Below are 57,487 nucleotides of genomic sequence, written 5' to 3'. Positions count from 1 at the left end.
TTTTGCAGCATTCGTTATTATTGCGATGTTGCAGTCGATATTGACCAACTCAAAATGGGGATGGGACGTTTTCGCTGAATGGTTCTTTGCCGAACCGGTGCTTGCGGGTCTGGCACGAACATTGCTGTTGACTGCACTGGCATCGGTTCTCGGCTTTGCACTTGGCACCGCGCTCGCCTTGGCGCGCGTATCCAAATCACCTCTGCTTTCAGGCCTTTCCTGGGCCTATATCTGGCTGCTGCGATCCATTCCGCTCATTGTACTGCTGCTGATCCTTAACAACCTCGGCTACCTTTATGAAACCGTGCGAATTGGTATTCCGTACACGGACATCAACTTCGCCGAATATCCGATGGTTTCGGTCTTGAGTCCTTTCGCGGCGGCACTTATCGGGCTCAGCCTCAACCAGGCGGCGTTCTCGTCAGAGATCATTCGCGGCGGCATCCTTTCCGTCGATCAGGGACAACATGAAGCGGCTGCAGCGCTTGGCCTTCCGCGTCGGCGACAGGCATTCCGCATCGTCCTCCCGCAAGCCATGCGCACGATCCTTCCCACTGGGTTTAATGAGATCATCGGCTTGGCCAAGGGGACATCAATGGTCTACGTCCTCGCTTTGCCGGAACTGTTCTATACGGTGCAGGTTATTTATCGTCGTAATCTGGAAGTCGTGCCACTGCTCATGGTTGCTACCGTCTGGTATCTGATCATCATGACGGTGCTTTCTGTCGCACAATACTACATCGAACGGCACTTCTCCAAAGGCGCACTACGCAACGCACCCGCGCCACTGTTCGGGCCATTGCTGCATCGGCTTTTTGGAGCGCCAATTCTTGCGCGCCCTGCTTTTCCCACGGTTTCCCCCAACAGCCTGAAGCCCGTCTCGAAAACAGAGGCACCACGGGAATCGTTCACACAATGGCGTGCGCCGGGAGCAGTCAGAATACACGGCGTATCAAAAAGCTTCGGCCAGTTGAAAGTGCTCGACAATGTACGGCTGGACATAAAGGCAGGCAGCGTCACCGCCATTCTCGGGCCTTCCGGTTCCGGCAAGTCGACGCTCCTGCGAACAATCAACCATCTGGAACGTGTCGATGACGGTTTCATTACTGTCGATAATGAGCTTGTCGGTTATCGCAAAAGCGGACGGACACTTTACGAGCTTAAGGAGAAAGACATTCTGAAGCGCCGAGCTGATATCGGCATGGTGTTCCAAAGCTTCAATTTATTCCCGCATCTGACTGTGCTTGAAAACATCATCGAAGCACCCGTATCGCTCAATCGCCTGACCCGACCGGAAGCGATCAATCTTGCACGCGATCTGCTTGTACGCGTTGGCCTCAGTGACAAGATCAATGCGTATCCAAGACAACTGTCCGGCGGACAACAGCAGCGTGTTGCTATTGCAAGAGCGCTTGCGTTGCGCCCCAAAGTGTTGCTCTTTGATGAACCCACATCAGCCCTCGACCCTGAACTTGTCGGGGAGGTTCTGGATGTCATCAAGGAACTCGCACGCTCGGGCACGACACTTATCATCGTCACGCATGAAATCGGCTTTGCGCGCGAAGTTGCAGATACCGTGATCTTCATGGACGCCGGGAAAATCGTCGAAACCGGATCGCCTGAGCAAGTGCTTAACCGACCGGCAAATCCGCGGACTGCCGAGTTCCTCGCAAAAGTTCTCTAATCAGGAATTCTCGATATGAAGCAGTATCTTAACTTTTTACCCCAAATCATGTTGCCAACTTTCATCTTGGCAATCAGCTTGTCTACCGGTGCAGAGGCACTTGATCTCAGCGCTGAACAACCAGGTCGGCTACGAACAGAGAAGAGCGAAAAGGTCGTTGCCACGATACCCGCATCCTTCAAATTCGTTGAGGACGGCATCTTTACAGTAGGCATTGCAGTGGACAATCCGCCACTTGCCACCTACGCGACTGATGCAAAGACTGTTGTTGGCTATGACCCGGATATTGCTCTGCTGGTGTCCGATACGCTGGGGAGAAAGCTGGATCTGGTTCCGGTGGCATGGGCCGATTGGCCTCTTGGACTGCAGTCAGGGAAATTCGATGCCGTAATCTCGAATGTAGGTGTGACCGAACAGCGGAAGGAGAAATTCGACTTCTCGACGTATCGGCAGGGCCTGCATGGATTTTACGTCAAATCCGATAGCCCGATTGCGTCCATAAAAGAACCGAAGGATATTGCTGGGCTCAGGATTATCACAAGTTCAGGCACCATACAGGAGAAGATTCTCCTGGAGTGGGACAAGCAGAACGTCGCCAAGGGATTTAAGCCTTCGACCTTGCAATATTACGACGACGAAGCTGTGAGCGCGCTTGCCATACAGTCCGGCCGCGCCGATGCGGAATTCAATCCAAATGCGACACAAGCCTTCCGCGCAGCCAGCGAAGGCAAGATCAAACTAGTGGGTACGGTCAATGCAGGCTGGCCGCTGATTGCCGACGTCGCCGTGACGACACGCAAGGGAAGCGGAATAGCGGATAGCCTGACCGCAGCCATCAACGAGCTGATTGATAATGGAAAATATGCGCAGCTATTGGAGCGTTGGCAGTTGACGCCCGAAGCGCTCAAGCGATCGCGCACAAATCCTCCCGGTTTGCCGAAAATCTGAATCGCATCGGGAATAGTGTCATGTCGAAAACTGCAATAAATCATATCGGATTTCTTACACCGGGAAATTACGATGACAACAATCCCTATCCGGGATTGGAAGCTACGCTGAAGCTTCTGGTCTTTGGTGAAGAGTTGGGTTTTGATAGCACTTGGGTGCGTCAACGCCATCTTGAACATGGCATCTCTTCTGCAGGCATATTTCTGGCAGCAGCCAGTCAGAGGACACACCGCATTCAGATCGGAACAGCCGTTATTCAGATTGGGTATGAAAGCCCGTACCGGTTGGCTGAAGATCTCTCTACCGTCGATGTTCTATCACAAGGACGCCTCAATGTCGGCGTGAGCGCTGGCGCTCCGGCTCATGCAGATTTGCTGGGTCCCTTGGTATTCGATGGTGACTGGAAAGATTACGACCTTTCGCATGAGCGGGTGAGACGTTTCGCAAACCACCTCCGTGGCGATTTCCTTGGCCCAGAGGATACCTTCATAGCGACACCTTTCGGGCGTCAGCGGCCACGGCTCCAGCCCTACGCCAAGGGACTGATAGATCGGCTTTGGTATGGCGGAGGGTCCCTGCGCTCCAGCAAGTGGGCGGGTCAAAATGGCTTTAACCTCATGCTCAGCAATGTGGTTGTGGGGGAGGGGACGGATAACTTTTTTGAAGCGCAATTCCGCCAATTGGACAGTTTTAAAACCAATGCAGCGCATCCCCATAAGCAACGCGTTTCTCTTGGGCGCGTCATTGTGCCGACGGATAGCGCCGATGCCAAAACGAAAGAGAAATACCTGAATTATGCTTCAAGCAGGCATGAGAGGACGCTTAAGCCACAAGGCGACAGGCGAACGCTTTTTCCGCAAGATCTGGTGGGAACGTCGGAGCAAATTCTTGAGCACCTGTTTAACGACCCGGTAGTTGCCGGGGTCGGAGAGCTGCGTCTCGAACTACCCTACGAATTCAAACCGCATGAGTACGAGCAGATTCTTTCCGACTTCGTTGCACATATCGCACCGGAACTCGGTTGGAAAAATACTTCCAAAAGTAATCAACACTCAACACACTTACAAAGGGGTCAGGCATGATACGGAAAACGGGGTTATCCGCTGCATTCGCAGGCATATTTCTAACTGTCTTGGCAGGAGTGAGCCACGCTGCCGATGGCGGATTTGATCTTAGCCCGGAGCAGAAAGACAGAATAAGGGCCGAGAAAAGCGCACCCGCCATAGAAGCGGTTTCGAAGAGTTTCAAATTTATCGATGACACAAAGCTGACGATTGGTCTTGCACCGGGCAATCCTCCATTAAGCACCTACGCAACCGACGCAAAGACCGTTGTCGGATATGACGTAGACCTTGCGCAGCTTGTTGCCGACAGCCTTGGGCGTGAACTTGTTCTTGTACCAGTTGCTTGGGCAGATTGGCCGCTCGGTCTGCAGTCCGGAAAGTTCGATGCGGTCATTTCCAATGTGACGGTGACGGAACAACGCAAGGAGAAGTTTGACTTTTCGACCTATCGCAAGGATGAGCTTGGGTTTTACGTGAAGGCCGCCGGATCCATTACTTCGATCAAGGAACCGAAGGATATTGCCGGTCTCAAAATCATTACCGATCCGGGCACCAACCAGGAAAAAATTCTGCTGGCTTGGGATAAACAGAATGTCGGCAATGGCCTGAAGCCGATTGAAGTGCAGTATTACGACGATGAGGCCGTAAAATATCTCGCAGTTGAATCGGGCAGGGCAGATGCCGTGTTCAGCGTGAACGCTACTCAGGCATATAAGGCGAAGGTCAACGGGAAAACCAAGCTGGTTGGCACTGTAAGTGGTGGCTGGCCAATTACTGCCGAAGTTGCGGTGACAACCCGCAAAGGCAGTGGTGCCGCAGAAGGCATCACGCAGGCGTTAAATGACCTTATTGCCAACGGAAAGTACAAACAGGTTCTCGACCGTTGGAATCTCGGCTCGGAAGCAATCGACAAGGCTGCAACAAATCCACCGGGTCTTCCTAACAGCTGATCAGCGGGTTAAACAGTCAGCGAACCTCCAAGTTGAAAGGGCACACAATACCCTTTCAACAAATCTTGGCAGCGAGCAAAGTGATCGCTAGAAATACATCGACGCTAGCTCGACGATACCAGCATAATGGTCATCAGCTTATCCGTTACCGGATTCTCGATGCAAATTTCACCCACATCTGAGCAAGTATTCCCGGCGGTACCTGTCGTTCGCCAGCGAGCGATCTAACGGCGCTCATCTATGTCAATCCGGGAGTAGGTGCGTTTCATGGGCAACTCCTTGCAAGCGATAAGCCATCGTTATCTATCGCAAGTCGCGCTTCACCCTTGAATGCACCCCACTCTCTTCGCACTTATCGCGTAATCTATCTTATGGAACTACTTGACTCCACTCGATCGGGCTATTCTGCCGCCGGTCATAGGCTTGGCGACGCCTGTGGTGTGGGGAAAACTAAGGGGCAATCCCTGGAGCGAGCGCATTGCAAGGTAAGCGAAGCATTCAGCTTCCACAGCGTCTCCGCGCAGTCCGGCATCATCGGCTGTAGTCACCTTCACTCCCGCGCGCTTTTCTATTTCCTTCATCATCAGCGGGTTCTTGCGTCCACCGCCACATACGACGATATTTTTTGGCCTCTCTGGTAAAAGGTCGAGCGCTTTTCCGACTGCTCCTGCCGTGAAGGCAGTCAAGGTTGCAGCGCCATCATTCAAATCAAGCCCGTCTGCCATGGATGCCGGGAAGTCAAAACGGTCCAGCGATTTGGGATATGATGCGTGTAGAAACGGGTGACGCAAAAGCTTTTCCAGGCGCTCTTCATCCACTTTGCCACTCGCAGCGATCTTGCCGTCGCGGTCCATTTCCTGACCAGTCCTTGCCCGTATCCAATCATTGACCGGAGCGTTTGCCGGGCCAGTGTCAAAGGCAATCATATCATTTGCCCCGCACCACGTAATATTGGCGACACCACCCAAATTCAGTATTGCGGCATCCGCGCCGGCCCCAATCTTCTGAAGCATGGCCTTATGATAGATCGCCGAAAGAGGTGCGCCTTGCCCGCCTGCTTCAACATCCGCCGAGCGAAAATCGAACACAACATCCGCTCCGACGATCCTTGACATGATTGCACCATCACCAAGCTGACGTGTAAAGCCACGCTTGCCACCTTGGGGTGCCATGTGAAGAACAGTCTGGCCATGAAAGCCAACAGCTGCAATTTCCGACGATCTGAAGCCGTGCTTTTGAAGAAACAGATTCACCGCTTCTGACTGCGCTTCGGTCAATGCAATTTCGGCTTTACGGAAGATTTCCGGGTCGGGACCTTTGAACTTCCATTCGCGCGCCACGTCCAGCGTTTCTGCCAAAAGTGCCCGAATATCAGTTGGATATGGCGCGAGTTCCCAAGGGCCGAAATCATCAATGGTCTCGCCGTCACTGCGAATCATGGCGATGTCGATAAAGCCATCAAGCACGGTTCCAGTCATCAGACCGACGGCCCAGCTCGACTTAATCCCGGAAGTTTTTCCTTGATCCATTTGTGACTGCGCTCCTGAGAGTGTGCGGTAGACTACGCAGCCTTGTTAGCTCGTCGCAACCATGATCCGCAAGTTGCGAGCATTCTCTTTTGCTCAGTACTAACCTCCGTGAGCAATGAACTGGCCGTAAACTTCGACTCCCAGCCAGATCAGTGCAGCAAGTCCAAGCGATACAGTCAATACTACCAACACCGGATAGCCTTGTTTGCCCTGCTTTGCGTCTTGCGCGTCAATCCTCTTGGCCATTGTATTTCCTCATTCATTACGGTTCGGAGTCAACGATGAAGCCTTACTATCGTTCCAATGTGCATGCCAGATTATGTAACCAGCCGCGCTGTGACAGGCTGGTTACACCAGTCATCTAAGCTGCGGCAGCATTGATGTGATTTTCAGCCATGACAGTCAAACCCTTGTCCGTCTTCATTTCCTCATCAAGGTTTTGCTGTAGCAGGGCAGCACAATCGGGACGGCCCAGCTGTTTCGCCCACGCGACAAGCGTGCCGTAGCGGGTAATCTCGTAGTGTTCGACAGCCTGCGCGGCAGCAATCAGCGCTGCGTCAAGCACCCGGTCATCATCCACCTCGCCAGCAATATCGTCCGTCTCTTCAAGAATGCCGTCAATGGCCGGACAGTTTACGCCGCTGACATCCACACCATGCTGTGCAAAAACCTGCTCAAGACGTTCGATCTGGACATGGGTTTCCTGAAGATGCTTCTCAAAACTGTCTTTGAGAGCTTGATCCGTGGCCTTGTCGATCATTTCCGGCAGGGCTTTTACAATCTGGTTTTCGGCATAATAGATATCGCGAAGCGTATGCACGAAAAGGTCATCCATCGTTTTGATATCCTTAGAAAAAAATCCCATCTCAATTCTCCCTGATTGGCATGCGGACAGCCTTACGCAGCCACACGGCTGACGTTGGAGTCGCTGATGTTTCGGTTACAGGGAAATAACGAAAGCGTTGAACAATGGTTCCTGCCAACGCTGTTACAAAAGCACTGGTGGGTCGAAACGCCCTTTTCCGGGCATTTCCAACAGGTAGGTTTTACCCGCGTCAGGATCGGTCTTGTGATAGGCTTCACTCATATCGTGATAGGCAGTGGTCACGATCATACTTGCCGTGTCTTCGCTGACAAATGCCGGACACGAAGGCTGTTTGACGGGCATTCGGATTGAATGAATGCGGTTGCCGGAAGGCGCATAGATATCAATCGCTGAGCGGCCCCAGCAAGCGTTCCATAGATTACCATCGCCGTCGACTACGGAACCGTCAACGCCCCCCTTTTCGTGGTGGCGATAAAATTCAGCAGGCTCGCCAATGGGCAGTCCTGTCTCGCGCTCCGTATCGACGCGCCAAATAATGTTCTTGCGGGTGTCCGCAAAGTAGGCAATGCCGCCATCGGGCGAAAAACATATGGAGTTGGTAATGGATATATTATTGAATAATCTACGTAATTCGCCTCTGCGATACCAATAAATCGAGCCCGCCCCTGCTTCAGCTTTTTTTCCCATGGTTCCAATCCAGAAGGCACCGGAAGGATGCACACGTCCGTCATTGGAGCGGGTTGCCGGATTATCAGCCTCGATCGGATGATGCATATCCATTTGGCCGGTCAGCCTGTTGCGGAGCACGAGACCGGTTTCCGTGGCGATCAGGTGATGACGCGCATCAACAACTGCAAGGGCACTCGCCATCTCACCGAGCTGAGTTATCTGGACGCCGCCACCAGCCACAGGTTTTTCAAACAGGCGTCCGGTAACTATGTCAAACCACCAGGCATTTTTCGTCAACGGATCATAACCCGGCCCCTCGCCCAATTGGCACGGAACATCGTAAAAAATGCTGATTTTAGGCTGATTCATTATCAAACTTCGCTGAAAACCCGATCATATGCTGCAACTGTCAGCCGAGCCCTTTCACCAACTTCGGCTGCGCCAGCACCAATCTTGTAAAGGCTGGACCCAAGTCCAAATGTCCGAACGCCCACCTTTGCATAAGCTGCAAAGCCGTTTTCATCAACGCCGCCAACAGCTCCTATGACCGTCTCCTTCGGCAGAATGGCGCTTATGGCCTTTATACCATCCGGGCCGAGAACACTGGCAGGAAAGAACTTCAGGCCGGACGCCCCGGCTTTCAAAGCAGCAAGCGCTTCAGTTGGCGTAAACACGCCGGGCATTGATACCATGCCCGCTTTGGAAGCGGCGGCTAGCACCGAAGGATCAACATTTGGCGAAATAACAAGACGCCCACCCACATCGCCAAGCCGCTTCACATCGGCCGCATCAAGCACTGTCCCTGCCCCGACAAGCACATGGGGCGAGAGGTTTTTTGCAAGAATTTCAATAGATTGAAACGGATTTGGCGAATTCAGCGGCACTTCGATAACGTCAATACCAGCATTGGCGAGTTCTTCGCCAATCGCCAGAACTTCGTCCGGACGGACGCCGCGCAGAATTGCGATCAGATCACGTTTGAGCTTTGGCCAAGAGGCGGAAGATTGGGTCATGAAGAGGTTCCTTGAGTAAGCGGCCAAATTCCCGATGCGGCAACAAATAATCCTTTGCGCACGGCTTCATCGGCATCGACCAGATCGAAAGCAAGACCGGCAATCTCAAACGCCTTGCCGTATAGAGTGGCCATCGCGCCCGAGGCAACAAGTGTTATCTTGTTGTTTGATATGAGTTTTGTGCCGGCAATCTCTGCCCCAATGAGCAGACCTGACAGCCGCGAAGCCGCGCCCTCGGGTTTCAAATCATTCAGAAGCATGGCGGCACGGATACTGAAAAACTGCCCGAGAAGTGAGCCACCAGCCAGCATTGATTTGAGTGCGGCAATAAATTGCGGATGATCTGGCGATGCCAGTTCCGTCGCGTCCTGAACGGAATGACGCAGGATCGATTGCTGGCTCATGAGTGCATAAAGCTCGCCGGTCATATAGGTCGCAAATGCCTTTGCCCTTCCTTGCTCCAGCTCCACCCATTTCGAGTGGGTGCCGGGCATTGCTATGATTCCATTGGACAAATTTCGATCCAGAATAGCGCCAAGAAGCTGGGTTTCCTCGCCGCGCATTACATTTGGCGCATCGCCAGTTTGGCAAAGGCCGGGAATGATCCGCACATCCCGCGCCATGTCTGGCAGCTTTACGGAGCCGGAGAGAATGGCATTCAAATCAGCTGGGACCGGCACGTAGTTCGCTTCAATCCAACCCTGCCTTGAGCCAGCCATTCCGCATATAACCACGGGCAAATTTGAAGGCGCACCAAGACTGGCGAGATGACCTTCGAGCACCGATGCAAAGCCCTTCACACGCGAAACATCAAGCCCGTCATCGGCGCGTTTTTCGCCAAGGACATGACCTGCAGCATCGACAAGCCAAAGCCTGAAACGTGTTGTTCCCCAATCACTTAGAGCATAGACCGGTGCCTGGCTCACAGGTAACCTCCATCGACAATAAGGGTCTGCGCACTCAGCATTCGCGCCGCATCGGAAGCAAGAAATAAACAGGGGCCGACCATGTCGCCCGGTTGAATTTCCTCACGCAGCACCTGCCGGTCAATATGGTGTTGGAGACGATCCCCCGAGACCCACAATTTCCGCTGACGCTCGGTGATGACCCAACCCGGTGCGATAGCATTAACGCGGATTTTCTCCGGTCCGAGCCTACCTGCTAACCCCTTGGTAAGACCGATGATTCCGGCTTTTGCCGCCGTGTAGGACGGCATTTCACCATGATTGATCATGAAAGAGGTGGAGGTGAAGTTGATGATCGATCCACCGCCGGACTGGCGCATTCCCGGCACGACAGCCTGTGCCGCAAAGAACTGCGGACGCAGATTGATGGACTGGTTCGCGTCCCAATATTCGGGAGTAACATCATCGATATCGTGACGATCATCCCAAGCTGCATTGTTAACCAGAACGGTGATTAAACCAATTCTTTCAGTGGCTTGCGCAACAGCAGCCCGCAAGGCGTAAACATCAGAAAGATCCGCTTTGATGTAAAGCGGTCGGTTTCCATACTGACCTTCCATCTGCTCGACCAATGCATTGGAAGGCTCATCAGCAATGTCAATAAAGGCAACACGAGCGCCCTGACGTACAAAGCCTTCCGTAAGTGACGCGCCGATACCGGACCCTCCGCCAGTAATAAGGACAGACCGGTTTTTGAGATCGGGGAAAATCGCGGAGGGCATCATGGCAGCGTTCTTTCAGGCATCTAGTTCCATTATTTGGAACCCTGTTTGACTATATTGAATAGTCACTTTATGGTGCCAGAAGTCAAGAGGAATGAGCATGCGCGGCGATCTCAACTATGCACACCAAAATTTCTATTGGGAATTGCAATTCTGCTCCCAATTTCGCGAGATTTGCTCGCCTTTTTTGATTTTTTCCTGCAAGAGAGCTGTAAAACCGGCTCAGATATCATTCGAGGCCGTGCAACATTGAGCAAACCGCCAAACTCACAGCTAAACGCCATTCCGGACGACATGAACAAGTCTGATGACGGATCGGGAACCGGCACGCTCGGCAAAGCAATCAGCGTTCTTGACATCATCGCCAATTCATCCATGCCGCTCCGTTTTACGGATGTACTCAAATTTTCCGATCAACCGCGCGGCACCCTCCATCGGCAAATTTCCAATCTCATCGAAGAAGGACTTATCACCGTTAACAGGGATAACTCCTACGCGTTAGGGTTGCGGTTGCTGCAATTTGCATCCAAGGCGTGGGCGGGCAATGAATTCCGCGGCGTAGCAGCAGCGCACATCCAACAGTTGCATGAGGCGACTGGTGAGACAGTACACCTCGGCGTCCTCAAGGGCATCGAGGTCATTTACCTTGACAAGATCGAGAGCCGCCAGAATATCCGAATGGTCTCGCAAATTGGTAACACGGCTCCGGCCTTTTGCACGGGGGTGGGCAAGGCAGCACTTTCCGCCCTCCCCGACAATGAATTGCACAAGCGGATCAGCAACATTGAATTCCGCCGCTACACGCCCAACACGCTGACCACGGCCGCCGCACTTCTGGCCGAAATCGATACCATTCGGCGCACCGGAAATGCCTATGACCGGGAAGAGCACGAAACGGGAATTACCTGCGTTGCCGCGCCGATTCTATCACACACGGACCGGTTGTTCACAGCCAGCGTCTCTGTAACCGGCCCAGCCTATCGTGTAACGCCCGAAATGCTTGTTTCATGGGCTGAAATTACCCGTAATACGGCCTCTGCGATCACATCCGCCATGACATCTCAATTAGCGCCTCGCAGCTAAGTACTTGTAATTTTTAAATAAAATATTTTGTGATCAAAACGTGATCACTCGTCAAAATTCTGTCATTGAAATCAAAATGTTACCACAAAGTTTCCACAATTGTACAATCTTGGGTTGACCAAACCCGCCGATAAATTTCAATCTTCTAGTTCGTTCGGATTAGTAGATCCGATTATCGGAGGAATTTTGTATGTCTTTTTATATTTCTGGTGCGGGAGCTTCCGCCCATAAAAACCGTCTCAAAACGTTCCGCAAACATCTCGTTACAACAGTCTTCACCAGCGTCCTGCTTACTGCCGCAACGGCAGGTGCAATAGCCCAGCAGCAACCCAAATATTACAATGCCGACGGCACCCGAACCAATGATTTCGAAGCCGCCAAGAAGAGCTGGCGCGATGATGCCGAATTCAACGGCAATGACGTGTTGAAAGCATTTAATTCCGATGCGGCCTATGCAATGGGCTTTACCGGCAAGGATACCAAGCTCGGTGTTATCGATCAGCCTGTCTATGCTGGACATTCGGAATTTGCCGGTGATGGCAAAATGACTTTCGTCAAGACCGAGGGCACCCGGCTTTATACCGACCCTTATCTTCCTGTGAAGGCCGGTGACCGTTTCGTCGCTGATGGCCGCCAGTATATCGATGGCTACAATGAAATCTCCAGCCACGGCACACATGTCGCCGGCATTGCAGCCGCAAACCGCGATGGCAAGGGAATGATGGGCGTTGGCTTCGGTGCCGCCATTTTTGCCGCAAGCAATTATGATGCCGGTCCTGAAGACGGTGTTGTACTGGGCAATGACGGCGCGGTTTACGGCGCAGCATGGGACGCCATGATCAATAGCGGCGTTTCGATTATTACAGACAGTTGGGGCATCGGCCTTTCCAGTTCATCCTGGACCTATGCGGAAGCGTACGGGCAATATCAGGAAATCGAGAAAATTCTCGGCACGCCGGAAGGCGGCGCCTATAATGGCGCAATCAAAGCTGCCGAAAGCGGCATTGTCGTGGAATTCTCGGCAGGCAATGATGGCGGTCTGGAACCAGACGCCCTTGCCGGTCTTGCAACCTTCCGCCCGGAATTGGAGAAAAACTGGCTGACAACGATGAGCGTCGTTGCTGATGAGGCAAATCCGGATGGCTATTCACGCAGCGGCTTTTCGAGCATTTGCGGCTATTCCAAATATCACTGCGTGGCCGCTCCCGGCACCAACATCAACAGCGGCGTGCCGGTTGGCGACATTACGGGCCTCAACCCCGGTGACGTCATCGATGACAGCAAATTAACGTCCGGCTATGAAGAGCTGAGCGGTACTTCCATGGCAGGTCCGGCTGCAACCGGTGCCTTCATGGTACTGAGGCAGCGCTTCCCCTATCTTTCCAATGGCGATGTCAACGAAATCCTCAAGACGACATCAACCGATCTCGGCGAAGCCGGTGTGGATGATGTATTCGGCTGGGGTCTGATCAATCTCGAAAAGGCGATGGACGGACCCGGCCAGTTTCTCAGCCGGGTTAACGCGAACCTGCCGGGTGCCTATCGCGGCGCAAATGAAGAGGTCTGGAAAAACGATATCTCGCAGGCCGCACTTGACCAGCGCAAAGTTGAAGACCGTCAGACCATTGATGACTGGGAAGCCAAAAAGGTTTCCGAAGGCTGGCAGAATGGCATAACCGAAGCCAGCAAGGAAAAAATCCGTCAGCAGGTCATAACGGACTTTCCGGAATCCGACTATCCGGCAGCCATTGAGCTGGTCAGGGATCGCTATGCGAAACTTGATATTGTTGCGCTTCCGCAAACCCCTCCTTTGACTCAAGAAGAGTTCGATGCGGCCAATGCTGCATTTGAAAAAGCCGATGCCGCCATGCTGGCAAATCCGGCTGCCACTGCATTGTGGAACGCATTCGTGGCAACTGCCCCAAATACTAGCATTCCCCGCGCGCCGCAGTTTGTTGCCTTCAAGGACACACCCGCGGCAAGCATTGGAACAATCCGCACCACCATTACCGATGATCGCATTGCAGGAGCGCTGAAAGAGTTCACCGCTTATGAAGCGCTCGTTCCAACATTGACCAAGAAATTGGGCGATCCGAACAATTATATTGGCGGGTTGACGAAAAGCGGTACAGGCAGTCTACGGCTGACTGGTGACAGCACCTACAGGGGCGACACGCTTATCAATGGCGGCCTGCTTTCAGTCGATGGTTCGATTACGTCAAAGACCATTGTCAATGCAGGCGGTACCCTTGGCGGTACCGGCCATGTCGGCCATCTTGATGCGGCCAATCCGGATGCTGGTTCGCTCGTCGTCAACAAGGGCGGTACGGTTGCTCCCGGCAATTCTGTCGGGACATTGACTGCGGATGGCAATGCCACCTTCAACAAGGGTTCGGTGCTGCACATCGAGGTTAATGGCAGCGAGGCTGACAAGCTTGTCGTTGCAGGCAAGACAACGCTGCTCGGCGGTATTGTCATGGTAACGCCGGAAGCCAAAGGCGACGCAAAGGTCACCGCAACGCAATTGCGGGCTGCCCTTAACGACAAGACCTATACGATCGTGACGTCGACCGGCGGCATCACAGGGAAGTTTGAAGATGTTGTACCAACCTATGCGTTCTACGACACAAGCCTTGCTTACGATCCAAACAAAATCGACCTTTCAATCAAGCGCAACAAACTCGGCTTCGGTGATTTTGCCGAAACAGACAATCAGGAGGCCGTAGCCAACGCCATTGAAGACCTTGGAGCGGGCAACAACCTCTATGACACTATCGAAACCAGCACTGTTTTCGACGGCATTGCAGGGACCTACCGGTCACTTTCCGGCGAAATCCATGCAACGCTTGATGGTGTTCTGATCGAGGATGGCCACTTCATCAGTCAGGCAGCAACGGAACGTCTGCGCGCTGCCTTTGACGGCGTGGCTGTCACCCAGCAGGCGACGATCAACCCGCTGGCCTATGGTCCGGATGGCAAGGGCAATGGCGGCGAAGCTTTCGCTGCTGTGGCTCCGGCTGATCTTTCCCCTGCCCTGTGGGCGCAAGCCTATGGTGCATGGGCGCATGCGGACAGTGACGGCAATGCCTCCGGCTACAGCCGCGATACCGGCGGGTTCGTCACCGGTCTTGACGGTGTGATCGCCGAAACATGGCGCTTCGGCCTTCTGGCAAGCTATGGCAATACCTCGCTGCACAGTGGTGGAGCGAAGGCCGATGTCGACAGCTATCAGGTCGGTGTTTATGCCGGTACGCAGTGGGATGCACTTGGACTGCGCCTTGGTGCCAATATTGGCCATCATGAGATCGACACGGATCGCGATGTCGTGCTTGGCGGTGTGACAAACGGCCAGAATGCATCCTACGATGCTCAGACCGTGCAGGTCTTCGGTGAACTCGGTTACAAGATCAGCACGCAATATGCTGCGCTTGAACCCTTTGCCGCTGCCCGCTACACCCACCTGAAAACCGACAGCTTCCAGGAAGATGGTGGCGATGGCGCATTGACCGGCCGTTCCGGCTCCAGCGATGTCACCACCACAACGCTCGGACTTCGCCTGTCGCGTGACTTTGCGCTCAGCGAGACAACCACGCTGACGGCACGCGGCATGGTTGGCTGGAACCACGCTTTCGGCGATGTAACGCCGGAGCGTAGCCTTGCCTTTGCAGGCGGTGCCCCCTTCTCCATCGAGGGCCTGCCAATTGCCAAGAACGCCTTCGCCGTGGAAGCCGGTTTTGATGTCGGCATCGGTAAGCGCACAACGCTTGGCCTTGCCTATACCGGCCAGTTCTCCGGCGACACCAGAGACAATGCAGTAAAAGCCGACCTGACCGTGAAGTTCTAAGACGTCACAGCAAACAAGAGAAAGCCCTCCCCAACCGGGAGGGCTTTTGTTTTTAACAAACAATCTTGGTGCAATGGATATAGATACAACCACCTTTGCGGTTTACATATATTCTAGGTTGTGTTTCATAGATTTGTCGCCTGCCAGACCTATTCTTGAGATCTGACATTGTAGGAGAGATCATGGGACCTTCCGACTTCGGTTTTTCACCGGCTGCCGCCTCCGGCCTTATGCAAGAAGCTTACAGACAGCGGGACAAGTACCTGCAGGAGCGTGAAGCAAGTTCGCAATATGCTGCCTCTATCGAGAAGAGTCGCACCGGCTGGAATCTCACCGACGCCAGTGAAGATGGTGTCTCGGTCAGCACCCCGGTTGCCAAGCTCGGTGTCAGTATCGGCAAGATAACTCTACCGCTCCGCAACCGGAAAACCGGCGAGGTACAGACATTCACCGGCGGCGGTCTCGGCGGCACGGTCGGCATAACTGCCGGTGTCGGCGTGCTTTCAGTCAAGATGAAAGGCTTCAAGGTCAAGAGTGTCAGTGAAGCGGCCAAGCGCGTACCAACGGGCGAATCCATCGGCAACGCGCCTTGGACGCAAGTCATCGACGGGGAAATCGGTGTGCCGATTTTCAAGGGCCCCTATTGGGATGAATCGGAGGGGATCGATCAGTTTTCCGGGGCGGTCGGCATAACAACGGGTACGCTGATGACGCCGAGCAAGGAATCCATCGGCATATTCAACTTCATCAAAAATCTCTTTGATGACCCAAAGACGTTGATACCCAAAACCCATAACATGATGGCGATCAGCTTCTACAACTGGAAAGCTGTGCCGTTCCTGATGAACCCGAACCCTGCCCTGACGCAGCCTCTGGCCATGCGATACATGGAGGCCATTGCCTTCTGCACCAAGGAAGGCCACTCGGCAAACATCGCTGGCGTGCAGGGCAAGCAGGCATTCTTCAAGGTAAGCAAGGCCTGAGCTGCCCAGTCTGTTCCCAAATGCGCGCGAGCATCACTGCCGCGCGCATTTGCATATCAATTGGCTTTAAGCGCCGCCACGGCAGACTCATTGCCCTGATCTGCCGCAAGCTGCCACCAATACCTGGCCTGCTTCATATCTTTTTTGACACCCTGTCCCAAATTGTAAAGAACGCCGATATTATATTGGGCCGGAGCATAGCCCTGTTCCGCAGCCAGTTGAAACAGTTCCATGGCCTTCTTGTAATCCTGTTCAACGCCGGTGCCCGAGACATATTGCAGGGCCAGATTATCCATCGCGACCGTGTAACCCTGATCGGCTGAGAGCTGGTAAAGCTCGACGGCCTTTTTCGGGTCTTTCGGTAAACCACCACGTCCTTCCAGATACATATTGCCGAGGCTCATCTGAGACAGATAGGCACCCTGTTCAGCGGCTTTTGTGTACCAGAGAACGGCGTCCTTGTCGCTCTGCTCGACGCCTTCGCCGTTCTCATAGGCCAGTGCCAGATAGTTCTGCGAGTCCACATTGCCCTGTTCGGCCGATTTGCGGTAGAGGGCGGCAGCCGCTGCCTTGTCCACTTCCACACCGAAACCATTGGAATAGACATTGCCGAGGTAATATTGCGCCTGATCGTCGCCCTGATCGGCTCCTTTGGTTAGCCAGATAAGGGCCTGTGCATCGTCTTCATCAACGCCTATGCCGTTGGAGTAGAGAAATCCGAGATTGCGCTGTGCGCGTGCCAGCCCCTGCTCTGCCGCTTTGCGGTACCAGATTGCAGACTCGGCTGCATCTTCTTCCGTGCCAAGCCCCATGCGATACATGTCGCCTATGGCATTTTGCGCGCGTGCATAATTCTGATCCGCCGATTTGTTCAAGAGGTCGCGGGCCTTGGCATAGTCCTCTTCACCAGTATAGCCGTTAAGATAGATACTTCCGATGCCGTACTGCGCAACCGGATCACCCTTATCGGCAAGCGGCTGCCAAAGCTTCAATGCAGTCGCGTAATCTTTATTTTCATATGCTGTCTGAGCTTCATCGGCATAGCTGCCCGATGAAACCGCCAACAGCAGGCTGAAGGTCAGAAAAATACTCTTGAGATTCACGCTTGCACCCCCGCGCACCGATTTACCGCGATAGTGCTATGGCGCGGCACTGCGCAACGCAAGCCCGAAGCTCAGTTCTTGACGATAAAATCTGCCGGACGGGAGTGTTCAAGCACCAGATCGGCATTTGGCATATCGTTGGACAGCGCCCTTATCTGTGCCGAGCCGACATTATAGCCAAAGCCCAGCCAGCGTTGCACCAGACGGTTTTCCAGTTCGAGGCGATCAACATCGAGAAACACTGTCAGATCGAACAATGGCTCCAGCCGGTTCCATGGCGACTGATCGAGCAGCAGATAATTGCCCTCTACCAGCAGGATGTGCTGATCCGCCTTGACGATATCTGCCCCAGCACGCGCCAGATCCAGCTTGCGGTCAAAAAGCGGAATGACAATATCCTCGCCGCCAGCCCGCAAACGCTTCAACATGACCTCGAAGCCTTCGCAGTCAAAGGTGGGTGGAGAACCTTTGCGTTTGCGCATGTCTCTTGCATCAAGAATGGCATTGTCGAGATGAAAGCCATCCATCGGCACGACGACGGCTGCTGCCGGATCGCGCTCGTTGATGGCCGAGCAAAGCGAGGCGGCAACGGTAGACTTGCCGGCACCCGGAGGGCCGGCAATGGCCACGACAAGCCGCTTGCTATCGGTTGCCCGGGCAAGAATGACCGCAACGAGTTCGTCGACGGTTACTTCCTGCCCGCGGTCCAAAGTGATCAGGCCAGCCATTTGTCGTAGTCGGAAACGAGAAGATGTAGTGGCGCTTCATCTTCCTCGATGTTGGAGAAACGGCCAATCGGCTCGCGGAAGATATTGTCAGTCAGGTCGTCATTGACTGTCGACACTTCACCGATCAGCACATCGCCGCCTTCGCCCCAGAATGCGTGCCAGTTACCCGGCAGCAGGGTAACGCTTTCGCCCGGCTGCAGCTTGAGCAGGCCGCCAGCCTTCTGGCGAACAATGCGGCCATCGGTGGCAACTTCAACCTCTGTGTTTTCGTCGACGCTGCCGTCTTCCTTCGAATTGAACAGCTCCAGCACCAGCGTGCCACCACCACGATTGATGATGTCTTCCGCCTTGACGATATGGCGGTGCATTGGCGACAGCTGCTTCTCGCGGCTGATCATGATTTTTTCGGCATAAAGCATGCCGCCGCCCTTTTTCAGGTCTTCCTGATTGCCATTGCGGGTGGTGAAGAGAAACAATCCGAGTTCATCGAACTTGCCCTGACCATAATCGGTAATGTCCCAGCCGAGACGCGCATCCAGAATAGCCTTGGCATCGCTCGACGTGCGCGCCTTCAACTCTTCCGGCGACCAGTAGGCGAAGGGCGGCATGACATAGCCGAACGAGCGGATGAACTTGTCACTCTCGCGGATAATCGCATTGATTTCGGAACGCTTCATTCTCAAAAATATCCTTGTAACTGCAATGGTTTAATTGGTAGTTGCCGATTATCTTTCCCGCAAGGGGAGAGACAATCGGCATGATCGTTTTTCGTCCACTTGTTCTCGCTCAGTTTGCCTGTGCCGGAGGTGTTTTCGCTCCGGTCATAAAGGCGACAGCATCCGACATCGTATATTCCTTCGGGTCGATCACGGTAAGGCGTTTTCCCAGCCGGTGGATGTGGATACGGTCTGCCACTTCGAAAACATGTGGCATATTATGCGAGATCAGCACAATCGGTAGGCCGCGTTTTTTTACGTCCTGAATGAGTTCGAGAACGCGGCGTGATTCCTTGACGCCGAGCGCTGCCGTTGGCTCATCCATGATGATGACTTTCGAACCGAATGCCGCTGCACGGGCCACGGCAACACCCTGACGCTGACCGCCCGAAAGTGTTTCCACCGTCTGGCTGATATTCTGGATGGTCATGAGTCCAAGCTCGGTAAGCTTGTCGCGCGCCATCTTTTCCATTGCCTTGCGATCGAGCATGCGGAACAGGCTTCCCGCAATCCCGGGTTTGCGAAGCTCGCGGCCAAGAAACATGTTGTCAGCAATCGAAAGCGCCGGAGATAAGGCAAGGTTCTGATAGACCGTCTCGATACCCGCATCGCGTGCTTCCATTGGCGAGCGGAAATTGATGACCTTGCCATCCAGTTTAATCTCGCCCTCGTCAGGATGAACAGCGCCGGAAATCGCCTTGATCAGCGAGGATTTTCCGGCACCATTGTCGCCAATAACGGCGAGTACCTCACCGGGGTAAAGGTCGAAATCAGCATGGTCGAGCGCCGTGACGCGGCCATAGCGCTTGACAAGACCGCGTGCGGTCAAAAGCGGGGCTGCGGAAGTTTGTGTCATACTCATCAGCTTGCCGCCTTTCTGATCCATTGGTCGACTGCAACAGCGGCAATGATCAGGACACCGATCATCATATAGGTCCACTGCACATCCGTGCCGTACATGCGCATACCGAAGGAGAAGACGCCGACGATGAGCGCCCCGAAGAGCATACCGAGAATGGAGCCGCGCCCACCGAACAGCGACATGCCGCCGATGACCACAGCCGTGATGGATTCAATATTGGCAAACTGGCCGATCTGCGGAGAGACCGAACCATTACGGCCAATCTGCGCCCAGCCTGCCAAGCCACAGATGAGGCCTGCCAGTACATAGACGGAGATCAATACACGCTTGGTGCGAACACCGGAAAGCTGCGCCGCCTCCGGATCATCACCAATGGCATAGAGATGTCGCCCCCACGCGGTATAGTTGAGCACGTACCATAGAAGCGCGATCAGCAGGATCATGGCGAAAACGCCATAAGTGAACAGCGCCCCTCCGCCCAGATTGATCTTCTGGCCAAAGAACTGCAGCAGCGGCGCACTTTGCTCAATCTCCTGCGCACGGATCGTCTCATTGTTGGAATAGATATAGGTCGTGGCAAGGAATATCTGCCATGTGCCGAGCGTGACGATAAATGGCGGCAGCTTCACATAGGAAACCAGCACACCATTGATGAAGCCGCAGAAGGCACCAAGCGCCAGACCGCAGGCAACTGCCACCTCCACCGGCAATCCGTAGCGGAACGTAAACTGGCCCATGACCACCGAGGTCAGAACCATGATCGCGCCGACGGAAAGATCGATACCGGCGGTAAGGATGACGAGGGTTTGCGCCGCGCCGACAATGCCGACAATCGCCACCTGCTGCAGGATCAGCGTCAGGGCGAACGGCGTGAAGAACTTCGAACCGACGAGAACGGCGAAGATCAGCAAGGACAGGAACAGAACGATCAGCGGAACTGCGGCGGGACTTGAATGCAGGAAATGGCGTATCTTTTCCAGCGTGCTTTTATCGTCGCTGTCAAAACTGGCAACGGTCGACGCGCTCTGCGTCAGCACGCTCTCGAACTCCTGGCTTTTATGCGGCGTTCGCTCTGTGTCTGTCATAATGTGACCTCCGGAAGGATAATCCGTTTCGGATGCCGCCTTATCTCTCCCCTTGCGGGAGAGAAAGCGATTTCAGCATCTTAGCTTCTTGGCTAAGTGCTAGAAATCGCAAGAGAGGGGGGACCTCTGATATGCTTGAAGATCCCCTCTCTTGGATTTTCCAAGAGTTTAGCAAAGAGGCTAAACTCAGGAAAACCCTTTCTCCCCCACAAGGGGGGAGATAGGCGCCATCACTTTTAATGTCTTCGCTCTAAATCAGCCCCAGCACTTGGCCAGACCATCCTTGACGCTGATGGATTCAACACCTGAAACCGGCTTGTCGGTGACGAGTGAAACGCCGGTGTCAAAGAAGGCTTTGCCTTCGGTTGGCTTTGGCTTTTCGCCGCTATCAGCGAACTTCTTGATCGCCTCGATGCCGAGAGCAGCCATGGCCAGCGGGTACTGCTGCGAGGTTGCGCCGATAACACCAGCCTCAACATTCTTCACGCCCGGGCAACCGCCGTCGATGGAGACAATCAAGACATCCTTTTCCTTGCCGACAGCTTTCAGTGCTTCGTAAGCACCGGCAGCAGCAGGCTCGTTGATCGTGTGCACGACATTGATGCTCGGGTCTTTCTGCAGAAGGCTTTCCATTGCCTTGCGGCCGCCTTCTTCATTGCCGTTGGTAATATCGTGACCAACGATGCGCGGGTCTGTTTCATCGCCAATCTTGTTGATGTCCACGACGTCAATGCCAAAGCCCTTCATGAAGCCCTGATCGCGCAGAACGTCGACCGATGGCTGTGATGGTGTCAGGTCGAGGAATGCAATCTTCGCGTCCTTGGCCTTGTCGCCAAGAGTGCCAGCGGCCCACTTGCCGATCAACTCACCGGCCAGAAGGTTATCTGTCGCAAAGGTGGCATCAGCAGCATCGACCGGATCGAGCGGGGTATCGAGAGCGATAACCAGAAGACCGGCATCGCGTGCCTGCTTGACCGACGAAACAATACCTGCCGTATCGGAAGCGGTGATCAGGATGCCTTTGGCGCCATCGGCAATGCAGGTTTCAATGGCTGCAACCTGGCTTTCACTATCGCCATCAATCTTGCCGGCATAGGATTTCAGCTCAACGCCGAGTTCCTTGGCCTTAGCTTGTGCACCTTCCTTCATCTTGACGAAGAACGGGTTGGTGTCTGTCTTGGTGATCAGGCACGCGCTGACATCCGCGGCCTGCGCTGGAGCGGCAAAAGCAGCCAGAGCGACCGCAGCAGCTCCGAAAACAGTGGATTTCAAATACAGATTTCTAGCCATGCAACTTCCTCCTGTAGCGCGGCAAGCACATGCGCGTCCGCGTTGAGCCGATGTTCCACCGGTCTCTTGGTTAATTCTCCAAACACCTCGGACAGTTATCCTCCCGGCCAAGTGCTCGCATAAGCAAATACCACTCTCCGCAGCCTGTCAACATTAATAAATCACTGTGATTTAATATTGACATGAGACAGTAGCGGCTTCATTGTCAATTTGAAATCGGGAGGAATTCGTTGAGCATTCGAGTATCGGAGCGAAGTGCTGCTGCAAGGCCGTCGCATCATCACGGTACGAACCAGAGCGGCATGCGCGATCACAATGAGCGTGTGGTGCTTTCGTTGTTGCGTCAGCATGGCAGCCTTGCCAAGACAGCTATTGCACGCATGAGCGGGCTTTCGGCACAGACAAGCTCGATCATCATGCGCATGCTTGAAGCCGACGAGTTGCTGATCCGCGAAGAGCCCTTGCGCGGCCGTATCGGCCAGCCGATGATCCCGATGGCGCTCAATCCTGAAGGTGCATTCTTCTTCGGTTTCAAGATCGGACGGCGCAGCGCCGATCTTGTGCTGATCGATTTCGTCGGTCGCATCCGCTCCATGCGGCATGTCCCCTATGATTACCTTGCGCCTGAGCCCATCTTCCGCATAGCGGCAGATGGCATGAATGAGATGATGGCCGAACTGACACCAAAGCAGCGCGAAAAGATCGCCGGCATCGGAATTGCAGCGCCCTTCGAACTGTGGAAATGGGCCGATACGATTGGCGCGCCGCAGGAAGTTCTGGATCAGTGGCGCGACTGCGATATCCGTGCGCGCGTTCAGGAGCTTTGTCCATTCCCGGCCTATCTGCAGAACGACATGAGCGCTGCCTGCGGTGCAGAACTGGTCTTCGGTCAAACCAAGGACCTGAATGATTTCGTCTATTTTTATATTGGCTCCTTCATCGGTGGCGGCATTGTCATCAATGGCAGCCTTTATCCCGGACGCAGCGGCAATGCGGGCGCCTTGGGCTCGATGCCTGTTACCGGCACGGACGGCAAAACACGGCAGCTGATCGATATGGCGTCGATCACCGGATTGGAAAAGGTCGTCACCGCACTTGGCCGCGACCCCTCCCCGCTATGGGCTTCGCCTTATGATTGGGGCCCGATGGGTCCGGAACTCGACGAATGGATCGATACGGCAGGAAAGGCCATAGCGCAGGCGGTTGTGGCATCGGCGTCGGTTGTCGATTTCGAGGCCGCCATCATCGATGGCTGGATGCCGGAAGATGTCCGCGCTCGCGTGGTGGAATCCGTCCAGAAGCATATAGGGACATTCCGGCTGGAAGGAATTGCGCTTCCCGCCATTCTTGCAGGAACTGTCGGCATTCACGCCCGCTCACTGGGAGCCGCAAGCCTGCCGCTGGCTGACCGCTTCCTTCTGGGACAAAAGCTCTTCAGGAAAGAAATCTAGAAATGCTGATTGGAATTCCCCCCATGCTGGGGCCGGAACTGTTGGCCACGTTGCGCGCCATGGGACATGGCGACGAGATCGCACTCGTCGATGGCAATTACCCTGCGCAGGAAGATGCTCGCCGCCTGATCCGTGCCGACGGACTACGGCTAATCCCGCTGCTCGACGCAATCCTGCAGGTGCTGCCGGTCGATAGATTTGTACCGCAGGCGCTGTTTCGCGCTTCTGTAATGGGTGATCCTGCCCGTGCCGATCCTGTCCATGACGAAATGCAGGCAATCTGCGCCAAACGCGCGCCGGGGTTTGAGCTGGTTGCGCTTGATGGTGATGCGCTTTATGCGCGTATCAAAAGGGCTCACACAATCGTTGCGACAGGTGAACTCCGACTTTATGCCAATATCATCATCCGCAAGGGTGTGATCTATCCTGATAAGTCCTGACTCCAGAGAGATATTCGATGATTTTATGTTGTGGTGAAGCCCTGATCGACATGCTGCCGCGCCAGACCGGTGCCGGAGAAGCTGCCTTTGCACCCTATGTCGGCGGCGCTGTTTTCAATACGGCAATCGCCCTTGGACGGCTTGGTGTGCCGACCGAATTCTTTTCGGGAATTTCTTCCGATTTCTTCGGCCAGATGTTGCGGGACAGCCTGGCGCAAAACCATGTTGGTACGCGCTATGCGCATATTTCACCGCAGCCGACAACGCTTGCGTTTGTGCGCCTCGTTGACGGACAGGCGAGTTATATTTTCTACGATGAGAACAGTGCGGGACGCTCCCTGACAACGGATCATCTGCCGGTACTGGACGATAATGTCACCACAGTGCAATTCGGAGCGATCAGCCTGATCCCCGAGCCATGCGGTGCAACCTACGAAGCACTGATGGCGCGCGAACATGAAAAGCGCGTGATCGTGCTTGATCCGAATATCCGCCCCGGCTTTATACAAGACAAGGAAAAACACCTTGCCCGTATGCGCCGCATGATTGCCATGACTGATATCGTCAAGATTTCGGACGAGGATCTGCGTTGGTTCGGCGAAGCTGGCACAATCCCTGAGATCGCAAAGCGCTGGATTGTCCCGGCAGGCGAACAGGGACCAAAACTGATCCTCGTAACTCATGGCGCCGATGGCGTGACCGGCTATACGCAGGATCAGACTGTGCATGTCGATGCGCAGCGGGTTGAGGTTGTCGATACTGTCGGTGCAGGCGATACTTTCACGGCAGGTGTGCTGGCCTCCCTGCAGGAAGCCGGACTGTTATCAAAAGAAGCGCTGCCATCACTGACAGCAGCGCAGATCAGCGCCGCGCTTACACTTGGCGCGAAGGCAGCAGCTGTTACGGTTTCCCGTGCCGGAGCCAACCCGCCATGGCGGAGTGAGCTGGGCTGAAGCCTCTCAGGCCGAAGCCCTCTGTACTGTCTTTGCCCTGACAGCAAACAGGGCAAAGGCGCACGCCAACAGGCTGAGCACAGCACCGCAAAGGGCAAGGGAAATGAAGCCCTCCGCCGCATAGACCTTGCCCATTGCAATGGTTCCCGCAAACAGGGCAAGATATGTCACAGCACTGTTCAGGCCCATGATTGCCCCGCGTTGCGTTGGTTCAAGCGCGGTCAGGCGCATGATGAGCACATTCAGCCCGAAATGGTTGGCAAGGCCCCAGATCGCCATTACCACAAGCATGCCGATATAGCTGCCGGACAAAAGCGCCATCAGGACAAAGACCAGTGCGACGGCGAGAAAGAGTACAGGCAGCAGAATACGGCGACCACTATGCGCATCCATATGGCGGTCCAGAAAAACCGCACTGCCAAAACCGAGACCATAGAACACTGCTGCCAGCCCATTGGCCCGAACGGGATAGCCAAGATTGATATGCAAATGATTGCCCACATAGGCATAGACGCCATAAAAAGCGGCCATGAAGCATGCGCAAGCGGCCAGTAGCGGCAAGACTCCCTTGATCGCCAAGGCTGTAATCGGGCTACCCGCTGCTGACCCTGCGCGCTCCTCCTGTTTCCGCCCATTGAGCAACATGCCCGCACCTGCAGCAAGTGCCGCAACTGCAATCGTGAAATAAAACATACGCCAGCCGAAACCATCGGCAATCAGCGTCGAAAGCGGTACACCAGCCACCATGCTTATCGTCCAGCCGGTCAGAACCACGCCGATCGTCCGTCCTTCATGCCCGGGCAATGCAACGACTGCCGCCAGCGTATAGATGGCAGGCAGGGCGACGCCTGCCGACAGGCCCACGAGAAATTGTGATGCAACGAGAACCATTGCGCCATTTGCAATGCCGCAGCCGAAAAAGCCTAAAGCCATGATCAACATGACATAGGCCAGCGTTCTGCGTGGGCCGACCCGGTCAATCACCTGCCCCAAAGCAAGTGCGCCGAGAGCGGTACCCAGCCCGAAAGCGGCAGACGCCAGCATGACCTGTTGAACTTCGGAGCCGAAACTGGCGGCAATAGTCGGGGCAATCGGTCCCAACGCAAGCGAGTTTGAGCCGATTAGCCCGATACATCCCGTCAGCATCCACACGATCAATGGGAAGGGTGATGTCAAGGATTTATTTTTTTGCTTTATATTATTCTGCATGAAGTTAGAATAACCTAATGATATTCAGTCTCAATAGAGGAATGTAAAAGCATGAAAAAAACAGATGGCATTCCGCAGGACAGCAACCGGGCACCTGCCGCCGACCCGATGGACCGAAAGCTGTTAGGCCAATTGGTCGAGGATGCGACGCTGAGCTACACTGAACTTGGCAAGAGAGTCGGGCTTTCTGCTCCTGCGGCCCATGAACGCGTCAAGCGCCTTCGCCAGCGCGGCGCGATCAAAACTGTCTCGACCTTGATAGATCCAGTCAGCGTGGACAAGCCGCTGCTGGCCTTTGTCCATGTTGATACGGCAGGCTGGGGGAAGACACCGGCTTTCCTGGCAATCCGCCAATATCCTGAAGTGGAAGAGATACATTCGGTCGCGGGCGATGCCTGCATGCTGCTGAAAGTGCGCACCAGCGGAACGCAGGCCTTGGAGCATCTCTTGGCACAGCTCTATGCCGCCCCCGGCGTCAAGGCGACACGAAGCTATGTGGTCCTGTCGACATATCTTGAGCGACCCGTACAAGCGGAAACAACACAGGAGTGGCCGGCTATCAACTGGACTCCATGAAGTGCAGGGATTATGCCAGCAATTGCCCGTATTGCTGACTCTACTAATCAATCATTCTTCTTTTAAGCCAAAAACAAGCAGTTTATCCTTGCATTTATGGAATTACACTCCATAATTACAAGGATGATTGAGCGTCGCATCACTGCTGAACTCTTCGAACTTCTGGATACTTCTCCTGCTGTTGCCCTGATCGGGCCAAGGCAGGTGGGCAAAACTACGCTTGCGCTGGAAGTCGCGGAGCAGCGCCCTTCAATCTATCTTGATCTGGAATCCGACGCGGACAGGGCAAAGCTTGCCGAGCCGGAGCTATATCTTGCCGAACACGAAGACAGGTTGGTTATCCTCGACGAGGTGCATCGCCTGCCAAACCTGTTTCAGAACCTGCGCGGGCTAATTGATCGCGGCAGACGCAATGGCCGCAAGACGGGGCGTTTTCTGCTTCTTGGCTCCGCCTCCATCGACCTGCTGAAACAATCGGGCGAGACACTTGCAGGCCGTATCGCCTATCTGGAAATGCAGCCGATAGACGGGCTGGAAGTTCCACCGCAGGATATGAACAGATTGTGGGTGCGCGGCGGTTTTCCGGACAGTTTTCTGGCGGCAAGCGACCGCGCAAGCCAGCGCTGGCGGCAGGATTTCATCCGCACCTATCTGGAGCGTGATATTCCCCTGCTTGGACCACGCATTCCGGCAGAAACCTTGCGGCGCTTCTGGACCATGCTGGCCCACCATCAATCCAGCCTGCTCAACGCTGCGGACTTTGCCCGCGCGCTTGGCGTCGATGGCAAAACGGTAGCGTCCTATCTTGATCTGCTGGTTGACCTGTTGCTGGTGCGCAGGCTTGAACCCTGGCATGCAAATATGGGCAAGCGGCTGGTGAAATCCCCGCGCGTCTATGTGCGCGACAGTGGCCTTACCCATGCACTTCTCGGCCTCAGCACTCTTGAAGATATTCTGGGTCATCCGGTGGCGGGTGCAAGCTGGGAAAGCTTTGTCATTGAAACCCTGCTGGCTGCCGCGCCGCATGGCACGCAGGCGAATTTTTACCGGACTGCGGTCGGAGCCGAGATCGACCTGCTGCTCACGCTTCCCGGTCAGAATCTCTGGGCAATCGAAATCAAACGCAGCCTCAGCCCAAAGCTGGAGCGCGGCTTCTATCAGGCATGCGAAGATCTCCAGCCCGCACGGCGCATTGTGGTCTATCCCGGCAGCGAGACGTTTCCGCTAAAGGACGATGTAAACGTCATACCACTGAGCGCTGCCGGTGCGGCATTACTGGCTATTAGCTGACGATCTGGCCTTCCAAAAATAGTTCCGCCCGTCAGGCTGAGAGGGCCCTTGCTCAACCGGCGCCGAATTCAGGAAAATAATTCCCGATGTGTCCGCCAATAATAATAGCCACGCTGGCACACCATACGGCAAAGCTTAACATGCACACCGGATCGCAATTTTGCTGTCATTGAGGAAGCTTGCATGAGCAGCGCAGAAACAGACGCCATCCCGACGCGAATAGATAAAAGCGGCATAGCCTGGATCAATGCGGGGTCGTTGTTTGCGCAGATCGTTCAAGTGGGCGGCTATCCGACTATGCTCGCACTCCTCCTCGACAAGATCAACTATTCCGGCTGGCTGATCGGAACAGTTCTTTCTTTTCAATGGGTCGTCGTGCTGTTTGCCGCGCACGCAACACCCTACATCCTCAAGCGCACCGGTGTGAAGTTTGCCAGTCAGCTAGGCAGCGCCATATCGATATTGTCCCTCATCTTTGCTGCAGTTTCCCATGCACTGCCTGCCCTCGTTCTGTCGTCACTCTTGATGGGATTTGGACTGACAATCCGCTGGGTCGCTTGCGATACGTGGATCGTACATGCCAGCCCTGAAGGTACACGCGGCCGGGCAATCGGCATTCACGAGACGCTTATGGGACTTGGCATCGCGGTCGGTCCGGTTCTGTTGATCTTTGCATCCGGCAATGAGCAGACTTCACTCTATGGCTATGCGGCCCTGCTCATCCTTTCTGTAATAGCCTTCAGTTTCGGATCGTCTGTCGAAAAACCCGAAGAGGATGTGAGTCATACAAAGCATCTGACTAGACTGGTCCGGCTTCTGGCACTGGCTTTGATTGCCACAATTGCCGCCGGATATATTGAAACATCCATGGTGTCTCTGCTGCCGCTCTATCTGATTTCCTTCGATTATCCGCAGTACAATGCATTGATTGCCTTGAGTGTCTTCGGGCTCGGCGGAACACTCCTGCAGGTTCCAATCGGCTGGATCGCGGACAAATACGGGTTCCGGGCAGCGCAGGCATTGTGCATCAGCGTGATTATTGCAGGCGCGTTGCTTCTTATTACGGCAATCGGCGTTCCCGGGATAATACTCGTTTCGCTGTTTTTCTGGGGTGGCTGCATCGGCGGTCTCAATACTCTCGCCGTCATTGAAGCAGGGTCTACGCTGCCGTCATCCCTTTCAGGCATAGGCATGGCTATGGTCGCTTCCGCCTATACATTCGGCAGCGTCATTGGTCCAATGATCTCCGGTGCAACCCTAGAAACCGCAGGCGGACACGGTGCGATCATCATCATAACGCTTCTGATGACAGGCTATGCCGCAACTCTGGTCTGGATAAAACTGCGTCCGGCAACGGCACCCGAAAATGAGAGTTAACGTTCTGCACTTGCCGAAAAAGCCTCGATATGAAGCGGCAGCGTCAGCACATATTTGATGCTCCCCGGTCGGAATACACGCGCAAACTGCTAGACGCACTTCCGCGCCTTCCATCCCCATCGAACCGTAAATGACCTCTGTAGAAAATGGCTGCGGGTAAGCGCTGATCTTTGAAACAATTATCGCGACCTTTGCCGGTTCGAAGGAACTGCCTGCGTTGTGATCCTTCCAATCAAAACTATCCTCGTCATATCGAAGCTTGAAGGAATATTCATTTGGCAAAGATCTATGACCACTTCTCTGAACTCACGGGGAATACGCCGCTTATCGAGCTTCACCGCTATAGTAAAAATCGTGGATTGCTGGCGCGTGTCATTGCCAAGGTAGAATATCTCAACCCAACCGGCAGCGTTAAGGACCGCGCCGCTCTCGCCATATTGCGTGCTGCCGAAGCGGCGAACAAACTCAAACCCGGTGACCTTATTGTCGATGTCACCAGCGGCAATACCGGAATAAGCCTCGCCGCAATTGCTGCTTCGCGAGGTTATCGCTCCAAATTCTACGTAAGCGATAATATCAGCCCTACCAAAGTAACCATCCTGCGCAGCTATGGTGCCGAAGTGGTGATCGTGAAAAATGAGTTCTTTCTCGACCCGGCAGCTCTGGAGAAAATCTCGGCGCTGATCCAGGAAGAAAACCCTGAGGCTTTCTTTGCCGACCAACTCGCCAACCCCGAGAATCCGAAGACGCACTTTGAAACCACAGGTCCCGAGATATGGCGCGATACCGATGGGTAGGTGGACATCTTTGTCTCCGGCGTGGGTACTGGAGGTTCCGTTTCCGGTATTGGGCGTTTTCTCAAATCCAAGAAGAGCTCCGTACAAATTGTAGTTGCGGAACCCGGCGAAGGCTCATTGCCCACTGAGGATAACCCCTACCCCGAAGAAATCGATGGCGTGCATAAGGTTACCGATGCTGAACCGGAACAGCTTCCACGCAACTACGATGCATCCGTTGTTGATGAAGTGATCGCATTGGAGACAAGTGACGCCAAAAGAACAGCGTCAGCACTGGCGGCAGAAGAAGGCATCTTTGCCGGCACATCATCGGGCGCAATTCTCTGGGCGGCAACCAAACTCGCAATCAGGCCGGAGAACGCAGGCAAACTTATCGTGGCGATTTTGCCCGATAGCGGTGAACGATACCTTTCTGCCGCGGATAGTCTTCCCGGTGCTTGATGGAGGGAAGTCGCGCATGAACGATATCCCAATTTACGATGATCTGAGCGATGATGATGAGGCAGCGTGGCACTGTCACTCATGTCCGATACGATATCTGACTGTCGTCGCTCTGGGCTTCGCGCTTGCCGTCATGATCGTCGAATTGATAAATCAGTGCGGAGCTTGAGGCGGAGGCCAGTATCCCCGACCCTTCCGGTGAAACTGGTTTTCCTGGTACGCATCATCAACTGCTCGCCCGTCAACGACGACCCCAGCTGTTTACAACAATCACACCGCCAAGCGCCAATACACCGCCGATTATCGTATTGCCCTGCGGGATTTCGCCCAGCAACAGCCATGCTATTCCAATCGAGCAGGTGGGGATCAGATAGAGGAACTGCCCAGCCCTTGCCGCACCGAAGTTTTTTAAGGCATAGGTCCAGCAACTCTGACCGATGATCCCCGGCCCTATTGCCAGAAACAGAACCATAAGCCACGTATCCGGACGCGCATTCACCGCTTGTGATACTCCGGCAGGCAGCCATGGCATCAGCGCGATGGCTCCGGCAATTATGACATATGCAGTAACATCAAGTGGCTTTGCTCTGGTACACACGGGCCGTTGCAATGCCGAATAGACTGCAGCACAGGCAGCCGCCAGCACAATCAATGTTGACCCTGTACCGAATGCCAAGCCTCCCGGTTGCCCGGCGGCGATGACGGCGACGCCAGCAAATCCGAGCAAGGTGCCTACCCAGCTCCAGCGGCTGAATTTTTCCTTTAGAAAAAGCACGGCGATCAGCACCATGAAGATCGGCTGCGTATTGACGATAAAACCGGCAGCGCCAGCAGAAACGGTCGCCTGACCGGAATTGAGGAAAACATTATATCCCGCGATACCGAGAAGGCCGCAAAGAGCCAGTGTGAAATAGTCCCGCGGGAGAAAGCTGCGTGGTCTACGCCATGCTATCCACGCAAGTGCGAAGACAGCCGCTATGGCAAAGCGGATTGATGCAAGGGGCAGCGGCGCGATCTCGCGAAGAGCGTAGCCGATTGCCGCAAATGACGAAGACCATGTGAAAACGGTTCCCGCGATGGCGAGGGCCGGAAGAAGCATGGTCGCGGATGAGTTTGTGCTGATTTTTTCCATGCAAGATGTGTGACACACAAACATCTGTTGACATAGAATGGCAATCTACATTCAGATGTGCGTATGACGCACAGCAGCCCTTTACCCCCGCTGGAAGCTTTGGAAGCGGTTTTGCTGGCTGCACGATTAGGCTCGTTTTCGTCAGCAGCCAATGCCCTCGGCATCACCCACGGCGCTGTAAGCAGGCGCGTAAGCGCAACCGAACTTTGGTCTGGCATCCGTCTTTTCGAGCGCCATGGAAGAGGTGTTCGGCTGACACTGGATGGAGAACGCTTTACCGCACGCATTGAACTTGCGATGGCGATGCTGCAGGACAGCCAGGGCATCAACCGGGCTGATCACCAGCTTGATGTGATCCGTGTGAGCGTCGTACAGTCCTTTGCGCGTCTCTGGCTGGTACCAAAGCTTCCAACACTTGAAGGATTTCCGCCCGATCTGAGGATCGAACTGGAGATCGACCACCGGCATATGACCCTTTCCGATGCAAGGATAGCTATCAGGCTGGGTCAGGGTGGGTGGCCGAATGCGGTTTCTGAACCATTGTTTGATGAAATGCTGCAACCGGTCGCATGCCAACGTATCGCTGACGATCTCGGTCCAAGTCCGGATGCCCGGGATTTACTGCAATATCCGCTTATTCACGATGCATCGCAGATGGGGTGGCGAATCTGGCTGGAGGGTCAAAACCTGATCCATAAGGCTGAGGGAAAAGACCGCATCTTTCCGGGCTATGATCTCGCCCTGCGGGCCGCAGCATCGGGCATGGGCATTGCCCTGTTGCGAAAGCCATATGGTACTGAATTTTCCAATATGCTGGGGCTGGTGCCGGTTCACCCGGCAACAGTTGAAAACCGTGAACGTTTCCACATAGTTACACGCCCCGGTCCGCAATATTCCGCTGTCGAAAGACTGGTCGGACGACTGCGCGAACAGGCGCAACAGCCATCCGACGCTTAAATATCATAGGCTCCAATCAGACTTGCAGACCGCCTGATATGTCAATGATACCGCCGGTGATATAGCCACCATGCGGACCCGCCAAAAAACAAATGGTGGCCGACACTTCTTCAAGCGTGGCGATGCGGCGGATAGGATGCAGATCCATCACCGCATCGGGCAGTTTATCGGCAGCCTCTGCAGCCATGTCGGTTGGCATGATGCCGGGCTGGACGATATTGACCGTGATATTGCGTCCGCCAAGATCGCGGGCTACGCCCCTCGCATACCCGGCAAGCGCCGCTTTTGTTCCCGAATAGTCGGCAACGCCGGTGAACGGAACGCGACTGCCTAAAAGCGAACCAATGAAGATGATCCGCCCGCCATCCGTCAGTACCTGTGCGGCAGCGCGGGTTGTCGCTACCACACCCATGACATTGACCTGCCACTGGCGATCAAGATTAACTGTATCGAGATCTGGATCGTCGACAGTTTTGCCTTGCACAGCAATTGCTGCATTGTTGACGAGTATGTCTAGCTTGCCGAAATATTGCATCACTTTGTCGACAAGTGGCTTTGCGCCCGCCGTGTCAGCCTGATCGCTCTGGATCGCAATTGCACGAACACCCTTCGCCTTGAGCTTCTCGACCACCGCTTCGGCCTTTTCCGCTGACGCTACATAACTGATGGCCACATCAGCGCCCTGATCGGCTAATGCCTCAGCAGCAGCAGCACCTAACCCGCGCGAGCCGCCGGTAATTAGGGCAACCTTACCCTTCAATGTGTCAGACATGGGAATCCTTTCAACGCTTATTGGAGCGCTGTCACTTCAATATGTGACAACGCTATTTTTCCGTAATGATCATTACGATAACGATTGTTATGAAATGTAGACAGCAGCTGTCAAGTGGTTTAATAATGGTCGTTACGAAAATATCTGAGGTGAAATGATGGGTCGCCATCGCGAGTTCGACGTAGAAAAAGCACTGGATTCCGCCCTATGCGTTTTCTGGCGCAAGGGCTATGAAGGCGCTTCCTACGCAGATCTGACAGAAGCCACTGGCGTTGAGCGGCCAGCGCTCTATTCAGCATTTGGCAATAAAGAGGCGCTCTTCCGCCTGGCTCTGGCTCGCTATTACGACCGCTATCTGGACTATCTTCCAGAGGCGCTTCTGCTTCCTACAGCGCGTGACGTTGCTGCATACATTCTTCACAATGCTATTGAGTTGAACACACGCTACCCCGAACACACGGGATGTCTTGGCATCAACGGGGTTCTCGCCGGGTCGGACGAAGCAGAATCCGTGCGATTGGCATTGATAGATGCCCGCGCGGCTGGTGAACGGCAGATTCGTGAGCGATTTGAACAGGCGAAGACCGATGGAGACCTGCCTTCAACTGCCAATCCAGATACACTTGCTGCATTTCTGATGGCTGTGCTTCATGGCATAGCCGTACAAGCCAAAGCGGGCTTCAGCCGCGAAATGTTGACAGCAGTTGGCGAACAAGCGCTCGCCAACTGGCCGTCTGCCAGTTCTTCAGTTTCAACGCAGTCGCCCTGAACACTACGGTCTTGGCACTATTCAATTGCAAAATCACTGCACTAACCTTGCCCGCTTATCCAGCTCTATCGCCTCGGCTCTCGTCAAACCGATATCTTCAAGCATCCGATCGCTCAAGCGTGCGAGCGGAGCATCTTCAGGGCTGACAGCACTCCCGGAAGCGAAAGTAGCACGCACCCTGCCGATGAAACGCTCCAGCAATCCTGCGCCACCCGCATTCCTGAATGAATAGCGGCGGCCGGAACGGTAGTTGCGGTCAATTTCTAGTAGACCAGTCGTCTCTGCATAAGCCATAATAAATGCTCCTATGATTTATTCTTCAGCAGACCATCCAGTGTCATCGACCGGAACCGCTGCAGTGGTTTGATACTTCCATCCGCCTTCATCCTGACTAGAGCGCCTTCATAGGCATCGATCAGGAAAGCGGCGGTCTCGTCCGGATCAAGATGTTCCGGCAAATCTCCAGCGTCGCGCGCCTCGCGCAACACTACCTTGAAATCCTCCTGCCATGCAGTGAATGAACGATGTAACTCCCGCTGGAGCACCTCGCTATGCGCCGCAATGGACTGGGCCAGATTGCCCAGCAGGCAGGCACAGGCAGCAGGATCACCGCTGCTGTAGACTCCCTCGTAATAATCGAAATAGTCCCGCAAACGCTGCAAGGGCGGCTTCGATTTATCTTCGTGCAGAAGGCGCGTGCGCACCTTCTGATTGTTACCGCAATAGGTGGAGAGAACCGCCGAGGCGAACTCCTCCTTGCTTTCGAAGAAATGATAGAACGAACCCTTTGGCACGCCCGCAGACTTGAGGATCGGGCCGATGCCAGCACCCTCATAGCCATGGGACATAAGCGCCTTCAGGCCTTCGTCAATCAAAACTGCTCGTGTATCAATCTTGCTCATAGACTAATAATAGACCAGTCGTCTAGTAATTGCAAGGAGATTTTTGGAATTTATTCAAGGGACAATTTCCCGGCGCAATAAACGAGTCAAGTTGTGTTCAAGGGAACAAATGAACAGAACCCAGAATATTCCTTTGTCAGTTACTATGAGATGTGCAGTTAAAGGCTGTTATCGGGGAACTACAGTTTCCATTAAAACCATTATAAACTCCCTATCCAAAACCATTAAATTTATACAACTTATCCACATACTATCCACATCTATTCAGCAGAAATATAACCATTTCTTAACGTCTCTGTGTAAACCACCTTTAGAAAAAGTTCAAAATTACAACTAAATTTGAACTTTAAAATCAACTGGTTAGGAGAGGTAAAGTGCATATTTCTGCAATGAGAACGAATCGTGATAAAATTTGACTCAGAAAAATCCCCCACATAACACTACATTTAGTGTTTGCGATAACATTGTCCACCATATAATGTAATATGGTTCATTGAACAGAAGAAGAGAAAGGAGGTGACACAAATGAGTAAGGTAGGAAGGAACGCAAGTACTGGGCGTTTCACGACGGTTACGACGGCGCGAAACAAGCCCAGTACTCACGTAGTTGAAACGATCAAACCAAAGCCGCCCAAAAAGTAGCTTCGAAATGATCCTAGCCAGGCGGCCTCCCGCAAAAGCTGCCGCCTGGTTAACACCCTAAGGGTGTTTGCCTAAGATGTCACGTATTTCGTAATGTGTTTGCATCTGAAGGCAGCTCTCTAGCTTTTGCTCTCGAAGCAAAAAGGATTACTACAATGGCGGATGTCCATGTAGCGTGCATTAATAAGAAAGACCGAAACAGTGACCACGAAGGCATCACTCATCTAGGGAATGCTGCCAACAATTGGAAGTGGACCAGGGCTGCTGTTATTGAATCCATCGAAAATAAAAACAACACCTTTTACACATTGGTAAACGGCAATCGTGGGAACATCGGCGTCGTCAACGGTACGAATGGAAAGTACCTTCGGACTTACGCGGATGGAAAGTGGAATGACAACCTTCTTTCACTTCCGGAGTGCCCATAATTGGTAATCGCCCCGGTTGAACAGCCGGGGCGTCTCTCACAATAACGGAAACTCCATCAGCCCTGTTTCTTCATGCGAGGCCCATCTGGCTCCGCAGCATGCGATCCAATAACCGCGCCGGAATGAACCGTACTATCCTCGCCAAGACGGCGGCATCGCGGCCCACCATATAGCGGGTGCGGGGGGTACGGGCGCTGATGGCGCGCGAAACCACTGCGGCAGCCACCTCCGGTTTAACACCATCGCGTGCGAATGTCTCAACCTGCGCCTCGACCGCATCTATCAATTTATCATGACGACCGTGCTGTTCGCGTGTCATCAGCTGGGCAAGACGACGGATTGTCTTGAGCCCCTGTTCGGTCATGCCGGTGCTGACTGCGCCCGGCGTAATCATGACGACGCTAAGCCCGAATGGAGCCATTTCCCGGCGAAGCGCATCGTTGACCGCTTCCATGGCGAATTTTGCCGCCGAGTATGGACCAAAACCCGGCATTGACACTTTGCTGCCGAGCGAACCAATATTGATCACGCGGCCGCCCTTTGCCAGCAGGGCCGGCATCAAGGCCTGAGTGACAGCGATCTGCCCGATAACGCCAACTTCAAACTGACGGCGCCACTCATCAAGTGGCACTGACTCGACAGGCCCATTGACCGCAATACCGGCATTATTGACCACTGCCCTCAGGGGGCGGCCGCCTTCATCATCAGCAACGCGAATGGCCAGCGCCCGCAATGTATCAGCGTCGGTTATATCGAGGATTACGGGTTCGATATTCCTGCTGGCCAGTTTTGCAGCATCTTCCGTATTGCGAACACCAGCCAGAACATGAAAACCGTCGGCGGCCAATCGCTGAGCCGTGGCACGGCCGATACCGCTGGATGCGCCGGTCACAACAATCAATTCTGCTGGCAAATTTATAGGTTCAGGCATTTCTTGAGTCCTTGATGTCTGTACATTTAGACTACCGGCCGGAGCAGATGCTCGACGCTGGCCCGAAGGGCAGTTATCGCCGCAGTCGTTGGTTCATTCGGGTAAAGGCTAATAATCAAAGTCGCTGCCGCATGAGCGCTCGACCATGTAATCTCCGCCGCAGCCAGCGGTGGGACATTGAGACGACCAGCGGCCGCCAGCGCCTCAAGCTTGCGATCGAGTATTTCCCGGCTCTGCTGTGCAGCAAGGAATGACTGGCCTGTCGCATATTTTGCAGCCATCGCCCTATAGAGCTTCGGATGCGCGCGGGCGAAAGCGATGTAATTATCCCACCCGGCAAGCAGGTCTTCACCGGGATCAGCAAAAGGCTTCTGGCTCTGCTTGTGTGCAAGAAAACGCTCAAAGCCTGCAGATACGGCAGCATCGTGTAGTCCGCCAAGATCGCCGAAATGGTGATAAAGCGTCGGCGCCTTTACACCGACGCGGGTGCAAACCGCTCTTGAGGTCAATCCTTCCGGACCGCCCTCTTCCAGCAGTAATAATGCCTCTTCTATGAATTGGTCACGTATCGTCATAGATCTGTATAACATCGCTATAGAGCGTTGTCTATAGCAGTGTTATACAAACTCTGAATCTTTGCTTTCAGGCAAATCTTTCCCACATCTGGATCAGCCCTAGTAAATGAACCAGACCAAAACCCAGACAGATAACAGAGCTGATTATGACGAAACGGCTGCTTCTTCCCGTGCCCGTAAGTGCAAAAGGACCAACTATGCCGCGCAGAAGATAAATCAGGGTGATAAGGCACAGTGCCGGTCGCAGCAATGGGAAGGGCTGGATCAACCCGGCGCCAGATAGCGCATAGGCTGACCAGATCAACAGCATGACGGCAATGCATATGGTGATAATTGCCGGATATAATTGCCCGGCCTCTGCGGCACGGGCGAGCTTTTCTCCTGCCCCGAACAGCCGATACCAAGATGGCCCGCCAATGATGACAGCAAGATGCGCCAAGGCCGCAATCAGGCTTAGGCAAGCGCCAATAAGCAGCGCCACATTGTATCCTTCAGCCATATCACCGCTCCGATTTTCAACTTACCTTCACGTTTACGTCATTTACATCGTTGAAGCCAATATTGCGATTGTCCGGCACATCGGTCCATGCATTAGTTGAAAAGCTATCTGGCCCGAAGCGCGATGACATACTGCATGGGTCAGCGATTTTAAGCACAGACATTCTGAAAAAGTATTGCTCACAACACATCTACCTCACGCACGGAGATACATGATGGGATCAGCAGATTTGAGCATCGAGACAAGAACCGGGCACAATTATACGCCTCGCCGCATTCTTATGGTCGTTTCCAACCCGGCAACTTTACACGGCGGCAAGGTTGGCTTTTTTGCCGAAGAAATGACCGCCGCATTTTATGCATTCAAGCACGCCAAACACGATGTTGAACTTTCCTCTCCCTTTGGTGGAGAAGTGATCTTCGATGCCCATAGCGATCCGCGAAATCCAAATAGCCCCTATGCCGATGATCTGGTCAGCCTCGGTTTTGTTCACCACGCAAAATTTGGCGAACTGCTGAAAGATACACCAGCCGCCCACGACAAATCCGCAGCTGACTATGATGCCATCTGGGTTGCGGGCGGCGGCGCACCACTGATCACGTTCAAAGACGACAAGCGCCTGCACCAGCTTGTTGCTGACTTTTACGAACAGGGAAAGGTTGTGGCATTGGTATGCCACGGATCTGCGCTTCTGCTTTGGGCTCGTCTTTCCAATGGAAAACTGCTGTGTGAGGGCAAAAGCTGGACAGGCTTTTCCGATAAGGAAGAAGACGAAATCAACAGTGCCTTCGGCATCAAAGTAAACGAATACACTATCGAGAGTGAGGCCAAATCCATTCCCGGAACACGCTTCCTCAGCGCAGCGCCCAACGCACCTTTTGCAGTCCGCGATGGACGGCTTATCACCGGACAGCAGCAGCATAGCAGCACCCTCGCCTCCCAGCTGGTACTCGAAGCATTGGAGGAACTGGGGGCATCGTGATGCGCTGACTATTCTGTTATTGATTTGATTGGACCCCGCGGCATATTCAAGCCGTGGGGTCCAATCGCAACCAGCGTTGGCGGTCATGATGAAATTTATCCGAATGAGCGATAATAAAAACCATTTTGTGGTGTCTTCCGTTATAGTGATGATGTTGCTTTCCAATATTGGCGTTGCCTCCGCTGAAAGCGTGACCATTCCGGGCTATACGCCGGAACTTGGTGTCGAACAGGTCTATCGCTCAGAGAAAACTGCAATGACAGATATGACGATGTGGTTTGATGAACCTGCGGCACAACGAACTAACAATGGTTACTTCCGACATAGCGTCACGATTGCCTCCAAGTCGCCAGAGAGCATGCTACAAGAATGGAAGCTGAGTGCTGATTTGCCGCCAGACATAAGCGGTACATTTGAAATGAACCACATGTACCGCGCAACCCAAGCGGCCTATGGCGTGGAAGAACTGACCATCGCAGCGGATCTGAACGGGAACCCGATTGATCTTCCAGACAAAGACAAGATCCTTGCAAATGTAAAGAAGGCCGCAGCCAGTGGACCGGGTGGCGAGCCATCGCCAGACAGCGCGCTTGCAGGCATTGTTCAGATGCTGGAGCAAAACCCACTGGCGGTTATCGAGGCTCTAGTTCCTGAGGCCATGTATCTGGCTATCGCTCAATCCAGTGAAGGCGCAACCTACGATGTTGGCCAGAGCTGGGAACTTTCGCAGGAAGAAGTGGTCAATGGCGTCGTTGTTCCGGTCAAATCAAATTGGCGGGTGGAGTCGACCGACCCAGTAAAACAAACCGTTACGCTAAGCTGGAAACAGGTGAATGATCCTGTGGTGCTGGCGAAAGTCCAGCTGTCGACTATTGAAAAATTCATGATCAGTTTCAGCGAACGGATGAAAACCTTGACCGTCGAACAGCTTGCCTATGCACGCACTGCCAGCAAGGTGCGTGAAGGAAGCGCCGTCATTTCCTTGCGCAACGGAGCCTCGTTAGAAGTAACCGAGATTGCGACGGTCACTACCGGCGGTGTCAAGATTGTTTCCAACGTTCATATTTTTCGTGAAAACTGAATTTGTATGTCACGCCGTTAACCGGGTTCATACAGATAGACATCAACGCTCTCTTCCCGTCCCGGAACGCTGTGCGGCCCGAGCGGCTTGAGCTCATCCACCGGCACGCTCAGGTAATTACGCGTCGAGGCGCTGATAAGGACAGTAAGGTCCCTCGCCGGTTCGATAGTCTTGCCAAGTTGTTCGAGACGGCTGCCCACATTCACCGTGTCGCCGACAATCGTATAGCCCAGCCTTCCGCGCATGCCGATATTGCCCACCACGGCAGGCCCGCTATGGATGCCGATACGGACTTTCAGATTGGCTTCTCCCGACTCGTGCCGCGTCAGATTTCTCTGATGCAACGCACGCTCGATCTGTTCTATACTTCTAAGTGCGCGGTCCGCATGGTCCGGCTGGTCTTCCGGTGCGCCCCAAAACGCCATCAGACCATCGCCCATATATTTGTCGATCGTGCCGCCCTGGGCATCGATACAACTTCCAATGAGATCAAAATATGAATTGAGCAGACTCGCGACTTCCGTTGCCGAAAGCTTCTCGCACATGACGGTAAAGCCAACAATATCGGCAAACATGACAGTCAATATCCGCTCTTCAGACTCCATCTTCTGCCCGCCCCCGGACTGAAGCAGGCGGCGTACGAGAGGCTTGGGGACGTAGGCTTCCAACCATCTCAGGCCGGTCAACATATTGTTGAATGCATCTGCCTGTTCATTCAGTTCAGAGAACCGGCTTTTGGGCAGCACCTCGACGGAGGAAAAGTCGAGCTTTGCAACTGCTCGCGATTGATGCGCCATCATGCGCAACGGCCTGACAATCAACCGGCTGACGAGCACCGAAATGATAATTGCAACCAGCATCAACCCGAAAGACCACAGGCCCGCAGAGATGAGCGCCGATATGGAATCCAGTACATCCATCGGCATGACAACGCCGATGATGAGCGGTACCGGCGTACTCGCCTTGCTTTCCCGATAGGCAACAACACGTTCCTCATTGCCACTGCGAACAAGACTTGCCTGCAGATCGCCGAAATCAATAGTTTCACCTGTGGTCCACAGGCCCTGGACGAAAGGATCACCAATTGCATCAAGGCCCGGCAATGGCGATTCAGCAGAAAGCAAAGGTTTTTTGTCGACAATGCCCGGATGTGCCAAGACGCGGTCCCGCCCATAGAGAATGAATGGCGTGAACCCTTCCAGAGTGCCAGACAGTTCTTTCAGATGTGTAGAAAGCGCATCCACCGTGATGGTCGCGGAGAATACACCGATAAACTTATCGCCGACAAACGCGGACTGCCGCAAATTCGCGACAGAAGTTTTCACCCCCTCGGCTGGCACAAAATACACCGGTCCCCATACGGCTTCTCTCTTCGTCTGCGCATCGACGATCTCCTGCCGTTCCTCGTCACTGCGAATCCAGTCATCGAACGAGAATACGCCGTAAGGCCCCTGCGTCACGCCCACCATCCTGCCATCGGTAGCAGTAAATGACAGGACGCGGACTTGCGGCGCGGCGGCAACCGCACCTTTCATCAATGAAATGAATTCATCCCGCTTTGACGGGTTAACCTGCCCCCTGCCTACTCCGGCAACGAGAAACTGCAACTGCGTGTGAACCGGGGTGAACTGATTTTTGATGTCAGCTTCGATGGTCGATAAAAGCCAATGACCATTGCTCGCAAGAAGGCTTCTGGTGGTTCCCGATGTTGTTGTAAGAACGATGAACAGTGTTAGAATGGTTGTCAGGCCGACGAAGGCCGCAACAACGATTGGCAACATCACAGAAAGCGGAATGGTGCGCCAGCGCCGTTGGTTATTATTGTGAGGCACCCAGATCACCCGCATCGTATAGCCGGGTTAATGCATCCCGGTCGGGCACCGCGCCCTGCTGTCTAATGATTCCACGATTATAGAGCCTTTCCTGCTTAAATAGAATCGTTCTGCCGAAGGGAATTTGCGGACAAGGTCGAGGGGTTTAGCGAGACCGATGTTTATCCATCGGACGAAGCTGAAGCCCGATGGTTTTGACCCAAATTCACCCGGCCCACTGGTCGAACCGCATTTCTGCAAAATGCGGATAATTCGACCAGCGTGTTTGAAAGCTTGTTGGTTTGCCTTGGCAAACCAACGGCTGGGTTTCCGGCTGGCGGCCAACCACTTTGTCAGGCGGCGTCGGACGATGGATAAACATCGACCTTGCCACCTTCCGCGTGGATTGTCTCGCCACCCAAGAAACAGAACTGCTTCTATTTAGGCAGGAAAGGCTCTGCGTGCACACAACCGGCATGTGCAATCATACAACTTATGGCAGAACAGCAGGGCTGAGCGCGCTACTCAGCGAACGGATTTTCCACCCTTGGCCAGATTTCCCGCGAAAGCTTGCGGTAATCGGTCTTCTTCGGATTGGAAGGATACGGCGCGCCCGCATCGATATAGATGATCTCGGAAGCAACCGGCACAAAACCTGCATGGAAATGATTGGTCGATTTGACCAGCAATATGTCCTTTGAAAGCGGGTCAATGCCGAGGTTGGAAAAGATATCCGGCTCAAAGGTCTGCGTGCGGTTGGTATTGAGGATTACCTCTATGTCGGTGCCTTCAAGGCGGATCAGCGCTGCCGGCCCAAGCGTAACCCGGCTCTTACCAAAGCTTTGCCAGCCTTCTTCGACGGCCTTGACCACCTCAACGCGTGCATCGATGGGAGCACCGCCATCCGGTCCGGCCTTGCCGCCAAACCTCAACTGAATAAGCGCGCCCTCGCCCGCCGCCAGACAGAACGTGACCGCAATTGGGTCCCAGATCGTGGCAACCGCAACATTGCCAATACCGCGCTCGATGATGCGATGCAGGATCAGTGTCCCATCACCCGCCACACCACCGCCCGGATTATCCCAGACATCGGCGACAACGACCGGCTTGCCCGGCCGTGTCGCAACGATGGCCATGGTCGCATCAAGCCCGGCCTCGGTGTCGAGCATCGGCATGGCTGTTGTGCCGCGAAGCGCAAACAATTCCATGCCGAGCTTCTGCGCAAGTGCAGCGCCCTTGGCGGGGTCATTGTCGGTCACAACCATCAGCTGTGTACCCAGCTCCGGCACATCGCCGGCCATGAAACCATGGATCAGCGATACGGACAGAATGCCATCCTTGCCGTGCAGAGCTTTCATACGATCCACGTAGGAGCGCATAGGCTCACGGCTCGTCGGATAGACACCGATCATTCGGCAATCGAAGGTTGAAATGACCGGCTTGATCTCACCACGCAATGTGCGCAGCGCAAGGTCGACCACATGCTCGCCGCGCTCGTAAAAATCCGTGTGCGGGAATTCCAGAAAGGCCGCGAGGATATTTGCATTGGCAACGCGCTTTTTCGTCAGATGGCTATGCGGATCGAGTTCCGAAGCGATGAGCACATCTGGCCCGACAATGTTGCGGATACGCTCCAGAAAATCGCCCTCGCAATCATCATAGCCCTGCGCAACCATGGCACCGTGCAGGCCGAGAACAACGGCGTCGACAGGCAGTGCCGCCTTGAGCTGGCCCAGTATTTCATCGCGCAAATCCTCATAGGCCTTACGCTGCAGCAAACCGCCGGGCTCCGCCCATGTGGCTGTTCCTTCGACGAGTTCAAAACCTTCCTCCCGCGCGCGGCGGCGTAGGACAACCATCGGCGCGGAGCACAGTGTCGGCGTGTCCGGATGCTTACCCGGCCCGGCATAGAATGCCATCTCAAAGCTTGCACGATCTGTCGGCACAGGGGATGAGGTGTTGGTTTCAGTAGCGAAGGACGCGGTGAAAATGCGCATGGTATGCTTTCGTTTTATGTTTGTGGCAGTTCAGTTGTGCGTGGTTCGACGGGGCTCACCATGAGGAAGGTAGGTTGACTGCATAGTCATGAGGCGGCAGAACTACTTTAGCTGCAATCCTCAGCCTTCCTCATGATGAGCCTTCCTGAGCTTGTCGAAGGGCGAAACACGCACTTCTCTTTTGCAGCGCTAAAGCGGCTTATAAGCGATCGCTTCGATTTCGATCTTGATATCGATCATCAACCGGGATTCGATTGTGGTGCGGGCTGGCGGGTTCTGCGGAAAATAGGTGGCATAGGTCTTGTTGAAGGCCGTAAACTCCCTTGCATCTTCCAGAATAACGAAGGTCTTGACCACATCGGAAAGCTCCGCACCAGCCAAAGCCAAGGCCGATTTGATGTTTTCCATAACCTGTTTTGTCTGGGCTTCAATGCCGCCGATGATAACTGTTCCATCCGCACCAACCGGCACCTGACCGGAAATATAAATGAAGTCCCCTGCCCGCACGGCTGGCGACAATGGTACATGCGACTGGCCGAAATGCTGTTTTGTCATGATATATATCCTCTATTTTCTTACCGCAATTTCCGGACGGAAAACCGCTTCACACTTTTCCTGGAATTGCTTGATTTGTCGTTCCACGCAATTCCGGACGGAAAACCGTTTCACACTTTTCCTGGAATTGCTCATTTAACCGCACCGATGGAAAGACCGCGCACCAGATAGCGTTGCAACCAGGCGAAAAGAATGGCGACCGGCACCGAAGCCACGAATGCAGCGGCCATAACATAGTGCCAATCCACCGTATAGCGACCCGCCACGAGCGAAAAGACCCGGATCGGCAAGGTATAGCTGTCTTCCGTGCGCAGCATTGTCAGTGCGATAACGAACTCATTCCACGCATTGATGAATGTGAAAATTGCGGTAACCACCATGGCCGGAACTGCCAGCGGCAGAAACACGGTGAACAGCGTGCGCGTGCGGCTTGCCCCTTCCATCCACGCAGCCTCCTCCAGATCACGCGGAATGGTGGAGAAATAGCTTTGTAGCATCCAGACGCAGAAGGCGATGTTGAACGCCGTATAGATCACCACCAGAACATTAAGACTGTCGATCATGCCTGCCCCGGCAACGAGGCGGAACAGACCAATGACAAGAACAATCGGCGAGAGCATTTGCGATACCAGCAGAAACTGACGGAATGCGTTGCGTCCGGCAAATTGATAACGGCTGAGAGCATAGGCGGCGGGAATGGAAACGAGGATCGTCAATGCCGTTGAAAGACCGGACACATAGAGCGAGTTGACCAATGCCGGTGCAATGCCGGAAGTGCGCCACATTTCAGGAAAGTTCTGCCAGTGCAATTCATCCGGCCACCAGGTCGGGTTGAGCACTTCCGTGGCGGATTTCAGCGAGCTTATCGCCATGACCGCATAGGGAAACAGGATCACCACAACAATCGGCGACAGGAACAGCCAGAACAGGATCGAACGTTTCAGTTTCTTGCTCATTGCTTTTCCTCCCGCATGGCGAGGCGCACATAGATGATGGTAAAGACGATGAGGATAGCGAACATGATGAGCGAGACGGCGGCCGCTTCGCCCAGCCTGCCCATGCGGAAGGCTGTCTTGTAAAGATACGTTACCAGAATATCGGTGGAGTTGGCGGGGCCGCCCTGTGTCGTTGCCCAAATGATCGGGAACGAATTGAACACGTAGATCGTGTTGAGCACAAAGGCGATATTGATGAAGGGTTTGAGCAAAGGCAGCGTAATGAGGCGGAACTGGTCCCACCTGCCCGCGCCTTCTGTTGCGGCGGCTTCATAAAGATCTTCCGGCACCGATGAGAGACCGCCAAGGAAGATCGTTACAGTGAATGGGACAGAAACCAGAATGCCGATGAGTATCTGCATCGGAAAGGCCGTGGAAGCTTCCGCCAGCCATTGAATGTTGCTGTTGATGATACCCAGATCGCGCAGGGCCGAATTCAACATGCCGCTTTCGCCGTTAAGTGCCCATCGCCAGACAATGGCCGTCATGGTCAGCGAAATCGCCCAAGGCAACATGATCAGAATGCGGGCAATACCACGACCGTAGAAGTCTTCATTGAGAATGAGCGCTATGGGGACGGAAACGATCAGCGTGCCAATGACGACAGCTGCCGTCCAGAATAGTGTGCGCCACGTCGCTGCGAGGAAATCCGCGTTAGCGAAGAGACTGCGGAAATGCTCAAGGCCGATGAAATCTTTCAACATGCCAAAGCGGTTCACATCGTGCAGCGAAAGCGAGACGATTTCCTTGAGCGGCCACAGGATGATTGCAGCCGCCAGAAGAAAGCTGGGCAGGATAAGGAAATAGGGGACTGAAGCCCGTTGCATCGATGGAATTACCTTTGGTTCTTAATGCACGCCAAACGAACATGCCGATTATCTCTCCCCTTGTGGGAGAGAAAGGGTTTTCCTGGGTTTAGCCTCTTTGCTAAATCCTTGGAAAATCCAAGAGAGGGGGTAGTTTAATGAAGCAAATCCCCTCTCTTGTGATTTCTAGCACTTAGCAAGGGCTAAGATGCTGAAATCACTTTCTCCCCCACAAGAGGGGGGAGAAAGGGGAGCGGGATTTTCAGACCTACTTCAATGTTTCATTGATCTTGGCAGCGGCTTCTTTCAGCGTTGGCTCGATCTCGCCCTGACCCAGATAAATCTTCTGGATTGCATTGGAGGTAGTCTGGGCAATGTCTTCCCAGCCTGGAATAACCGGCGCAAAGCGTGCATCAGGCAAAAGGCTTGTGAACACTTTCAGGTCAGCATTATCGGCAAAATACGGGTCTTTGGCTTCTTCAGCATTGACCGGCAGGAAGCCTTCGATCTTGTCGAACTTGGTACGTTGTTCCGTGGTAAACAGGAAGTCGAGGAACTTCCATGCGGCTTCCTTGTTCTTTGAATTCTCGAACAGGACGATGGAGTCGGTCACACCATAGGTGCCCTTGCCGCCATCCGGACCGGCCGGAATTGGCGCAACACCATAGTTGAGATTTGGCGCTTCGGTCTTGATCTGACCGGAAAGGAACGGCGCCGTGATAACCGTCGCAACCTTGCCCTGCTTGAACAGGTTCTGCACATCTTCACGGCTATAGGAGGTTACGCCCGGCTGAGTCAGGCCGCCATCAATGAAGCTTTTGTAAAGCGTCGCGGTATCGATTGCCGCCTTGGAGTCGAGACCGGACTTCCCGTCCTTGACGATCTCGCCGCCATTGGCCCAAAGGCCGTAATAGAAGTAAACATCTGTTTCGATTTCTTTGCCTTGCAAGCCAAAACCATAAGTCTCGGTGCCAAGCGCCTTGATCTTTTCAGCAGTGGTCTTGAAGTCCGCCCAGGTGGCTGGCGGCGTATCCACACCGGCCTTGGCGAAGATGTCCTTGTTGTAATACATGGCGCGGGCGGACGCCGCGATTGGCAGGCCATAAACCTTGGCGTCCATGACTGATGGCGTCAGGAACGTATCAATAAAACGTGCCTTGAAATCCGGTGTGATGTTCTCATCCAGCGGAGCAATAATGCCTTCCTTGACATAATCAAGCAGCCAGCGCGTGCCAATGATCGACAAGTCGGCATTCGCTCCAGCGGAAATGTCCGTTGTCAGCTTCTGCTGCAGGCTGTCCCACGGCACAACTTCAATCTGGATCTTTGTATCGGGGTTTGCTGCTTCAAAAGCCTTGGCGGCTTCTTCAAAATAAGGACCCGTTCCTTTGCTATATTCAGCGATGGTAACGCGGACAGTATCGGCAAGAGCGCCGCTCGAAAATGCGAGAAGGCTCAAGCCTGCCAGAAGGCTTATCTTTTTGATGGTCATTATGTTCCCCTTGTTAAACGCCTCTGTCTCCCATTGGCGTAAATTTGAAACCTTTCTCATCATTCTATGTAATTTAATTTCATGCAAGTGAGAAAATGATGGGATATGACAGTTTCATGTTGCTTTTTTTCATATGCCGTTCTTAATGAAAATACGGGAACATTTCAAAACAAGGTCGTCACCATATGACTTCAGAGACATTGCACAGGGTACTTGGCTTGCGGGGCAAGCAGGTGCTCATAACAGGTGCGGGAGGCGGCATCGGTCAGGCGCTGATTGAAACATTCAATGCTGCGGGCGCTGTGGTATCCGGTGCAGATCAGAGTGAGAGTTTGCTTGTCGGACTTCCCCTCGCTAACGGTCTTGTATTCGACATCAATGACAAGGCGCAGACGAGCAGCGCGATCAACAAGTTTCTCCGCGATCATGGCACGCCAGATGTGCTGATCAACAATGCGGGTTTCAGCCGCGGCGAAATCCTCGATCAGGTTGATGGTAATGTGTGGGAAAACGAAATTGCAATCAACCTGAACGGCGTATTTCACGTAACCGCACCTATCGTCGAGGCTATGGCCGCGAAGGGTGGTGGCAGCGTGGTGTTTATCTCCTCGGTCAATGCGCTCAATCATTATGGCAACCCGGCCTATTCCGCCGCGAAAGCCGGGATGATCGCTTACATGAAGGCGCTTGCTGTGGAAAAGGGCCGCTACGGCATCCGCTCCAATGCTGTTTGCCCGGGTTCAGTGCGCACACCGGCTTGGGACCACCGCCTGGAAAAACAGCCGGAGCTTCTGGCAAAGGTTTTGCCGCATTATCCACTCGGCCGTCTTGTCACCCCCGGCGAAGTCGCTCAAGCTGCATTTTTCCTAAGCTCCGCTTCCGCGTCAGGAATTACCGGCGCAACTCTGACCGTCGATGGCGGATTGACGGCAGGCAATCTGCATTTCATCAATGACGTTCTCGCGGGAGACAAGTGAAATGGCTGGTCTCCAGATAAAGCAGCTCGTCAAATCCTATGGCGCAATGAATATCCTGCATGGCGTCGATCTTGATGTGCGCGACGGCGAATTTCTTGTCCTGATCGGACCTTCCGGCTGCGGAAAATCCACGCTGCTGCGCATGATCGCAGGTCTTGAAGATATTTCATCGGGTGAATTGTGGATTGGCGACCGCCTGTCCAATGGGCTGCCGCCACAGCAACGCAATATCTCCATGGTGTTTCAAAGCTATGCTCTGTTTCCGCATATGAGCGTGCGCAAGAATATCGGCTTCGGGCCGAAAATCCGCCGTGAAAGCTCGGCGGCAATCGACGCCAAAGTTGGCAAGGCTGCAGAAACGCTCAACCTGCATGATTATCTGGACCGCGTGCCGCGCCAACTTTCGGGCGGACAACGCCAGCGCGTCGCTATGGGTCGCACGATCGTACGCGAGCCAGACCTTTTCCTTTTTGATGAACCGCTTTCAAATCTTGATGCCAAGTTGCGTGTGCAGATGCGCACGGAGCTAAAAGCGCTTCACCAGCAATTGAAAACGACCATGGTCTACGTCACGCATGATCAGATTGAAGCGATGACCATGGCGGACCGCATTGTCGTGATGAATGGTGGCCGTATCGAGCAATCCGGTTCGCCGCTGGAGCTCTATGACAAGCCGGTCAACAAATTCGTTGCCGGGTTTCTCGGATCGCCTGCGATGACATTCATTCCCGGCATTCTTGAGCGAGGCGATGGGTCCCCGAAGATTCGAACGGCAGATGGTGTGACAATACAGGTTGGCGACACAACCGCCGCTTCAGGCCAGCCCGTCGAAATCGGTATTCGCCCCGAACATTATCGCCTTGCGCCTGATGGCCATGGTTTCAATTATAATGTTGAAGTCGTAGAGCCGACGGGTTCGGAAACACATTTGTTCGGTACGATTGCCGGTGTAGGCGTGCGCTGTGTCTTCCGGGATCGCCTTTCGCCCGAGCCCGGCACTCAATTGTCATTGACGGTAGACCCGGCAAAGGTGCATGTCTTTGATGCTAAAACCGGAAACCGGATTTGAGTTGTGCGTGGTTCGACAAACTGGATGAAACGAACAGATGGCGCCGCCGCATTTTGACATCGTTGCAAGGTTGAGGGAGGTTGCCGATACCGGCAAACATTCCGACAGTCAGGTTGCAGCCGCGATCCTGTCAGATGCGGATTTTGCCACCCACGCACCAATCAACAAACTTGCGGAAAAGGCTGGCGTAAGCGAGCCGACGATTACCCGTTTCTGTCGCATGCTCGGCTTTGAGGGCACCCGGGATTTCAAGGTAAGGCTGGCACAATCACTGGCAATTGCCGGGCGTTTCATCACACCCGGACCTGCACAGGATGATGCTGGCAGCGGAGTAACCTCGATCATTGCGCGTAGTGCCATCGACGCGGTTGAAACTGTCTGCAATCTGATCAACAGGGACGATCTTGACCTTGCAGCCTCCCTGATCGTGCAGGCTGGAATGGTGCGCGCATACGGCTCGGGCGGTTCTTCCTCCATGGCGGCAACCGAGATGGAAAACCGTCTTTTCCGTCTCGGCATTGCCGCCTCATCCCATATTGATGGTGAAATGCAGCAGATGACGGCGGCTACCAGCAACAGGGATACGGTCATCATCGCCTATTCGCTATCGGGCGAAATCAAACCTCTGGTGGAGGCGGTAACCATCGCACGGCGCTATGGCGCAAAGACAATTGCCTTTACAGCACCGGGCACGAAGCTCGCCGCAGCGGCAGAACTTGTGATGCCTTTTCACATTGACGAAGGCACCAATGTGTACCGGCCCTCCCCCGCCCGCTACGCACTTTTGGCACTGACAGATATGCTGGCCATGTCTGTAGCGGAAAAAATCGGAGCGCCTGCGGTAGAGCGGATGCGCCGTATCAAGAACCTGCAAGCCATGCATGCCAATAACGCGACAACTTTGCCGCTCGGAGACTAAGATTGAAACTCAACGAAATTGACACGCCAGCAGTTCTTATCGACACAGATCGCGCCGAAGCAAACTTGCAAAAATTCCAGACCTATGCCGACAATCATTCGCTGACCGTACGTCCTCATATCAAGACGCATAAGCTGCCGCGTTTCGCTAAACGCGCAATTGAGCTTGGGGCAATCGGGATCACCTGCCAGAAGCTGGGTGAAGCAGAAGTGATGGCCGATGCAGGTTTGACCGATATTTTTGTTCCATACAATATCATCGGTAAGGCAAAGCTTGAACGGCTGATAAAGCTCAATGAACGCATCACGATCAGTGTAACTGCCGACAATGAGACCGCCATACGTGGTTATTCTGAAGCCTTCGCTGGACGCGACAAGCCGCTGACCGTTCTGGTTGAATGTGATACCGGCATGGGCCGTTGCGGCGTTCAGACCCCGCAAGAAGCCTTGCTACTCGCCAAACTGATCCACAAGTCAGAAGGGTTGATATTTGCCGGTTTCATGACTTATCCGAAAACCGGTGCCGTCGAGGCAAATGAAGCATTTTTGGCCGAAGCAGAAAAACTTGCTATCGCGGCGGGGCTTGATCCGCGCATCGTTTCAAATGGCGGTTCTCCGGATATGTGGAGGGCGCACGAGGTGAAAAGCGCGACCGAACACCGGCCGGGTACCTATATTTACATGGATCGTTTTCAGGTGGCGAAAGGTGCAGGCACATGGGACGATTGCGCTCTCACTGTCCTTGCTACAGTTGTAAGCCGTCCTACAGAAAACCGTGCCGTTGTCGATGCGGGCTCGAAGGTCTTATCCAGCGACACATTTGGTATGGATGGATTTGGCAAAATTGTTGAGTATCCAGACGCAATCATTTCCTCGCTCAGTGAAGAGCATGGAACCATTGATGTCACATCGAGTAAGGAAAAGCCGAAGGTAGGCGACCGCATACGTATCATCCCCAACCATGCCTGCGTGGTTTCAAATCTCTTCGATAGCGTCATTCTTATTTCAGGCGACACAGTTGTTGAGATTGCGCCGGTCGCAGCACGAGGCCGTGTGGATTAAGAACGCGCTGCCTCCGCACACGCCCGCATTAATCCCGTGCGTGGTTCGCCCTTCGACAAGCTCAGGACGGCTCACCACGCACAATACTGCTTCCAAATGCTAGTTTGCACCTGTCCTGAATTAGAATGGTTCTGCAGCTCTAACTGACAACCTCGTCTGTAAACATTGCGGCATTCTCGTCGTAACGCGCCAGAAAGGTCTGTTCGTCGATTGATTTGCCGAACCATGGACCCCGGCCAAAACTACAGCCGCATTCTATCAGTGGCTGGATAATAGCATGATTATCAATGCCAACGGCTATCCTTTCCATTCCCAATTTGCGAGCGAGTTCGCACGCCGCCTCCAGAATGATCCGTTCAACACCCGGTTGCTCAATTCCGCGATAAACATCCGGCCCGATCATCATCCCATCATACTGCAAAGCAGTGGTTCCATTAACCGTGGAATGCGCCATTGCGAACTGATCGATTGTCAGGGAAAAGCCGAGCTTTCGCAGTTTGCGCATGACCCGGAAAATCTGCTGATCTTCAAGCATCGCCGTATTCTGTGTGATGATGAAGTTTACTTCCGGAGCACTGATGTTCCATTCCGCCTGGAGCTCGGTTACCCGCTCGACAAACAATGGGTCCATCAGCTGGGCATATGAAAGTTTAACGCCGATCAACAGTTTCTTGTCCGGACTGCGGCGCTTGAAATCGTGCAGGAACTCAAAAGCCCGCGACATGACGAAAAGCCCGAGATGCCGTATTGAACCATTACGTTTCAGAATGGGCATGAACTTGTGTGATCTGATCTCGCCAAATTCAGGATGATGCCAAACGACGCTCGCTTGCGCTTCAACAATCTGGCCTGTGCGAAGTTCTACTATCGGCTGGTACACGACCAAAAACTCACCACGCGCGATAGCCTGTGTTATATCACCGCCAAAATCCAGAACTGCCCGCAGATCCTGAATGAGTGCGGGATTATACCAGACGGCATCTTCACTTTTCGTTTCCTCGGCATAATGCATGGCTTCATTGGCCCTGCGTAAAAGAGAGTCGAACAACTCTATCTGACCGTGCTTCGACGATACGGAACCGGCAATATTGAGCAAAATACGGATACCATTGTCTTCGTAAGGCAATCGCATGGCAGCGAGCACCTGCTGCATGTGAGCAATGTCGATCCCCTCGGAAGACTGGAAAATACACGCAATCTGGTTGTTGTTCAGGCAGCCGACCACACCGCCTTCAAACATTGTTCGAACCGTGTTTATCCTGTCAATCAGCAACCGCGTCAAAACCGCATCGCCAAAGACACTGGCTATCTGGTGATAGTTGCGTACCTTGATAAGTATAAGGTCGACATGGCCTTCCCGCGTACTTGCAAGATCGAATGCCCTAGCCAATCCTTCCCGATTGAGAAACCCTGTGACGGGGTCATGATAGGCTAGAAATTCAAGTCTTGTCTGATTGCGATGCAGAACAAAACGCATTCGTTCAATGACAGATGCCAACAAGCCAATTTCTTTGATGCCGGTTGAAATGGAGATCGGTGTCTCAAGCTTCAGATCACCGACGTCCGTCACAGCCCGGGAAAGCTTCATCAATGGTTTGACAACAAGGCTGGCAGTGAGTGCAGTCAGGATAATACTGATAAGAAACCCTGCCAATAACAGCGATATTTGCCGCCAGTCCCATGCGATCTGCTGGGACAGGCCTGGGTCCAAAGTAACAGCCACGCGCCATCTGTGAAGGTCTCCCGAGCCCAAAGGTATTGCATCAGCCTCCTGCACGGGCAGAAGTGCGGGCGATACCGTAACCTTTTCGTTCTCGATAAAAATACGCTCTGTTGAAGGGGTAATTATCGAAATCTTTTCAACAGTGTGGCCGGACGTCACACGCTTGAATAACGCCCCGATCTCGTTGATACACATATCGGCCCCGAGTACGCCCAATGGTTTGCCGTCGGGGTCATCAATGCGGACGATACGGGTCAATGACCAATCTTGTAGCGCACCTTGTTGACATAAATTGTTTGCATTATCTCCATGATAGGGAGCACTCCACACCGCAGATTTGCCTATCATACCAGCCTGATACCAGCCCTGCGAATAGAGATCGAAGACAAAACTAAAAAGTTCACGACCAGCCAGCGTGACTGCAAACCTGGAGGGATTATCCTCGATCGAGTCAAAGCGCCCAGCAAACTCCACCTGTTTTTCCTGGTAGCGGAAGGCCCCATTCAATCGACCATCCATTCCGCCGAAGCGAATGCCGGCAATTTGCAACGGCACCAGATCAGGTTTTAGATACTCCTTCTGGATCAGAGAATTTACGCAAGCCGTTGTTTTACAGCCTGCGGCTTTAATCTGCCGCGTCACACCATCCACATATTGTTCGACAGGAGTGATGAGATCGCTCAATTGACGGCCAAGATCAAGTGCGACGGCCTTCGACATGCGTTCCGAATAGGCCTTGGTGAGTTCCGAGCGGTGGTCCCGCAAAGTAAGCCCGAATCCGATGAATACCAGGATCAGGAGCGTAAGCAGCGGGAGGCCAATAACGGCAATAACAGGTATGCTAAATTTACCCTCTGGTGTCCTGTCGGATGGCATCTGATTGTCAATTTCCATATTATTCATGGAGCTTTCCAAAAAAATCGCACAATATCGATAGTAAAACTGCGGGGCAATCCTGATAGTCTAATGTTTTACTGGTTATGCGCCTGAAGGCACTGATACCAACTGAGTATTGTATTAATATTTCAAAGAACTGCCCGTTCTTATCGAAATCTCGCGCAAGCTAATAAATTCAGGTATTCGTGACGGCCTGAAGTTGCATTCTTAAAACAGATACAACCGGCCACAATCTAATTGGTTCGGTGTATATGCGTAAACCGTGCAACGCATAATTGCAACAAATTTTCCTCCAGCCCCGTCACGCCAATTTATTGCAAAATCGAGTCTTGTCAAAACTGAAATATTAGAATATTTATATTTCAAATCCTTTGGGAGGAGGTAGTTTTGCCATATGAAAATCCCTTATTTGTGCTGTTCGAGGCCGCCTATGCGGGTGAATTCAGCTGACAATGATCGATAATCCAGCCCTTCCCTCCGAACGAAAGCGCGACCGGGCACACCCTCTTGCCACGTCCAGCACGGATTATGTTCAACAGCGGGCTGCCACGCCGCGCGCTGCAACCCATATTTACAAGCAGCTGCTCGACGACATCATTTCATTGCGCCGCAAGCCGATGGAACCCATTCTCGAGAAGGAAATCGCTGCCCAGTTCGGCGTAAGCCGTACGCCTGTCCATCAAGCGGTTTTGCGTCTCGCCGATGACGGACTCATCGATATATTCCCGCAATCTGGAACCTTCGTTTCACGCATTCCGCGGCGAGCGCTTTACGAAGCGATCCTCATTCGCAAATCGCTCGAAGAAACCACGGTAAAGCTTGCTGCAGAACAGTCCAATGCGGCAGATATTGCCCGGCTTGAGCGCACAATTGCCGATCTCGTGGCTGCGGAAACCTCCGGCGACAATGAACGTTTTCACGCTGCGGATACAGATTTCCATCTCTCGATCAACTCAATTGCCGGATTTCCCGGCATCTGGAACGTGATCCAGCAGGTCAAAATGCAGATTGACCGTTACCGGCGCCTGACTCTGCCGCTGAGCGGCCGCCTCACGCGGGTCATTGGCGAACATGAAGCCATTCTGGACGGAATAAGGCGGCACGATATTGCTCATGCAACCGAGGCAATGGGCTTCCATCTCGGGCAAATGCTGAGTGAGGTGAAGGATACGGCAAATGTCGATCCGGCATTCTTTATCGATGATTACTGACCGCCTGCAGCGCGGCAAAACACAGACATGCAAGGGTTTGAAATGAAGATTGAAGTAAGACAGGTTTGCCACCCGGATGCGGTCCGTAGGTTCGACACCGACGAATTGCGCCATCATTTCCTGCTGGAAAATCTGTTCGAAGCCAATGAGATTACTCTAACCTACAGCCATATAGACCGGCTGATCATTGGTGGGGCAGTTCCTGCATCAAAACCTTTGACGCTTACAGCTCCCACCCCTGTCGGACAGGATTTCTTTCTGGCGCAACGCGAACTGGGCGTTTTCAACATTGGCGGCCCGGGTAGAGTTTCTCTCGATGGCACAGTGCATGAGCTTGCCGCCCGTGACTGTCTCTATGTCGGCAAGGGTGTAGTCAATGTGGTATTCGAAAGTATCGATACGGCGAATCCGGCAAAGTTCTATCTGCTGTCTACCCCGGCGCATGCAGCCCATCCCAGCGTTCTCATAAAGCCCGAACAGGCCAACAAGGTTATACTTGGCGATCAGCTTACCGCCAACAAGCGTACGCTCTTGCAGTATATCCATCCTGATGTCTGCGAAAGCTGCCAACTTGTCATGGGGATGACCCAGCTTGAGCCTGGCAATATGTGGAACACCATGCCCTGCCATACGCACGACCGGCGTTCGGAAGCCTATCTCTATTTTGATCTCGCCACGGACACCCGCATATTTCACATGATGGGTGAACCCACCCAGACGCGGCATATGATTGTTGCCAATGAACAAGCGATCCTTTCACCCGGCTGGTCAATTCATTCGGGTGTTGGCACGGCCAACTATGCATTCATCTGGGCCATGGGCGGCGACAACAAGAGTTTCACGGATATGGACCACGTACCAATGAGTGTATTGCGATGAGCAATCTTTTTGATCTTCACAACAAGGTGGCAATTGTTACCGGCGCCAACACCGGAATTGGTCAGGGCATAGCCCTCGCTCTTGCCCAAGCTGGCGCATCAATTGCAGCAGTGGGGCGTTCCTCCATGCATGAAACCCGACAGCTGGTAGAGGCGGCGGGCGTTCGTTTTATCGAGATCAAGGCCGATCTGGCTACGATAAAACCTGTTGGAACGATCATCGATGAAACACTCAAATCATTGGGTCAACTGGATATTCTCGTCAATAATGCAGGGATAATCCGGCGTAATGATGCCGTTGATTTTACCGAAGAAGATTGGGATGCCGTTATCGACACCAATCTCAAATCGGCATTTTTCCTGTCACAGGCTGCAGGGCGGCATATGATCAGCCAAGGGCATGGCAAGATCATCAATATTGCTTCGCTCCTGTCGTTTCAGGGTGGCATCCGCATCCCGTCCTATACGGCTTCGAAGAGTGGACTTGCAGGAATTACGCGTCTGCTTGCCTGTGAATGGGCTGCTAAAGGCATCAATGTAAACGCCATAGCACCGGGCTATTTCGTCACCAACAACACGACGGCTTTACGCGAGGACCAGGACCGGAGCGCGCAAATTCTGGCGCGAATTCCAGCTGCGCGTTGGGGTGAACCATCCGATATTGGCGGCGCGGCGGTATTCCTTGCCTCGAAAGCTTCCGATTATGTGCATGGAACAGTTTTGCCGGTTGATGGTGGCTGGCTGGCGCGATGAGAAAACGTAAGCGCATAGTTACAATAGGTAAGCCATGAATTACCAATTCGATTTTGCGGCACTTTTGCCCTATTG

Annotated in this window: 55 protein-coding genes and 1 pseudogene (2 of these 56 running past the window's edge); 28 read left to right on the top strand and 28 right to left on the bottom strand. The window is 53.7% G+C overall.

Annotation, left to right across the window (positions count from 1 at the left end):
- The 4 genes in view from PMI41_RS25570 to PMI41_RS15200 are tightly spaced (at most 48 nt apart) and all read left to right on the top strand, a layout consistent with a single transcriptional unit that may run on beyond the window.
- Positions 1–1,684: the 3' portion of an amino acid ABC transporter permease/ATP-binding protein gene (locus tag PMI41_RS25570; protein ID WP_008126301.1), read on the top strand. Its footprint begins 122 nt before the window's first position; 1,684 of the gene's 1,806 nt are visible here — the last part of the coding sequence; its start codon lies beyond the left edge, outside the window; it ends in the stop codon at positions 1,682–1,684.
- Between the two features lie 48 nt (positions 1,685–1,732).
- Positions 1,733–2,632: an ABC transporter substrate-binding protein gene (locus PMI41_RS15210; protein ID WP_040855036.1), complete on the top strand. Its 900-nt coding sequence runs from the start codon at positions 1,733–1,735 to the stop codon at positions 2,630–2,632.
- Between the two features lie 20 nt (positions 2,633–2,652).
- Positions 2,653–3,714, top strand: a complete 1,062-nt coding sequence (locus PMI41_RS15205) for an LLM class flavin-dependent oxidoreductase (protein WP_008126299.1) — start codon at positions 2,653–2,655, stop codon at positions 3,712–3,714.
- Complete coding sequence (locus tag PMI41_RS15200) at positions 3,711–4,646, top strand: ABC transporter substrate-binding protein (protein ID WP_008126298.1); 936 nt, start codon at positions 3,711–3,713, stop codon at positions 4,644–4,646. The genes PMI41_RS15205 and PMI41_RS15200 overlap by 4 nt, the downstream gene beginning before the upstream one ends.
- Before the next feature lie 377 nt (positions 4,647–5,023).
- On the opposite strand, the gene PMI41_RS15195 is transcribed toward PMI41_RS15200, so the two are convergent.
- The 7 genes from PMI41_RS15195 to PMI41_RS15170 form a co-directional block, all read right to left on the bottom strand.
- Positions 5,024–6,151, bottom strand: coding sequence for an anhydro-N-acetylmuramic acid kinase (locus tag PMI41_RS15195; RefSeq protein WP_040855312.1), 1,128 nt, complete (start codon positions 6,149–6,151; stop codon positions 5,024–5,026).
- 123 nt (positions 6,152–6,274) lie between these two features.
- Positions 6,275–6,421 (bottom strand): hypothetical protein, encoded by a 147-nt coding sequence (locus PMI41_RS25275; protein ID WP_008126295.1) that lies wholly within the window; start codon positions 6,419–6,421, stop codon positions 6,275–6,277.
- 115 nt (positions 6,422–6,536) lie between these two features.
- Complete coding sequence (locus tag PMI41_RS15190; RefSeq protein ID WP_008126293.1) at positions 6,537–7,040, bottom strand: ferritin-like domain-containing protein; 504 nt, start codon at positions 7,038–7,040, stop codon at positions 6,537–6,539.
- A 123-nt stretch (positions 7,041–7,163) separates the two neighbouring features.
- Positions 7,164–8,039 (bottom strand): SMP-30/gluconolactonase/LRE family protein, encoded by an 876-nt coding sequence (locus tag PMI41_RS15185; protein ID WP_008126291.1) that lies wholly within the window; start codon positions 8,037–8,039, stop codon positions 7,164–7,166.
- Between the two features lie 2 nt (positions 8,040–8,041).
- Positions 8,042–8,683, bottom strand: coding sequence for a 2-dehydro-3-deoxy-6-phosphogalactonate aldolase (locus PMI41_RS15180; RefSeq protein WP_008126289.1), 642 nt, complete (start codon positions 8,681–8,683; stop codon positions 8,042–8,044).
- Positions 8,680–9,609 (bottom strand): 2-dehydro-3-deoxygalactonokinase, encoded by a 930-nt coding sequence (locus PMI41_RS15175; protein ID WP_008126287.1) that lies wholly within the window; start codon positions 9,607–9,609, stop codon positions 8,680–8,682. Before PMI41_RS15175 ends, PMI41_RS15180 begins: the two co-directional genes overlap by 4 nt.
- Positions 9,606–10,373 (bottom strand): SDR family oxidoreductase, encoded by a 768-nt coding sequence (locus PMI41_RS15170; protein WP_008126285.1) that lies wholly within the window; start codon positions 10,371–10,373, stop codon positions 9,606–9,608. The genes PMI41_RS15175 and PMI41_RS15170 overlap by 4 nt, the downstream gene beginning before the upstream one ends.
- 246 nt (positions 10,374–10,619) lie before the next feature.
- Here PMI41_RS15170 and PMI41_RS15165 point away from each other — a divergent pair, with 246 nt between their 5' ends.
- The 3 genes from PMI41_RS15165 (at position 10,620) to PMI41_RS15150 (ending at position 16,280) form a co-directional block, all read left to right on the top strand.
- Positions 10,620–11,453 (top strand): IclR family transcriptional regulator, encoded by an 834-nt coding sequence (locus tag PMI41_RS15165; RefSeq protein ID WP_244423947.1) that lies wholly within the window; start codon positions 10,620–10,622, stop codon positions 11,451–11,453.
- A gap of 190 nt (positions 11,454–11,643) precedes the next feature.
- Positions 11,644–15,297 (top strand): autotransporter serine protease, encoded by a 3,654-nt coding sequence (locus PMI41_RS24315; protein ID WP_008126281.1) that lies wholly within the window; start codon positions 11,644–11,646, stop codon positions 15,295–15,297.
- Between the two features lie 182 nt (positions 15,298–15,479).
- The gene (locus PMI41_RS15150; protein WP_008126280.1) at positions 15,480–16,280 is read left to right on the top strand and encodes a hypothetical protein; all 801 of its coding nucleotides are present in this window, start codon (positions 15,480–15,482) and stop codon (positions 16,278–16,280) included.
- Positions 16,281–16,336: 56 nt separating this feature from the next.
- On the opposite strand, the gene PMI41_RS15145 is transcribed toward PMI41_RS15150, so the two are convergent.
- The 6 genes from PMI41_RS15145 to PMI41_RS15120 all read right to left on the bottom strand — a co-directional run bounded on the left by PMI41_RS15145 (position 16,337) and on the right by PMI41_RS15120 (position 22,046).
- Positions 16,337–17,383, bottom strand: coding sequence for an SEL1-like repeat protein (locus tag PMI41_RS15145; protein WP_008126278.1), 1,047 nt, complete (start codon positions 17,381–17,383; stop codon positions 16,337–16,339).
- A gap of 71 nt (positions 17,384–17,454) precedes the next feature.
- Positions 17,455–18,111, bottom strand: coding sequence for a nucleoside/nucleotide kinase family protein (locus tag PMI41_RS15140; protein WP_008126276.1), 657 nt, complete (start codon positions 18,109–18,111; stop codon positions 17,455–17,457).
- The gene (locus tag PMI41_RS15135; protein ID WP_008126273.1) at positions 18,099–18,788 is read right to left on the bottom strand and encodes a D-lyxose/D-mannose family sugar isomerase; all 690 of its coding nucleotides are present in this window, start codon (positions 18,786–18,788) and stop codon (positions 18,099–18,101) included. The genes PMI41_RS15140 and PMI41_RS15135 overlap by 13 nt, the downstream gene beginning before the upstream one ends.
- Positions 18,789–18,897: 109 nt before the next feature.
- On the bottom strand, positions 18,898–19,713 hold the full coding sequence (locus PMI41_RS15130; protein WP_040855031.1) for an ATP-binding cassette domain-containing protein: 816 nt from the start codon (positions 19,711–19,713) through the stop codon (positions 18,898–18,900).
- On the bottom strand, positions 19,689–20,774 hold the full coding sequence (locus PMI41_RS15125) for an ABC transporter permease (RefSeq protein WP_008126270.1): 1,086 nt from the start codon (positions 20,772–20,774) through the stop codon (positions 19,689–19,691). Before PMI41_RS15125 ends, PMI41_RS15130 begins: the two co-directional genes overlap by 25 nt.
- A 255-nt stretch (positions 20,775–21,029) precedes the next feature.
- Positions 21,030–22,046 carry a sugar ABC transporter substrate-binding protein gene (locus PMI41_RS15120; protein ID WP_040855295.1) on the bottom strand — a complete coding sequence of 339 codons (1,017 nt, stop codon included), beginning with the start codon at positions 22,044–22,046 and terminating at the stop codon, positions 21,030–21,032.
- Positions 22,047–22,366: 320 nt separating this feature from the next.
- On the opposite strand from PMI41_RS15120, the gene PMI41_RS15115 reads away from it, so the two are divergent.
- Genes PMI41_RS15115 through PMI41_RS15105 form a run of 3 tightly spaced genes read left to right on the top strand, consistent with a single transcriptional unit; the run spans position 22,367 to position 24,908 of the window.
- Positions 22,367–23,515 carry an ROK family protein gene (locus PMI41_RS15115; protein ID WP_081497147.1) on the top strand — a complete coding sequence of 383 codons (1,149 nt, stop codon included), beginning with the start codon at positions 22,367–22,369 and terminating at the stop codon, positions 23,513–23,515.
- A gap of 2 nt (positions 23,516–23,517) precedes the next feature.
- Positions 23,518–23,955 (top strand): RbsD/FucU domain-containing protein, encoded by a 438-nt coding sequence (locus tag PMI41_RS15110; protein WP_040855028.1) that lies wholly within the window; start codon positions 23,518–23,520, stop codon positions 23,953–23,955.
- Between the two features lie 17 nt (positions 23,956–23,972).
- Positions 23,973–24,908 (top strand): carbohydrate kinase, encoded by a 936-nt coding sequence (locus tag PMI41_RS15105; RefSeq protein WP_008126262.1) that lies wholly within the window; start codon positions 23,973–23,975, stop codon positions 24,906–24,908.
- A 6-nt stretch (positions 24,909–24,914) separates the two neighbouring features.
- On the opposite strand, the gene PMI41_RS15100 is transcribed toward PMI41_RS15105, so the two are convergent.
- The gene (locus PMI41_RS15100) at positions 24,915–26,054 is read right to left on the bottom strand and encodes an MFS transporter (protein WP_244423956.1); all 1,140 of its coding nucleotides are present in this window, start codon (positions 26,052–26,054) and stop codon (positions 24,915–24,917) included.
- A gap of 114 nt (positions 26,055–26,168) precedes the next feature.
- On the opposite strand from PMI41_RS15100, the gene PMI41_RS15095 reads away from it, so the two are divergent.
- From PMI41_RS15095 to PMI41_RS25270, 5 genes and pseudogenes are all read left to right on the top strand, one after another.
- On the top strand, positions 26,169–26,693 hold the full coding sequence (locus tag PMI41_RS15095) for an Lrp/AsnC family transcriptional regulator (RefSeq protein ID WP_008126258.1): 525 nt from the start codon (positions 26,169–26,171) through the stop codon (positions 26,691–26,693).
- Between the two features lie 123 nt (positions 26,694–26,816).
- Entirely contained in the window at positions 26,817–27,983 is a 1,167-nt protein-coding gene (locus PMI41_RS15090) for an ATP-binding protein (protein ID WP_040855025.1), read from the top strand.
- Between the two features lie 183 nt (positions 27,984–28,166).
- A complete protein-coding gene (locus tag PMI41_RS15085) occupies positions 28,167–29,360 on the top strand; it encodes an MFS transporter (RefSeq protein WP_008126253.1) in 1,194 nt (397 codons plus the stop codon).
- A 275-nt stretch (positions 29,361–29,635) separates the two neighbouring features.
- Positions 29,636–30,598 (top strand): annotated as a pseudogene (locus PMI41_RS15080) (cysteine synthase family protein).
- 16 nt (positions 30,599–30,614) lie between these two features.
- The gene (locus PMI41_RS25270) at positions 30,615–30,767 is read left to right on the top strand and encodes a hypothetical protein (protein ID WP_008126248.1); all 153 of its coding nucleotides are present in this window, start codon (positions 30,615–30,617) and stop codon (positions 30,765–30,767) included.
- Between the two features lie 72 nt (positions 30,768–30,839).
- On the opposite strand, the gene PMI41_RS15075 is transcribed toward PMI41_RS25270, so the two are convergent.
- Positions 30,840–31,730, bottom strand: a complete 891-nt coding sequence (locus tag PMI41_RS15075; protein ID WP_040855023.1) for a DMT family transporter — start codon at positions 31,728–31,730, stop codon at positions 30,840–30,842.
- Between the two features lie 63 nt (positions 31,731–31,793).
- Here PMI41_RS15075 and PMI41_RS15070 point away from each other — a divergent pair, with 63 nt between their 5' ends.
- On the top strand, positions 31,794–32,687 hold the full coding sequence (locus PMI41_RS15070; RefSeq protein WP_008126243.1) for a LysR family transcriptional regulator: 894 nt from the start codon (positions 31,794–31,796) through the stop codon (positions 32,685–32,687).
- A 16-nt stretch (positions 32,688–32,703) separates the two neighbouring features.
- Here the strand turns inward: PMI41_RS15070 and PMI41_RS15065 are convergent, their stop codons facing one another.
- On the bottom strand, positions 32,704–33,459 hold the full coding sequence (locus PMI41_RS15065) for an SDR family oxidoreductase (protein ID WP_008126241.1): 756 nt from the start codon (positions 33,457–33,459) through the stop codon (positions 32,704–32,706).
- A gap of 157 nt (positions 33,460–33,616) precedes the next feature.
- On the opposite strand from PMI41_RS15065, the gene PMI41_RS15060 reads away from it, so the two are divergent.
- Positions 33,617–34,228 carry a TetR/AcrR family transcriptional regulator gene (locus PMI41_RS15060; RefSeq protein ID WP_008126240.1) on the top strand — a complete coding sequence of 204 codons (612 nt, stop codon included), beginning with the start codon at positions 33,617–33,619 and terminating at the stop codon, positions 34,226–34,228.
- A gap of 33 nt (positions 34,229–34,261) precedes the next feature.
- Here PMI41_RS15060 and PMI41_RS15055 read toward each other — a convergent pair whose 3' ends face one another.
- Positions 34,262–34,522, bottom strand: coding sequence for a DUF1127 domain-containing protein (locus PMI41_RS15055; RefSeq protein WP_008126238.1), 261 nt, complete (start codon positions 34,520–34,522; stop codon positions 34,262–34,264).
- Between the two features lie 11 nt (positions 34,523–34,533).
- On the bottom strand, positions 34,534–35,130 hold the full coding sequence (locus tag PMI41_RS15050; RefSeq protein ID WP_008126236.1) for a TetR/AcrR family transcriptional regulator: 597 nt from the start codon (positions 35,128–35,130) through the stop codon (positions 34,534–34,536).
- A 797-nt stretch (positions 35,131–35,927) separates the two neighbouring features.
- Between PMI41_RS15050 and PMI41_RS15045 the strand changes: the two genes are divergently transcribed.
- Positions 35,928–36,200, top strand: coding sequence for a DUF3892 domain-containing protein (locus tag PMI41_RS15045; RefSeq protein WP_008126234.1), 273 nt, complete (start codon positions 35,928–35,930; stop codon positions 36,198–36,200).
- A gap of 70 nt (positions 36,201–36,270) precedes the next feature.
- On the opposite strand, the gene PMI41_RS15040 is transcribed toward PMI41_RS15045, so the two are convergent.
- The 3 genes from PMI41_RS15040 to PMI41_RS15030 form a co-directional block, all read right to left on the bottom strand.
- Entirely contained in the window at positions 36,271–37,131 is an 861-nt protein-coding gene (locus tag PMI41_RS15040; RefSeq protein WP_008126232.1) for an SDR family oxidoreductase, read from the bottom strand.
- 26 nt (positions 37,132–37,157) lie between these two features.
- A complete protein-coding gene (locus PMI41_RS15035) occupies positions 37,158–37,706 on the bottom strand; it encodes a TetR/AcrR family transcriptional regulator (RefSeq protein ID WP_008126230.1) in 549 nt (182 codons plus the stop codon).
- A 67-nt stretch (positions 37,707–37,773) separates the two neighbouring features.
- Complete coding sequence (locus PMI41_RS15030) at positions 37,774–38,205, bottom strand: hypothetical protein (protein WP_008126228.1); 432 nt, start codon at positions 38,203–38,205, stop codon at positions 37,774–37,776.
- A gap of 211 nt (positions 38,206–38,416) precedes the next feature.
- On the opposite strand from PMI41_RS15030, the gene PMI41_RS15025 reads away from it, so the two are divergent.
- Entirely contained in the window at positions 38,417–39,187 is a 771-nt protein-coding gene (locus PMI41_RS15025) for a type 1 glutamine amidotransferase domain-containing protein (protein ID WP_202949302.1), read from the top strand.
- Between the two features lie 103 nt (positions 39,188–39,290).
- Positions 39,291–40,268, top strand: coding sequence for a hypothetical protein (locus tag PMI41_RS15020; RefSeq protein WP_052025907.1), 978 nt, complete (start codon positions 39,291–39,293; stop codon positions 40,266–40,268).
- Between the two features lie 17 nt (positions 40,269–40,285).
- On the opposite strand, the gene PMI41_RS24310 is transcribed toward PMI41_RS15020, so the two are convergent.
- From PMI41_RS24310 to PMI41_RS14990, 6 genes are all read right to left on the bottom strand, one after another.
- A complete protein-coding gene (locus PMI41_RS24310; RefSeq protein WP_162130123.1) occupies positions 40,286–42,100 on the bottom strand; it encodes an adenylate/guanylate cyclase domain-containing protein in 1,815 nt (604 codons plus the stop codon).
- Between the two features lie 500 nt (positions 42,101–42,600).
- Positions 42,601–44,076 carry a M81 family metallopeptidase gene (locus PMI41_RS15010; RefSeq protein ID WP_008126221.1) on the bottom strand — a complete coding sequence of 492 codons (1,476 nt, stop codon included), beginning with the start codon at positions 44,074–44,076 and terminating at the stop codon, positions 42,601–42,603.
- Positions 44,077–44,265: 189 nt separating this feature from the next.
- A complete protein-coding gene (locus PMI41_RS15005; protein WP_193372098.1) occupies positions 44,266–44,634 on the bottom strand; it encodes a RidA family protein in 369 nt (122 codons plus the stop codon).
- A 128-nt stretch (positions 44,635–44,762) separates the two neighbouring features.
- Entirely contained in the window at positions 44,763–45,587 is an 825-nt protein-coding gene (locus PMI41_RS15000; RefSeq protein WP_008126216.1) for a carbohydrate ABC transporter permease, read from the bottom strand.
- Positions 45,584–46,453: a sugar ABC transporter permease gene (locus tag PMI41_RS14995; RefSeq protein WP_008126214.1), complete on the bottom strand. Its 870-nt coding sequence runs from the start codon at positions 46,451–46,453 to the stop codon at positions 45,584–45,586. Before PMI41_RS14995 ends, PMI41_RS15000 begins: the two co-directional genes overlap by 4 nt.
- Positions 46,454–46,700: 247 nt before the next feature.
- Positions 46,701–47,924 (bottom strand): sugar ABC transporter substrate-binding protein, encoded by a 1,224-nt coding sequence (locus PMI41_RS14990; protein WP_008126212.1) that lies wholly within the window; start codon positions 47,922–47,924, stop codon positions 46,701–46,703.
- Positions 47,925–48,109: 185 nt separating this feature from the next.
- Here PMI41_RS14990 and PMI41_RS14985 point away from each other — a divergent pair, with 185 nt between their 5' ends.
- Genes PMI41_RS14985 through PMI41_RS14970 form a run of 4 tightly spaced genes read left to right on the top strand, consistent with a single transcriptional unit; the run spans position 48,110 to position 51,950 of the window.
- The gene (locus PMI41_RS14985; RefSeq protein ID WP_008126210.1) at positions 48,110–48,901 is read left to right on the top strand and encodes an SDR family oxidoreductase; all 792 of its coding nucleotides are present in this window, start codon (positions 48,110–48,112) and stop codon (positions 48,899–48,901) included.
- 1 nt (position 48,902) lies between these two features.
- Positions 48,903–49,970: a sn-glycerol-3-phosphate ABC transporter ATP-binding protein UgpC gene (ugpC, locus tag PMI41_RS14980; protein WP_008126209.1), complete on the top strand. Its 1,068-nt coding sequence runs from the start codon at positions 48,903–48,905 to the stop codon at positions 49,968–49,970.
- A 37-nt stretch (positions 49,971–50,007) separates the two neighbouring features.
- Positions 50,008–50,889, top strand: a complete 882-nt coding sequence (locus PMI41_RS14975; RefSeq protein WP_008126207.1) for a MurR/RpiR family transcriptional regulator — start codon at positions 50,008–50,010, stop codon at positions 50,887–50,889.
- Between the two features lie 2 nt (positions 50,890–50,891).
- The gene (locus tag PMI41_RS14970; protein ID WP_008126206.1) at positions 50,892–51,950 is read left to right on the top strand and encodes a D-TA family PLP-dependent enzyme; all 1,059 of its coding nucleotides are present in this window, start codon (positions 50,892–50,894) and stop codon (positions 51,948–51,950) included.
- 139 nt (positions 51,951–52,089) lie between these two features.
- Here PMI41_RS14970 and PMI41_RS14965 read toward each other — a convergent pair whose 3' ends face one another.
- The gene (locus tag PMI41_RS14965; RefSeq protein ID WP_008126204.1) at positions 52,090–54,576 is read right to left on the bottom strand and encodes an EAL domain-containing protein; all 2,487 of its coding nucleotides are present in this window, start codon (positions 54,574–54,576) and stop codon (positions 52,090–52,092) included.
- Between the two features lie 446 nt (positions 54,577–55,022).
- On the opposite strand from PMI41_RS14965, the gene PMI41_RS14960 reads away from it, so the two are divergent.
- The 4 genes in view from PMI41_RS14960 to PMI41_RS14945 are tightly spaced (at most 42 nt apart) and all read left to right on the top strand, a layout consistent with a single transcriptional unit that may run on beyond the window.
- On the top strand, positions 55,023–55,781 hold the full coding sequence (locus PMI41_RS14960; protein ID WP_008126202.1) for a GntR family transcriptional regulator: 759 nt from the start codon (positions 55,023–55,025) through the stop codon (positions 55,779–55,781).
- Between the two features lie 42 nt (positions 55,782–55,823).
- Positions 55,824–56,660, top strand: a complete 837-nt coding sequence (gene kduI, locus PMI41_RS14955; protein ID WP_008126200.1) for a 5-dehydro-4-deoxy-D-glucuronate isomerase — start codon at positions 55,824–55,826, stop codon at positions 56,658–56,660.
- On the top strand, positions 56,657–57,412 hold the full coding sequence (gene kduD, locus PMI41_RS14950) for a 2-dehydro-3-deoxy-D-gluconate 5-dehydrogenase KduD (RefSeq protein ID WP_008126199.1): 756 nt from the start codon (positions 56,657–56,659) through the stop codon (positions 57,410–57,412). Before kduI ends, kduD begins: the two co-directional genes overlap by 4 nt.
- 34 nt (positions 57,413–57,446) lie before the next feature.
- On the top strand, positions 57,447–57,487 hold the 5' end (the start) of the coding sequence (locus tag PMI41_RS14945) for an amino acid ABC transporter permease (RefSeq protein WP_008126198.1). It continues 643 nt past the right edge of the window; the window shows 41 of its 684 coding nt (coding positions 1–41); it begins with the start codon at positions 57,447–57,449; its stop codon lies off the right edge, out of view.

This window comes from Phyllobacterium sp. YR531 (assembly GCF_000282595.1).
GTDB lineage: Bacteria > Pseudomonadota > Alphaproteobacteria > Rhizobiales > Rhizobiaceae > Phyllobacterium.
This window is presented reverse-complemented; position numbering and strand designations above follow the sequence as displayed.

Excerpts from the sequence above, each read along its gene's own strand:
- PMI41_RS14985 (WP_008126210.1), top strand. The coding sequence starts at position 48,110 with ATGACTTCAGAGACATTGCACAGGGTACTTGGCTTGCGGGGCAAGCAG.
- PMI41_RS15150 (WP_008126280.1), top strand. The coding sequence starts at position 15,480 with ATGGGACCTTCCGACTTCGGTTTTTCACCGGCTGCCGCCTCCGGCCTT.
- PMI41_RS15010 (WP_008126221.1), bottom strand. The coding sequence starts at position 44,076 with ATGCGCATTTTCACCGCGTCCTTCGCTACTGAAACCAACACCTCATCC.
- PMI41_RS15170 (WP_008126285.1), bottom strand. The coding sequence starts at position 10,373 with ATGATGCCCTCCGCGATTTTCCCCGATCTCAAAAACCGGTCTGTCCTT.
- PMI41_RS14960 (WP_008126202.1), top strand. The coding sequence starts at position 55,023 with ATGATCGATAATCCAGCCCTTCCCTCCGAACGAAAGCGCGACCGGGCA.
- PMI41_RS15135 (WP_008126273.1), bottom strand. The coding sequence starts at position 18,788 with ATGAAGCGTTCCGAAATCAATGCGATTATCCGCGAGAGTGACAAGTTC.
- PMI41_RS25275 (WP_008126295.1), bottom strand. The coding sequence starts at position 6,421 with ATGGCCAAGAGGATTGACGCGCAAGACGCAAAGCAGGGCAAACAAGGC.
- PMI41_RS15045 (WP_008126234.1), top strand. The coding sequence starts at position 35,928 with ATGGCGGATGTCCATGTAGCGTGCATTAATAAGAAAGACCGAAACAGT.
- PMI41_RS14975 (WP_008126207.1), top strand. The coding sequence starts at position 50,008 with ATGGCGCCGCCGCATTTTGACATCGTTGCAAGGTTGAGGGAGGTTGCC.
- PMI41_RS14990 (WP_008126212.1), bottom strand. The coding sequence starts at position 47,924 with ATGACCATCAAAAAGATAAGCCTTCTGGCAGGCTTGAGCCTTCTCGCA.
- PMI41_RS15130 (WP_040855031.1), bottom strand. The coding sequence starts at position 19,713 with ATGGATCAGAAAGGCGGCAAGCTGATGAGTATGACACAAACTTCCGCA.
- PMI41_RS15100 (WP_244423956.1), bottom strand. The coding sequence starts at position 26,054 with ATGCTGACGGGATGTATCGGGCTAATCGGCTCAAACTCGCTTGCGTTG.
- PMI41_RS15125 (WP_008126270.1), bottom strand. The coding sequence starts at position 20,774 with ATGACAGACACAGAGCGAACGCCGCATAAAAGCCAGGAGTTCGAGAGC.
- PMI41_RS15185 (WP_008126291.1), bottom strand. The coding sequence starts at position 8,039 with ATGAATCAGCCTAAAATCAGCATTTTTTACGATGTTCCGTGCCAATTG.
- PMI41_RS15025 (WP_202949302.1), top strand. The coding sequence starts at position 38,417 with ATGATGGGATCAGCAGATTTGAGCATCGAGACAAGAACCGGGCACAAT.
- PMI41_RS15205 (WP_008126299.1), top strand. The coding sequence starts at position 2,653 with ATGTCGAAAACTGCAATAAATCATATCGGATTTCTTACACCGGGAAAT.
- PMI41_RS15180 (WP_008126289.1), bottom strand. The coding sequence starts at position 8,683 with ATGACCCAATCTTCCGCCTCTTGGCCAAAGCTCAAACGTGATCTGATC.
- PMI41_RS14965 (WP_008126204.1), bottom strand. The coding sequence starts at position 54,576 with ATGAATAATATGGAAATTGACAATCAGATGCCATCCGACAGGACACCA.
- PMI41_RS15115 (WP_081497147.1), top strand. The coding sequence starts at position 22,367 with ATGCGCGATCACAATGAGCGTGTGGTGCTTTCGTTGTTGCGTCAGCAT.
- PMI41_RS15035 (WP_008126230.1), bottom strand. The coding sequence starts at position 37,706 with ATGACGATACGTGACCAATTCATAGAAGAGGCATTATTACTGCTGGAA.
- PMI41_RS15110 (WP_040855028.1), top strand. The coding sequence starts at position 23,518 with ATGCTGATTGGAATTCCCCCCATGCTGGGGCCGGAACTGTTGGCCACG.
- PMI41_RS15200 (WP_008126298.1), top strand. The coding sequence starts at position 3,711 with ATGATACGGAAAACGGGGTTATCCGCTGCATTCGCAGGCATATTTCTA.
- kduD (WP_008126199.1), top strand. The coding sequence starts at position 56,657 with ATGAGCAATCTTTTTGATCTTCACAACAAGGTGGCAATTGTTACCGGC.
- PMI41_RS15210 (WP_040855036.1), top strand. The coding sequence starts at position 1,733 with ATGTTGCCAACTTTCATCTTGGCAATCAGCTTGTCTACCGGTGCAGAG.
- PMI41_RS15085 (WP_008126253.1), top strand. The coding sequence starts at position 28,167 with ATGAGCAGCGCAGAAACAGACGCCATCCCGACGCGAATAGATAAAAGC.
- PMI41_RS15075 (WP_040855023.1), bottom strand. The coding sequence starts at position 31,730 with ATGGAAAAAATCAGCACAAACTCATCCGCGACCATGCTTCTTCCGGCC.
- PMI41_RS25270 (WP_008126248.1), top strand. The coding sequence starts at position 30,615 with ATGAACGATATCCCAATTTACGATGATCTGAGCGATGATGATGAGGCA.
- PMI41_RS15000 (WP_008126216.1), bottom strand. The coding sequence starts at position 45,587 with ATGAGCAAGAAACTGAAACGTTCGATCCTGTTCTGGCTGTTCCTGTCG.
- PMI41_RS15070 (WP_008126243.1), top strand. The coding sequence starts at position 31,794 with ATGACGCACAGCAGCCCTTTACCCCCGCTGGAAGCTTTGGAAGCGGTT.
- PMI41_RS15050 (WP_008126236.1), bottom strand. The coding sequence starts at position 35,130 with ATGAGCAAGATTGATACACGAGCAGTTTTGATTGACGAAGGCCTGAAG.
- PMI41_RS15105 (WP_008126262.1), top strand. The coding sequence starts at position 23,973 with ATGATTTTATGTTGTGGTGAAGCCCTGATCGACATGCTGCCGCGCCAG.
- PMI41_RS15060 (WP_008126240.1), top strand. The coding sequence starts at position 33,617 with ATGGGTCGCCATCGCGAGTTCGACGTAGAAAAAGCACTGGATTCCGCC.
- PMI41_RS14995 (WP_008126214.1), bottom strand. The coding sequence starts at position 46,453 with ATGCAACGGGCTTCAGTCCCCTATTTCCTTATCCTGCCCAGCTTTCTT.
- PMI41_RS15190 (WP_008126293.1), bottom strand. The coding sequence starts at position 7,040 with ATGGGATTTTTTTCTAAGGATATCAAAACGATGGATGACCTTTTCGTG.
- PMI41_RS15095 (WP_008126258.1), top strand. The coding sequence starts at position 26,169 with ATGAAAAAAACAGATGGCATTCCGCAGGACAGCAACCGGGCACCTGCC.
- PMI41_RS15020 (WP_052025907.1), top strand. The coding sequence starts at position 39,291 with ATGAGCGATAATAAAAACCATTTTGTGGTGTCTTCCGTTATAGTGATG.
- PMI41_RS15055 (WP_008126238.1), bottom strand. The coding sequence starts at position 34,522 with ATGGCTTATGCAGAGACGACTGGTCTACTAGAAATTGACCGCAACTAC.
- PMI41_RS24315 (WP_008126281.1), top strand. The coding sequence starts at position 11,644 with ATGTCTTTTTATATTTCTGGTGCGGGAGCTTCCGCCCATAAAAACCGT.
- PMI41_RS15090 (WP_040855025.1), top strand. The coding sequence starts at position 26,817 with ATGATTGAGCGTCGCATCACTGCTGAACTCTTCGAACTTCTGGATACT.
- PMI41_RS15040 (WP_008126232.1), bottom strand. The coding sequence starts at position 37,131 with ATGCCTGAACCTATAAATTTGCCAGCAGAATTGATTGTTGTGACCGGC.
- PMI41_RS15065 (WP_008126241.1), bottom strand. The coding sequence starts at position 33,459 with ATGTCTGACACATTGAAGGGTAAGGTTGCCCTAATTACCGGCGGCTCG.
- kduI (WP_008126200.1), top strand. The coding sequence starts at position 55,824 with ATGAAGATTGAAGTAAGACAGGTTTGCCACCCGGATGCGGTCCGTAGG.
- ugpC (WP_008126209.1), top strand. The coding sequence starts at position 48,903 with ATGGCTGGTCTCCAGATAAAGCAGCTCGTCAAATCCTATGGCGCAATG.
- PMI41_RS15140 (WP_008126276.1), bottom strand. The coding sequence starts at position 18,111 with ATGGCTGGCCTGATCACTTTGGACCGCGGGCAGGAAGTAACCGTCGAC.
- PMI41_RS15030 (WP_008126228.1), bottom strand. The coding sequence starts at position 38,205 with ATGGCTGAAGGATACAATGTGGCGCTGCTTATTGGCGCTTGCCTAAGC.